Annotated in this window: 58 protein-coding genes, 1 other RNA gene and 1 riboswitch (1 of these 60 running past the window's edge); of the genes, 23 read left to right on the forward strand and 36 right to left on the reverse strand. The window is 61.4% G+C overall.

Going from position 1 to position 54,469, the window contains the following annotated elements; genetic code table 11:
• The 11 genes from ftsW to rsmI form a co-directional block, all read right to left on the reverse strand.
• Nucleotides 1-1,189, reverse strand: partial view of a putative lipid II flippase FtsW gene (ftsW, locus tag AACY25_RS05230; RefSeq protein ID WP_339523838.1) — the 5' portion only. It extends 38 nt beyond the left edge of the window; the window shows 1,189 of its 1,227 coding nt (coding positions 1-1,189); its start codon is at nt 1,187-1,189; the stop codon falls past the left edge of the window.
• Nucleotides 1,189-2,535: a UDP-N-acetylmuramoyl-L-alanine--D-glutamate ligase gene (gene murD / locus AACY25_RS05235; RefSeq protein ID WP_339522950.1), complete on the reverse strand. Its 1,347-nt coding sequence runs from the start codon at nt 2,533-2,535 to the stop codon at nt 1,189-1,191. The genes ftsW and murD overlap by 1 nt, the downstream gene beginning before the upstream one ends.
• 21 nt (nt 2,536-2,556) lie before the next feature.
• Nucleotides 2,557-3,639, reverse strand: a complete 1,083-nt coding sequence (gene mraY, locus AACY25_RS05240) for a phospho-N-acetylmuramoyl-pentapeptide-transferase (protein WP_339522951.1) — start codon at nt 3,637-3,639, stop codon at nt 2,557-2,559.
• Nucleotides 3,639-5,021, reverse strand: a complete 1,383-nt coding sequence (locus AACY25_RS05245) for a UDP-N-acetylmuramoyl-tripeptide--D-alanyl-D-alanine ligase (RefSeq protein WP_339522952.1) — start codon at nt 5,019-5,021, stop codon at nt 3,639-3,641. Before AACY25_RS05245 ends, mraY begins: the two co-directional genes overlap by 1 nt.
• The gene (locus AACY25_RS05250; RefSeq protein ID WP_339522953.1) at nt 5,014-6,492 is read right to left on the reverse strand and encodes a UDP-N-acetylmuramoyl-L-alanyl-D-glutamate--2,6-diaminopimelate ligase; all 1,479 of its coding nucleotides are present in this window, start codon (nt 6,490-6,492) and stop codon (nt 5,014-5,016) included. Before AACY25_RS05250 ends, AACY25_RS05245 begins: the two co-directional genes overlap by 8 nt.
• The gene (locus AACY25_RS05255; RefSeq protein WP_445262115.1) at nt 6,492-8,231 is read right to left on the reverse strand and encodes a peptidoglycan D,D-transpeptidase FtsI family protein; all 1,740 of its coding nucleotides are present in this window, start codon (nt 8,229-8,231) and stop codon (nt 6,492-6,494) included. Before AACY25_RS05255 ends, AACY25_RS05250 begins: the two co-directional genes overlap by 1 nt.
• Nucleotides 8,228-8,521 carry a cell division protein FtsL gene (ftsL, locus tag AACY25_RS05260; RefSeq protein ID WP_339522954.1) on the reverse strand — a complete coding sequence of 98 codons (294 nt, stop codon included), beginning with the start codon at nt 8,519-8,521 and terminating at the stop codon, nt 8,228-8,230. Before ftsL ends, AACY25_RS05255 begins: the two co-directional genes overlap by 4 nt.
• A complete protein-coding gene (rsmH, locus tag AACY25_RS05265) occupies nt 8,518-9,459 on the reverse strand; it encodes a 16S rRNA (cytosine(1402)-N(4))-methyltransferase RsmH (RefSeq protein ID WP_339522956.1) in 942 nt (313 codons plus the stop codon). The genes ftsL and rsmH overlap by 4 nt, the downstream gene beginning before the upstream one ends.
• Nucleotides 9,460-9,461: 2 nt before the next feature.
• Nucleotides 9,462-9,917, reverse strand: coding sequence for a division/cell wall cluster transcriptional repressor MraZ (gene mraZ / locus AACY25_RS05270; protein ID WP_090249128.1), 456 nt, complete (start codon nt 9,915-9,917; stop codon nt 9,462-9,464).
• Between the two features lie 308 nt (nt 9,918-10,225).
• Nucleotides 10,226-10,584, reverse strand: an RNA gene (rnpB, locus tag AACY25_RS05275) — RNase P RNA component class A.
• 41 nt (nt 10,585-10,625) lie between these two features.
• Nucleotides 10,626-11,468: a 16S rRNA (cytidine(1402)-2'-O)-methyltransferase gene (gene rsmI, locus AACY25_RS05280; RefSeq protein ID WP_339523841.1), complete on the reverse strand. Its 843-nt coding sequence runs from the start codon at nt 11,466-11,468 to the stop codon at nt 10,626-10,628.
• A 155-nt stretch (nt 11,469-11,623) separates the two neighbouring features.
• Between rsmI and AACY25_RS05285 the strand changes: the two genes are divergently transcribed.
• From AACY25_RS05285 to AACY25_RS05300, 4 genes are read left to right on the forward strand one after another with little or no spacing between them, the layout of a single operon-like run.
• Complete coding sequence (locus tag AACY25_RS05285; protein WP_339522957.1) at nt 11,624-13,435, forward strand: penicillin-binding protein activator; 1,812 nt, start codon at nt 11,624-11,626, stop codon at nt 13,433-13,435.
• Nucleotides 13,432-13,806 (forward strand): YraN family protein, encoded by a 375-nt coding sequence (locus AACY25_RS05290; RefSeq protein ID WP_339414160.1) that lies wholly within the window; start codon nt 13,432-13,434, stop codon nt 13,804-13,806. Before AACY25_RS05285 ends, AACY25_RS05290 begins: the two co-directional genes overlap by 4 nt.
• Before the next feature lie 30 nt (nt 13,807-13,836).
• A complete protein-coding gene (locus AACY25_RS05295) occupies nt 13,837-14,430 on the forward strand; it encodes a phosphoheptose isomerase (RefSeq protein ID WP_339414161.1) in 594 nt (197 codons plus the stop codon).
• Nucleotides 14,427-14,960, forward strand: a complete 534-nt coding sequence (locus AACY25_RS05300; RefSeq protein WP_339414162.1) for a BON domain-containing protein — start codon at nt 14,427-14,429, stop codon at nt 14,958-14,960. Before AACY25_RS05295 ends, AACY25_RS05300 begins: the two co-directional genes overlap by 4 nt.
• Before the next feature lie 67 nt (nt 14,961-15,027).
• Here the strand turns inward: AACY25_RS05300 and AACY25_RS05305 are convergent, their stop codons facing one another.
• The 7 genes from AACY25_RS05305 to rplM form a co-directional block, all read right to left on the reverse strand.
• On the reverse strand, nt 15,028-15,441 hold the full coding sequence (locus AACY25_RS05305; protein ID WP_339414163.1) for a ClpXP protease specificity-enhancing factor: 414 nt from the start codon (nt 15,439-15,441) through the stop codon (nt 15,028-15,030).
• A gap of 15 nt (nt 15,442-15,456) precedes the next feature.
• Nucleotides 15,457-16,074 (reverse strand): glutathione S-transferase N-terminal domain-containing protein, encoded by a 618-nt coding sequence (locus AACY25_RS05310; RefSeq protein ID WP_339414164.1) that lies wholly within the window; start codon nt 16,072-16,074, stop codon nt 15,457-15,459.
• An 89-nt stretch (nt 16,075-16,163) separates the two neighbouring features.
• Nucleotides 16,164-16,943: a cytochrome c1 gene (locus tag AACY25_RS05315; protein WP_339414165.1), complete on the reverse strand. Its 780-nt coding sequence runs from the start codon at nt 16,941-16,943 to the stop codon at nt 16,164-16,166.
• Nucleotides 16,943-18,154 carry a cytochrome b gene (locus tag AACY25_RS05320; protein ID WP_339414166.1) on the reverse strand — a complete coding sequence of 404 codons (1,212 nt, stop codon included), beginning with the start codon at nt 18,152-18,154 and terminating at the stop codon, nt 16,943-16,945. Before AACY25_RS05320 ends, AACY25_RS05315 begins: the two co-directional genes overlap by 1 nt.
• Nucleotides 18,154-18,747 (reverse strand): ubiquinol-cytochrome c reductase iron-sulfur subunit, encoded by a 594-nt coding sequence (gene petA, locus AACY25_RS05325; RefSeq protein WP_339414167.1) that lies wholly within the window; start codon nt 18,745-18,747, stop codon nt 18,154-18,156. The genes AACY25_RS05320 and petA overlap by 1 nt, the downstream gene beginning before the upstream one ends.
• A 255-nt stretch (nt 18,748-19,002) precedes the next feature.
• Nucleotides 19,003-19,395, reverse strand: coding sequence for a 30S ribosomal protein S9 (gene rpsI, locus AACY25_RS05330; protein WP_090249150.1), 393 nt, complete (start codon nt 19,393-19,395; stop codon nt 19,003-19,005).
• A gap of 14 nt (nt 19,396-19,409) precedes the next feature.
• Nucleotides 19,410-19,838, reverse strand: a complete 429-nt coding sequence (gene rplM, locus AACY25_RS05335) for a 50S ribosomal protein L13 (RefSeq protein WP_090249152.1) — start codon at nt 19,836-19,838, stop codon at nt 19,410-19,412.
• 249 nt (nt 19,839-20,087) lie between these two features.
• Here rplM and AACY25_RS05340 point away from each other — a divergent pair, with 249 nt between their 5' ends.
• Nucleotides 20,088-21,125, forward strand: a complete 1,038-nt coding sequence (locus AACY25_RS05340) for an NADP(H)-dependent aldo-keto reductase (RefSeq protein ID WP_339522959.1) — start codon at nt 20,088-20,090, stop codon at nt 21,123-21,125.
• Here AACY25_RS05340 and nfi read toward each other — a convergent pair.
• The gene (gene nfi, locus AACY25_RS05345) at nt 21,122-21,835 is read right to left on the reverse strand and encodes a deoxyribonuclease V (RefSeq protein ID WP_339522960.1); all 714 of its coding nucleotides are present in this window, start codon (nt 21,833-21,835) and stop codon (nt 21,122-21,124) included. The two genes, AACY25_RS05340 and nfi, sit on opposite strands and share 4 nt — an antisense overlap.
• Before the next feature lie 227 nt (nt 21,836-22,062).
• Nucleotides 22,063-23,199 (reverse strand): acyl-CoA dehydrogenase family protein, encoded by a 1,137-nt coding sequence (locus AACY25_RS05350; RefSeq protein WP_339522961.1) that lies wholly within the window; start codon nt 23,197-23,199, stop codon nt 22,063-22,065.
• A gap of 240 nt (nt 23,200-23,439) precedes the next feature.
• Between AACY25_RS05350 and AACY25_RS05355 the strand changes: the two genes are divergently transcribed.
• Both AACY25_RS05355 and AACY25_RS05360 read left to right on the forward strand, forming a co-directional pair.
• Nucleotides 23,440-24,345, forward strand: coding sequence for a GlxA family transcriptional regulator (locus tag AACY25_RS05355; RefSeq protein WP_304866774.1), 906 nt, complete (start codon nt 23,440-23,442; stop codon nt 24,343-24,345).
• Between the two features lie 119 nt (nt 24,346-24,464).
• Nucleotides 24,465-25,430 (forward strand): hypothetical protein, encoded by a 966-nt coding sequence (locus AACY25_RS05360; protein ID WP_339522962.1) that lies wholly within the window; start codon nt 24,465-24,467, stop codon nt 25,428-25,430.
• Between the two features lie 62 nt (nt 25,431-25,492).
• Here the strand turns inward: AACY25_RS05360 and AACY25_RS05365 are convergent, their stop codons facing one another.
• The 3 genes from AACY25_RS05365 to AACY25_RS05375 all read right to left on the reverse strand — a co-directional run bounded on the left by AACY25_RS05365 (nt 25,493) and on the right by AACY25_RS05375 (nt 26,869).
• Nucleotides 25,493-25,669: a DUF6435 family protein gene (locus AACY25_RS05365; RefSeq protein WP_339522963.1), complete on the reverse strand. Its 177-nt coding sequence runs from the start codon at nt 25,667-25,669 to the stop codon at nt 25,493-25,495.
• A 90-nt stretch (nt 25,670-25,759) separates the two neighbouring features.
• Nucleotides 25,760-26,386 carry a 3'-5' exonuclease gene (locus AACY25_RS05370; protein ID WP_339522964.1) on the reverse strand — a complete coding sequence of 209 codons (627 nt, stop codon included), beginning with the start codon at nt 26,384-26,386 and terminating at the stop codon, nt 25,760-25,762.
• Nucleotides 26,387-26,389: 3 nt separating this feature from the next.
• The gene (locus AACY25_RS05375) at nt 26,390-26,869 is read right to left on the reverse strand and encodes an NYN domain-containing protein (RefSeq protein WP_108489414.1); all 480 of its coding nucleotides are present in this window, start codon (nt 26,867-26,869) and stop codon (nt 26,390-26,392) included.
• A gap of 90 nt (nt 26,870-26,959) precedes the next feature.
• On the opposite strand from AACY25_RS05375, the gene AACY25_RS05380 reads away from it, so the two are divergent.
• From AACY25_RS05380 to AACY25_RS05390, 3 genes are read left to right on the forward strand one after another with little or no spacing between them, the layout of a single operon-like run.
• On the forward strand, nt 26,960-27,553 hold the full coding sequence (locus AACY25_RS05380) for a cysteine hydrolase family protein (RefSeq protein WP_339522965.1): 594 nt from the start codon (nt 26,960-26,962) through the stop codon (nt 27,551-27,553).
• Nucleotides 27,554-27,587: 34 nt separating this feature from the next.
• On the forward strand, nt 27,588-28,250 hold the full coding sequence (locus AACY25_RS05385) for a YciC family protein (RefSeq protein ID WP_339522966.1): 663 nt from the start codon (nt 27,588-27,590) through the stop codon (nt 28,248-28,250).
• 31 nt (nt 28,251-28,281) lie between these two features.
• Entirely contained in the window at nt 28,282-28,716 is a 435-nt protein-coding gene (locus AACY25_RS05390; RefSeq protein ID WP_339522967.1) for a VOC family protein, read from the forward strand.
• 19 nt (nt 28,717-28,735) lie between these two features.
• Here the strand turns inward: AACY25_RS05390 and AACY25_RS05395 are convergent, their stop codons facing one another.
• The 3 genes from AACY25_RS05395 to AACY25_RS05405 are packed head-to-tail and all read right to left on the reverse strand — an operon-like array spanning nt 28,736 to nt 30,604.
• A complete protein-coding gene (locus tag AACY25_RS05395; protein WP_339522969.1) occupies nt 28,736-29,482 on the reverse strand; it encodes a substrate-binding periplasmic protein in 747 nt (248 codons plus the stop codon).
• Nucleotides 29,482-30,327: an SDR family oxidoreductase gene (locus AACY25_RS05400; protein ID WP_339522970.1), complete on the reverse strand. Its 846-nt coding sequence runs from the start codon at nt 30,325-30,327 to the stop codon at nt 29,482-29,484. The genes AACY25_RS05395 and AACY25_RS05400 overlap by 1 nt, the downstream gene beginning before the upstream one ends.
• Before the next feature lie 37 nt (nt 30,328-30,364).
• The gene (locus AACY25_RS05405) at nt 30,365-30,604 is read right to left on the reverse strand and encodes a CDGSH iron-sulfur domain-containing protein (protein ID WP_339522972.1); all 240 of its coding nucleotides are present in this window, start codon (nt 30,602-30,604) and stop codon (nt 30,365-30,367) included.
• Between the two features lie 101 nt (nt 30,605-30,705).
• Between AACY25_RS05405 and AACY25_RS05410 the strand changes: the two genes are divergently transcribed.
• Nucleotides 30,706-31,797 (forward strand): endonuclease/exonuclease/phosphatase family protein, encoded by a 1,092-nt coding sequence (locus tag AACY25_RS05410; protein WP_339522973.1) that lies wholly within the window; start codon nt 30,706-30,708, stop codon nt 31,795-31,797.
• A 109-nt stretch (nt 31,798-31,906) separates the two neighbouring features.
• Nucleotides 31,907-32,650 (forward strand): substrate-binding periplasmic protein, encoded by a 744-nt coding sequence (locus AACY25_RS05415; protein ID WP_339522975.1) that lies wholly within the window; start codon nt 31,907-31,909, stop codon nt 32,648-32,650.
• A 3-nt stretch (nt 32,651-32,653) separates the two neighbouring features.
• Here the strand turns inward: AACY25_RS05415 and hrpB are convergent, their stop codons facing one another.
• Nucleotides 32,654-35,188 (reverse strand): ATP-dependent helicase HrpB, encoded by a 2,535-nt coding sequence (hrpB, locus tag AACY25_RS05420; RefSeq protein WP_339522977.1) that lies wholly within the window; start codon nt 35,186-35,188, stop codon nt 32,654-32,656.
• Nucleotides 35,189-35,354: 166 nt separating this feature from the next.
• Between hrpB and AACY25_RS05425 the strand changes: the two genes are divergently transcribed.
• From AACY25_RS05425 to AACY25_RS05440, 4 genes are all read left to right on the forward strand, one after another.
• Nucleotides 35,355-35,774, forward strand: a complete 420-nt coding sequence (locus tag AACY25_RS05425) for a polyribonucleotide nucleotidyltransferase (RefSeq protein ID WP_339522979.1) — start codon at nt 35,355-35,357, stop codon at nt 35,772-35,774.
• Between the two features lie 114 nt (nt 35,775-35,888).
• Nucleotides 35,889-36,755 (forward strand): cation diffusion facilitator family transporter, encoded by an 867-nt coding sequence (locus AACY25_RS05430; RefSeq protein ID WP_411177756.1) that lies wholly within the window; start codon nt 35,889-35,891, stop codon nt 36,753-36,755.
• 395 nt (nt 36,756-37,150) lie between these two features.
• On the forward strand, nt 37,151-37,630 hold the full coding sequence (locus AACY25_RS05435; protein ID WP_339522983.1) for an Lrp/AsnC family transcriptional regulator: 480 nt from the start codon (nt 37,151-37,153) through the stop codon (nt 37,628-37,630).
• A 139-nt stretch (nt 37,631-37,769) separates the two neighbouring features.
• Nucleotides 37,770-37,988 (forward strand): DUF2788 domain-containing protein, encoded by a 219-nt coding sequence (locus tag AACY25_RS05440; protein ID WP_136663084.1) that lies wholly within the window; start codon nt 37,770-37,772, stop codon nt 37,986-37,988.
• 14 nt (nt 37,989-38,002) lie between these two features.
• Here the strand turns inward: AACY25_RS05440 and AACY25_RS05445 are convergent, their stop codons facing one another.
• Nucleotides 38,003-38,569 (reverse strand): pseudouridine synthase, encoded by a 567-nt coding sequence (locus tag AACY25_RS05445; protein WP_339523845.1) that lies wholly within the window; start codon nt 38,567-38,569, stop codon nt 38,003-38,005.
• A gap of 204 nt (nt 38,570-38,773) precedes the next feature.
• On the opposite strand from AACY25_RS05445, the gene ahr reads away from it, so the two are divergent.
• The gene (ahr, locus tag AACY25_RS05450) at nt 38,774-39,808 is read left to right on the forward strand and encodes an NADPH-dependent aldehyde reductase Ahr (protein WP_339522986.1); all 1,035 of its coding nucleotides are present in this window, start codon (nt 38,774-38,776) and stop codon (nt 39,806-39,808) included.
• 130 nt (nt 39,809-39,938) lie between these two features.
• Here ahr and AACY25_RS05455 read toward each other — a convergent pair whose 3' ends face one another.
• From AACY25_RS05455 to AACY25_RS05465, 3 genes are all read right to left on the reverse strand, one after another.
• Nucleotides 39,939-40,763: a hypothetical protein gene (locus AACY25_RS05455; RefSeq protein WP_339522987.1), complete on the reverse strand. Its 825-nt coding sequence runs from the start codon at nt 40,761-40,763 to the stop codon at nt 39,939-39,941.
• Nucleotides 40,764-40,873: 110 nt separating this feature from the next.
• Nucleotides 40,874-42,349, reverse strand: a complete 1,476-nt coding sequence (amn, locus tag AACY25_RS05460) for an AMP nucleosidase (protein WP_339522989.1) — start codon at nt 42,347-42,349, stop codon at nt 40,874-40,876.
• Nucleotides 42,350-42,432: 83 nt separating this feature from the next.
• Nucleotides 42,433-42,759: a DUF3703 domain-containing protein gene (locus AACY25_RS05465; protein ID WP_339522991.1), complete on the reverse strand. Its 327-nt coding sequence runs from the start codon at nt 42,757-42,759 to the stop codon at nt 42,433-42,435.
• Between the two features lie 108 nt (nt 42,760-42,867).
• Between AACY25_RS05465 and AACY25_RS05470 the strand changes: the two genes are divergently transcribed.
• Entirely contained in the window at nt 42,868-43,611 is a 744-nt protein-coding gene (locus tag AACY25_RS05470; protein WP_339522992.1) for a hypothetical protein, read from the forward strand.
• 4 nt (nt 43,612-43,615) lie between these two features.
• Here the strand turns inward: AACY25_RS05470 and AACY25_RS05475 are convergent, their stop codons facing one another.
• The 5 genes from AACY25_RS05475 to AACY25_RS05495 form a co-directional block, all read right to left on the reverse strand.
• Nucleotides 43,616-44,296, reverse strand: coding sequence for an energy-coupling factor ABC transporter permease (locus AACY25_RS05475; RefSeq protein WP_339522994.1), 681 nt, complete (start codon nt 44,294-44,296; stop codon nt 43,616-43,618).
• Between the two features lie 56 nt (nt 44,297-44,352).
• A riboswitch (cobalamin riboswitch) is annotated at nt 44,353-44,560 on the reverse strand.
• Between the two features lie 32 nt (nt 44,561-44,592).
• Entirely contained in the window at nt 44,593-45,048 is a 456-nt protein-coding gene (locus AACY25_RS05480) for a PaaI family thioesterase (protein ID WP_339522995.1), read from the reverse strand.
• Nucleotides 45,049-45,057: 9 nt separating this feature from the next.
• Nucleotides 45,058-46,710, reverse strand: coding sequence for an acyl-CoA dehydrogenase family protein (locus AACY25_RS05485; RefSeq protein ID WP_339522997.1), 1,653 nt, complete (start codon nt 46,708-46,710; stop codon nt 45,058-45,060).
• On the reverse strand, nt 46,707-47,369 hold the full coding sequence (locus AACY25_RS05490) for a TetR/AcrR family transcriptional regulator (RefSeq protein WP_339522998.1): 663 nt from the start codon (nt 47,367-47,369) through the stop codon (nt 46,707-46,709). Before AACY25_RS05490 ends, AACY25_RS05485 begins: the two co-directional genes overlap by 4 nt.
• Nucleotides 47,370-47,672: 303 nt before the next feature.
• Entirely contained in the window at nt 47,673-50,054 is a 2,382-nt protein-coding gene (locus AACY25_RS05495) for a hybrid sensor histidine kinase/response regulator (protein ID WP_339522999.1), read from the reverse strand.
• 212 nt (nt 50,055-50,266) lie between these two features.
• On the opposite strand from AACY25_RS05495, the gene AACY25_RS05500 reads away from it, so the two are divergent.
• The 5 genes from AACY25_RS05500 (at nt 50,267) to AACY25_RS05520 (ending at nt 54,358) form a co-directional block, all read left to right on the forward strand.
• The gene (locus tag AACY25_RS05500; protein WP_339523001.1) at nt 50,267-51,061 is read left to right on the forward strand and encodes a hydroxymethylpyrimidine/phosphomethylpyrimidine kinase; all 795 of its coding nucleotides are present in this window, start codon (nt 50,267-50,269) and stop codon (nt 51,059-51,061) included.
• Between the two features lie 27 nt (nt 51,062-51,088).
• Nucleotides 51,089-51,715 carry a thiamine phosphate synthase gene (gene thiE, locus AACY25_RS05505; RefSeq protein WP_339523002.1) on the forward strand — a complete coding sequence of 209 codons (627 nt, stop codon included), beginning with the start codon at nt 51,089-51,091 and terminating at the stop codon, nt 51,713-51,715.
• Between the two features lie 53 nt (nt 51,716-51,768).
• A complete protein-coding gene (hemL, locus tag AACY25_RS05510; RefSeq protein WP_339523003.1) occupies nt 51,769-53,058 on the forward strand; it encodes a glutamate-1-semialdehyde 2,1-aminomutase in 1,290 nt (429 codons plus the stop codon).
• Nucleotides 53,058-53,714, forward strand: coding sequence for a hypothetical protein (locus tag AACY25_RS05515; protein WP_339523004.1), 657 nt, complete (start codon nt 53,058-53,060; stop codon nt 53,712-53,714). Before hemL ends, AACY25_RS05515 begins: the two co-directional genes overlap by 1 nt.
• 92 nt (nt 53,715-53,806) lie before the next feature.
• Nucleotides 53,807-54,358 (forward strand): tetratricopeptide repeat protein, encoded by a 552-nt coding sequence (locus AACY25_RS05520; RefSeq protein ID WP_339523006.1) that lies wholly within the window; start codon nt 53,807-53,809, stop codon nt 54,356-54,358.
• Nucleotides 54,359-54,469: the final 111 nt, after the last annotated feature.

Below are 54,469 nucleotides of genomic sequence, written 5' to 3' on the forward strand. Positions count from 1 at the left end.
CGAAGAAATCCGATTCCTTGAAGTCGACATCCTCGCTGCCCAGTTGGGTGCGACGCTCCCACTCGATGCGCAGCAACAGCGCCAGGCTGACGCAGCAGATCACCAGCGAGCTGCCACCGTAGCTGAGGAATGGCAGGGTCAGGCCCTTGGTCGGCAACAGGCCGACGTTCACACCGATATTGATCAGCACCTGACCGATCCACAGAAACGCCAGGCCGTAGGCCACATAAGCCGAGAAGAACTGCTTGGCCTTCTCTGCCCACAGGCCGATATACAGAGCGCGCACGCTGACGAAGACAAACAGGGCGACGGTAATCAGTGCGCCGACCATGCCCAGCTCTTCGGCCAGCACGGCAAACACGAAGTCGGTATGTGCTTCCGGCAGGTAGAACTGCTTCTGCACGCTGTTGCCCAGGCCGACGCCGAACCATTCGCCACGGCCGAAGGCGATCAGCGCCTGGCTCAGCTGGTAACCGGCGCCGTACTGATCAGCCCAGGGGTCGACGAAGTTGGTCAACCGCTCCAGACGATAGGCCTGGCTGGTCATCACCAGCACGCCAAGGCCGAGTACGCAGGCCGCCAGCGGAATAAAGCGCAGCAGGTTGACCCCACCGAGGAACAGCATGGCGATGGCCGCGCCAACCAGTACCACGGTGGCGCCGAAGTCCGGCTCGGCCAGCAGCAGCGCGGCAATCGGCCCTAGCACCAGCATCGGTTTGATAAAGCCGGTGAGCTTCTCGCGCACTTCTTCCTGGCGACGCACCAGGTAGGCGGCAATAAACATCACACTAAACAGCTTGGCCAGTTCGGACGGCTGCAGGTTGAAGATGCCCAGGCCGATCCAGCGTTTGGCCCCGTTGACCTCACGACCAATGCCCGGCAGCAGTACCAGAATCAGCAGCACCACCGCCGCCAGCAGCAGCATGCCGCTGTAACGCTGCCACAGCGCCATCGGCACCAGCAGGGTCACCAGCGCAGCGCCGAGGCCAATGGTCAGATAAATCAGGTGACGAATCATGTGATACAGCGGGTTACCCGACTGCACCGCAGCCACTTCCGAGGAAGCCGAGGCAATCATCACCAGGCCCAGGCCGAGCAGCGCCAGGCAACCGGCCAGCAGCGGGAAGTCCAGATCGATACCACGACGGGTATGCAGCGGCGAAGGCAAGGCAAGCAGGCGGGCAAGCATCATTGCAACCCCTCCACGGCCTGAGCAAACAGGCGCCCGCGCTCTTCAAAATTCTTGAACATGTCCAGGCTGGCGCAGGCCGGTGAGAGCAGCACGGCATCGCCAGCCTCAGCCAACTCGGCGGCGCGCTGAACGGCTTCTTCCAGGGTCTTGACCCGGATCAGCGGAGCGGCGTCGCCTAGGGCGTCAGCCATCAGCTCGGCATCCCGCCCCAGCAGCACCACGGCGCGGCAGAACTTGCCGACCGGTGCTTTCAGCGCCGAGAAATCCGCGCCCTTGCCGTCGCCACCGGCGATCAGCACCAGCTTGCCGGCGATATCCGCGCCCAGGCCTTCGATAGCGGCCAGGGCAGCGCCGACGTTGGTGGCTTTGGAATCGTCGTAGTAGCTCACGGCATTACGCTCGCCAACCCATTGGCAGCGATGCGGCAGGCCAGCAAACTGCTTGAGGGTTGCCAACATCGGCTCGAACGGCAGGCCCACGGCATGGCCAAGGGCCAAGGCCGCCAGGGCATTGGACTGGTTGTGTGCGCCGCGAATTTTCAGCTCACGCACCGGCAGCAGTGCAGCGAACTGATAAGCCAGAGACTTCTCGCCATTTTCTTCAAGCAGGCCGAAACGCTTGAAGTCCGGCTTGCCCAGGCCGAAATACCAGCACGGCAGTTGATCAGCCACCAGCGGACGCGACAGCGCGTCGTCGCGGTTAACCACCACCTGCCGCGCGCCACGGAAGATGCGGTGCTTGGCCAGGTGATAAGCCGGCAGATCGGCGTAGCGATCCATATGGTCTTCGCTGATGTTCAGGCAGGTCGCCACTTCAGCGTTGAGCTGGTCGGTGGTTTCCAGCTGGAAGCTCGACAGCTCCATGACGTACAGCTCGATCTCATCATTCAGCAGGTCCAGCGCCGGCGTACCGAGATTGCCACCGACGGCGACCTTCTTGCCGGCCGCTGCAGCCATTTCGCCAACCAGGGTGGTCACGGTGCTTTTCGCGTTGGAGCCGGTGATGGCAATGATCGGCGCCTTGGCATAACGGGCGAACAAATCGATATCACCGGACAACTTGACCCCACGTGCAGCAGCCGCCTGCAGCGCCGGGGTGGCGATGGCCAGCCCCGGGCTGACCAGCAGCTCACTGGCGCGGCAGAGGAACTCCACATCCAGTTCGCCACAACGCACTTCAACCTGCGGGAACTGCTCACGCAAGGTGGCGAGCTCCGGCGGGTTGGCACGGGTGTCGACCACGGCAAACGGCAGGCCCTGGCGCGCGAGGAAGCGAACCAGTGACATGCCGCTCTTGCCGAGGCCGACAACGATGCGGAAGTGGTCAGAAGCGATCAGGGTCATGCTGTTATAAGTCCTCAGTCCTCAACGCAGTTTCAGGGTGGCAAGGCCGATCAGCACCAGAATCACGGTGATGATCCAGAAGCGCACGATCACACGTGGCTCAGGCCAGCCTTTCAGTTCAAAGTGGTGATGGATCGGCGCCATGCGGAACACGCGCTTGCCGGTCAGCTTGAAGCTGGCGACCTGGATGATCACCGACAGGGTTTCCACCACGAAGATGCCGCCCATGATGAACAGCACCACTTCCTGGCGAACGATCACCGCGATGGTGCCCAAGGCTGCACCTAGTGCCAGCGCACCGACGTCGCCCATAAACACCTGGGCCGGGTAGGTGTTGAACCAGAGAAAACCGAGGCCCGCACCGACTAGGGCGGCGCAGAACACAATCAGCTCACCCGCGCCCGGCACGTAGGGAATAAACAGGTATTCGGCGAACTTCACGTTGCCTGACAAGTAGCAAAAGATCCCCAGCGCACCGCCGACCATCACGGTAGGCAGGATGGCCAGACCGTCGAGGCCGTCTGTGAGGTTTACCGCGTTACTCGAGCCCACGATGACGAAGTAGGTCAGCACCACGAAGCCCAGGCCCAGCTCGAGGCTGAAATCCTTGAGCATCGGCAGAATCAGGGTGGTTTCCACCGGGCTTTGCGCAGTCGTATAAAGGAAGAACGCTGCGCCGAGGCCGAACACCGACTGCCAGAAGTATTTCCAGCGGCTCGGCAGGCCACGCGAGTTCTTCTCGATCACCTTGCGGTAGTCATCAACCCAGCCAATGGCCCCGAACAGCAGGGTTACGGCCAACACCACCCAGACATAGCGATTAGTCAGGTCAGCCCAGAGCAGGGTGCTAACGGCAATCGCCGAGAGAATCAGCGCGCCACCCATGGTCGGCGTACCCTTCTTCGACAGGTGCGACTGCGGGCCGTCGTTGCGCACCGACTGGCCGATCTGGCGAATCTGCAGGGTGCGGATCATCCATGGGCCGAGCCACAGCGACAGGGCCAGCGCCGTCAGCACGCCGAGGATGCCGCGCAGTGTTAGGTACTGAAACACTGCGAAACCCTTGTGGAACTGTTGCAGGTATTCCGCCAGCAGCAGCAGCATTAGTGAATCTCCCCGGATGTGCCACACAGCGCCGCGACGACTTTTTCCATCGCCGCACTGCGTGAACCTTTAATTAGAAGGGTGGTGTCGCCCTGCTCGGCGCTTTGTTCTAAAAGCAGCGCAGCAATCAGGCTGGCCTGGTCGGCAAAATGCCGAGCCGCCGCGCCAAACTCGGCCACTGCGTGAGCCATCTGTGGGCCGACGGCATACAACGCATCAACCTTACCCAAGGCATAGCTGCCGACCTGGCGATGGCCCTGCTCGGCCCACTCGCCCAGCTCGCCGATATCGCCCAGCACCAACACCCTGCGGCCAGGGAAACCGGCGAGGATATCGATGGCGGCGCAGACAGATGCCGGGTTGGCGTTGTAGCTGTCGTCGATCACCCGCAAACCGTTCGGCGCAATCTGCGCAACGGCGCGGCCTTTGACCGGCTGCAGGCTTTCCAGCCCAGCCTTGATCGCCGCAGGGGCAAGGCCCAGCGCCAGGGCAGCAGCAGCAGCGGCCAGGGCATTGGCTACATTGTGTTCGCCGAGCAGGTTGAGCTGAATACGTGCCTGACCGCTGGCGCAGTGCAGGGTAAAGGCCGAGCAGCCACGGGCGTCACGGGCCAGCTCGCTGGCATAAACGTCAGCCGCTGAATTACGCAGAGCGAAGCTGCTGATTGCACGGCCCTGGGCGCGTTGCTGCCAGATGGCAAAAGCACTGTCATCGCGGTTGAGCACGGCCACGCCGCTGCCGCTCAGGCCTTCGAGGATTTCGCCTTTGGCCTGGACAATCTTTTCCGGGCCGCCGAACTCACCGACATGGGCGTTACCGGCATTGTTGATGATGGCCACCTGCGGCTGGGTCAGGCCGACGGTGTAGGCGATTTCGCCCACATGGTTAGCGCCCAGCTCGATCACTGCGGCGACATGCTCAGGGGCAAGTTCCAGCAAGGTCAACGGCGCGCCGAGGTCGTTATTCAGGTTGCCACGAGTCGCCAGCACCGGGCCTTGCAGGCCTTCACGCAGGATACTGGCGAGCATTTCTTTCACGGTGGTCTTGCCGCTGGAACCGGTAATCGCCACCAGCGGCGCGTTGAACGCCTGACGATTGAGCGCGCCCAATTGGCCGAGGGCCAAACGGGTATCGGCGACCAGCAGTTGCGGCAATGGCGCACCAAGGACTTCACGCTCAACCAAAGCGGCCACTGCGCCTTTGCTTGCGACTTCAGCCAGGTAGTCATGACCATCGAAGCGCGGGCCGGCCAGGGCGACAAACAGCTGGCCCGGCTGAATCGCCCGGCTGTCGCTGCTGACGGCGCTAAATGCCACGTCCGCACCGATCACCCGGGCAGCCAATGGTGCAGCCACTTCGCTCAACCGCAGCGCCTTAAGCATGCGCCACCTCCCATGCGGCCAAAGCGTTGGCCGCTTCGACCAGATCGGAGAACGGCTGACGCACGCCGTTGATTTCCTGATAGTCCTCATGGCCTTTGCCGGCCAGCACCAGCACGTCATCGGCACTGGCAGCGGCAATCAGCTGGGCAATCGCCTGGCCACGGCCATGGACAAACTGCACGGCTTCTGGCGCGGCAAAGCCGGTGCGAATATCACTGAAAATCTGTGCGGGCGCTTCGGTGCGCGGGTTGTCATCAGTCACCAACACAGCATCGGCCAGACGCTCGACCACCGCCGCCATCAGCGGACGCTTGCCGCTGTCACGATCACCGCCGCAGCCGAACAGGCACAGCAGGCGGCCTTTAACATGCGGACGCAGGGCTTCGAGAACTTTTTCCAAGGCATCCGGTGTGTGTGCGTAATCCACCACCACCAGCGGCTGCTTGGCTCGTCCCGAAATGTTGCCGCCCAGACGCTGCATACGGCCAATGGGGCCCTGCAACTGTGGCAGCACCTTGAGAATTTCATCCAGCGGGTAATCCAGTCCGAGCAGCGCACCGACCACAGCCAGCAGGTTGCTCAGGTTGAAGCGGCCGAGCAAAGAGCTGCGCAGGCTACCTTCACCGCGCGGCGTCACCAGCGTGGCGCGCACGCCCTGCTCGTCGAACTGCGTATTACGGCAATACAGGTAGGCGTCGGCGTCGATCAGGCTGTAGCTGATCAGCCGCGACTCGTGCTCGGCAGCGGCCAGCTCTCGACCAAAGGCGTCGTCCAGATTGAGCACACGGCAACGCAGGCCCGACCAGGCGAACAGCGCGGCTTTCGCCTCGGCGTAAGCCTGCATCGAACCGTGGTAATCCAGATGGTCGCGCGATAGGTTGGTCAGCACCGCCACATCAAACGCCAAGGCAGCAACACGGCCCTGATGCAGACCGTGGGACGAGACTTCCATGGCCACGGCGCGAGCACCGGCGTTTTTCATATCGGCCAGGGTCGCCTGCACGCCGATTGGATCAGGCGTGGTGTGGCGGCCTTGCTCCAGCGCGCCGTAGAAGCCATTACCCAGAGTGCCAACAATGCCGCAGCGTTCGCCAAGCAGATCCAGCGCCTGAGCCAGCAACTGGCTGACGCTGGTTTTGCCGTTGGTGCCGGTGATGCCGATCAGATGCAGACCACGGCTTGGCTCGCCATAGAAGCGCCCGGCAATCGCCGACAGCTGATTGGCCAGGCCTTTCAGAGCAACCAGCTCAGCGCTTTGCGCAGTCATGACCGCAGCGCCTTCGGCTTCATAGGCCACGGCAGTGGCGCCACGGGCAACCGCATCAGCGATATGCACGCGACCGTCCTGCTGGGTGCCCGGCACGGCAAGAAACAGGTCGCCCGGGCGTACCTTGCGGCTATCCAGGGTCAATTCACGAATCAGGGTGGAGCTGGCGGCTTCCGGCAGCAACTGATTAAGGGGCATAGGCATCAGATGCGCCCTCCTTTAAGAGGATCAACGGCTGCGGTTTCAACCTTGACTGGCTCGGGCTCCGGCAGGTTATCCGGGGCGACGTTCATCAGCCGCAGCGCACCAGCCATAACCTTGCCAAACACCGGCGCCGCGACCAGACCGCCGTAGTAACCGCCCTCACCTGGCTCATCGATCATGATGACCGCCGCGATGCGTGGGTTATCGATAGGGGCAACGCCAGCGAAGAACGAGCGGTAGGCTTTGTCGACATAACCCTTGCTGCCGACGGCGGCTTTACGTGCGGTACCGCTTTTGCCGCCGACGTGGTAGCCCGGAACCTTGGCTCGCGCACCGCCGCCGCCCGGCTCTTCAACGACGGACTGAAGCATGCCGAGCACAGTCTTGGCGATCTGCTCATCGATCACCTGGGTCGTAACCGGCTGACGGTCCCGGCGTACCATGGACAGGTTCACGTTCTTGCCGTCGTTGGCCAGCACCGAGTAGGCGTGCGCCAGTTGCACCGCGGTCACCGAAAGGCCGTAGCCATAAGCCAGAGTGGCGGTCTCGGCCTGCTTCCAGACGCGGTAGTTGGGCAGATTGCCGACGCGCTCGCCAGGGAAGCTCAGGCCAGTGTCCTGACCCAGGCCGACTTGCTGCATAACGGCGTAAATCGGCTCGGCACCAATATCGAAGGCCACCTTACTGATGCCTACGTTGCTCGACTTCATCAGAATCTGGGTCAGGTTGAGCACGCCGCCGCGCGACACGTCACGGATGGTGTAGCGGCCGATGCGCAGGCTGCCGGGCGCAGTATCCACGGTCATTTCCGGGGTCCAGCGACCAGAACCGAGGGCGGCGGCTATAGAGAACGGCTTGACGGTCGAACCTGGCTCGAACACATCAATCATCGCCCGGTTACGCATGGCCGCTGGCTGCAGGTTGCGGCGATTGTTGGGGTTGTAGGTCGGCTGGTTGACCATGGCCAACACTTCACCTGTCTGCACGTCGAGCAACACCAGACTGCCGGCCTTGGCACCGAACTCGGTAACAGCGTTGCGCAGCTCGCGGTGCGCCAGGTATTGCAGACGCAGGTCAATCGACAATGCCAAGGTCTTACCGGCCTTGGCATTCTGTGCAACCTGGACGTCCTTGATCAGCCGCCCGCGCCGATCCTTGAGCACCTGACGCTTGCCGGGCACGCCGGCCAGCCAATCCTCGAAGGCCAGCTCCATGCCTTCGCGGCCGCGGTCATCAATGTCGGTAAAGCCCACTACATGGGCGGCCACCTCACCAGCCGGATAGAAGCGGCGGAACTCTTCGATGCCGTACACGCCTGGCACTTTCAGGTCGAGAATGCGCTGGCCCTGCTCGGGCGTCAGGCCGCGCACCAGATACATAAATTCGCGCTCGTGGGCCGCAGCCAGGCGCGCAGAGAAGGTCTTGGCGTCCTGCCCCAATGCAGCCGCCAGTTCATTCCACTTGGCCTTGCCGCTCTGCAGTTCCTTGCCGTTGGCCCACAGAGTGGTCACCGGTGTGCTGACGGCCAACGGTTCGCCATTGCGGTCGGTGATCAGGCCACGGTGCGCCGGAATAGGAATATGGCGCACGCTGCGCGCATCGCCATGGGCCTGCAGGAAGCTCTGGTCAAACACTTGCAGGTCGACAATGCGCCAGGCAATCGCGCCCACCATCAGTGCCAACAGCAGCAGCACCAGGCGGAAACGCCAAGGGTAGAGTGCACCCTCGAGCCCCATCATGGCGCCACCATGCGCACTTCGGCGGCATCCGGAATGCGCATGCTCAGGCGTTCGCTGGCCAGGGTTTCAATGCGGTTATGCGCGGTCCAGGTGCTTTGCTCAAGAATTAGCCGGCCCCACTCAGCCTGCGCTTTGTCGCGCACGCTCAGTTCGGCATACAGCTCATTGAGCAGCTGACGGTTCCAGTGCGCGCTGTAGGAAACTCCCACCGCAGACACCAGTACAGCCACAAACAACAGCAGCATCAGCAGGCTGCCACCGGGCAATGGCTTGGCGAAGGGCGCGCTCATCGCACTTTCTCGGCAATGCGCATCACGGCGCTGCGCGAACGCGGATTGGCGGCAAGCTCAGCCTCTGAAGCGAATACCGGCTTGCCGATCAACTTCAGGCGCGGCTCGAAAGCTTTCGGGATGATCGGCAGGTCGCGTGGCAACTTGTCCATCTCGCCCTTGGCATGCTTGCGCATAAAGAGTTTGACGATGCGGTCTTCCAGCGAGTGGAAGCTGATCACCACCAGGCGCCCGCCCACTGCGAGGTTTTCCAGCGCTGTATCAAGGCCGCTTTCCAGATCACCCAGCTCGTTGTTGATATAGATGCGCAAGCCCTGGAAGGCGCGCGTTGCCGGGTTCTTGCCTTTTTCCCAGGCAGGATTGGCCACGGTCAGCACCTGAGCCAGGTCAGCAGTGCGGGTAAACGGCTGCTCGGCGCGGCGCAGCACTACGGCACGGGCCATGCGCTTGGCAAAACGCTCTTCGCCGTACTCCTTGAACACCCGGGCAATGTCTTCTTCGGCAGCGCTGGCGATAAAATCTGCGGCGCTGACACCAGCATCCGGATTCATACGCATATCCAGCGGGCCATCGTTCATAAAGCTGAAGCCGCGCTCGGCGTCATCCAGCTGCGGTGACGACACACCGAGATCAAGCAGAATGCCGCTGACCTGCCCACCCAGCGCGCGCTGCGCAAGCTCGTCGCCCAGCTCGGCAAAGCTGCGCTGCACAACGACAAAGCGGCCGTCTTCGGCCGCCAGCGCATTCCCCGTCGCAATCGCCAGGGGATCTTTATCAAACCCTAGCAAGCGACCATCTGGCCCGAGCTTCTCCAAGATCAGCCGGCTATGCCCGCCGCGCCCGAAGGTGCCATCCAGATAGCAACCATCGACGCGCACAGCGAGCCCTTCGACAGCCTCGTCGAGTAGCACGGTGATATGGCGGTAGTTGCTGGTCATGGTCACAGGATCAAGTCACGTAGGTCGTCGGACAGAGCACCCGGTTGCTTGATCGCGGCCAGATCGGCATCGGCCACAGCGTTCCAGGCATCTTCATCCCACAGTTGGAATTTATTGAGTTGGCCGACCAGCATCGCGCGCTTGTCCAGCTTGGCGTACTCGCGCAGACGTGGCGGCACCAGGAAACGACCACTGGCATCCAGCTCGAGGTCAACAGCGTTGCCGATCAGCAGACGCTGCAGGCGGCGATTTTCTTCACGGAAGGAGGCAAGTTCGCGGAGCTTGGCTTCAATCAGCTCCCACTCGGACAGTGGATAGACGCAGAGGCATGGGTCGATGGCATCAATCGTGACAATGAGCTGACCGGCGCAACGCGACACAAGCTCGTCCCGATACCGACTTGGCATCGCGAGTCGCCCTTTGGCGTCGAGACTGATGGCGTTTGCTCCGCGAAACACGATCGCGCTTCCCCTTTTTATTAGCTATCCATGCCCAAGAAACCCACTTTCTGCCACTTCTTACCACTCGCGCACACTATAGGAACGCACGCCCCCCACCGTCAAGGCACGCTTGGCGGGAAAAATCCTTATAGAACGGCGATTTAGCGAACTTCGAGAAGGGCAAAACGGAGAAATAACGCGAAGATATAGACTTAAAAATGAGCTTAAGCAGCGCGTTGAACCACGAAGTTAAAGTGATTTGTTAAGAGTAAGATTTTTTTGGTCTTAGAAAGGAGGCGAAACAGTGATGCGGATAAATGAGGAAGGTGGAGAGTCGATCTGTAAGCCGGGTTCTGTCGAGGACAGTCATTCCTCTACGACGTACATCACTGCACGCCTTTAGCAACCTACCCGGTTCCAGCGCGGGCCACGCCAATGGAACCCTATTTGGTCTTGCTCCGAGTGGGGTTTGCCTAGCCACGAACTGTTACCAGTCGCGCGGTGCGCTCTTACCGCACCTTTTCACCCTTACCGGCACCGAAGCGCTTAGGCGGTTATTTTCTGTGGCACTTTCCGTAGGCTCACGCCTCCCAGGCGTTACCTGGCACTCCGCCCTATGGAGCCCGGACTTTCCTCCCCCGCATTACGCAGAACGCAACACGGCAGCGACTGTCCGATCGACTCTCCGCGGGCAAGGTTAACGGCCCGCGCCCTATAGGACAAGGTTTAAACGTCTTTCTGCTGCTCCAGTGCCACCTGATAGAGCAGGTTCTTGCGCACCCCAGTGATCTCCGCCGCCAGCGCTGCCGCGCGTTTCAGCGGCATCTCCGCCAAGAGCAGATTCAACACACGCATAGCTTCGCTACTTACCGCCTCCTCACCCACCGGCGCCTGCCAACCGGCAACCAGTACGACACACTCGCCGCGCTGCTGATTACTGTCAGCAGCCACCCAAGCGGCCAGCTCGGCCAGCGGCATACCCTTGAGCGTCTCGAAGGTCTTGGTCAGCTCACGCGCCAGCAACGCTGGGCGCTCATCGCCAAATACCGCCTGCATATCCTGCAGACACTCAAGGATGCGATGCGGCGCCTCGTAGAAGATCAGCGTGCGCGGCTCTTCCTTTACCTGCTCAAGGCGCGCGCGACGCCCTGCCGCCTTGGCCGGCAGAAAGCCCTCAAAGATAAAGCGATCCGACGGCAAGCCCGCAGCAGACAGCGCAGCAATTAATGCGCAGGCGCCCGGTACGGGCACCACCGCAATGCCGGCAGCGCGCGCCTGGCGCACCAGGTGATAACCGGGATCGGAAATCAGCGGCGTGCCGGCGTCGGAGATCAGCGCCACATCGTCACCGGCCAGCAGCCGCGCGAGAAAACGCCCGCCCTGATCACGTTCGTTGTGTTCATGGCAGGCCGCCAGTGGCGTGCCGATGCCAAAGTGCTGCATCAGCCGCGCGGAATGGCGGGTATCTTCTGCAGCAATCAGGGCAACGCTGCGCAGGATAGTCAGCGCCCGCGCACTGATGTCATCCAGGTTGCCGATGGGCGTAGCAACCACATAAAGACTGCCCAAAGGCGCATTCGCAGCAGCGTAAGTGGTCACAGCACAGGCCTCTCAAAATCAGCAAAGCGCGCATTGTAGCCCGTTTCCAACCTTCGACATCGCGTCACTCGGCGGGCTTGGGTACAATTCAACGCTCAATTTGATCAAGTATCAGGAACGCTTACATGATCGCCTGCCTGCGCCCGCTCACCGCCATCTGCCTTGCCGCCCTGCTCGCGGCCTGCGCCAGCCAACCCTCTTCAACCCTTGGCGAACTGCCGCGCACCCCGCAAGCCAGCATCGAACAGCTGCTGCAGCAAGCAGCCGAAAGCCCCACCGAGCAAGCTGTAGCGCTGCGCCTGTCGGCGGCCGATCTAGCCTATAAGCAGAAGGACTTGGTCCGCGCCAGCAGCATTCTGGAACAGGTGCCTTTGGAAAACCTGAAGCCAGCCCCACAGATCTACGCCAGCACCCTGCGCGCAGAGTTGGACATGAGTCGCGACAAACCCAAAGCCGCCCTGCTCGCCCTCAGTCACTCGAGCATGGAGCGCCTCGGCGAACTGCCGGTTGAACAGCAGGTGCGCAGTCAGCTGGTACGCGCCAACGCCCTGCAAGCCACCGGCCAGACTCTCGCCGCCGCCCGCGAACGTGCCTATATCGCGCCACTGCTCAGTGGTGCCAGCGCCGGACACAACCAGGAAGCCATCTGGACGCTGGTTGCCAGCCTGCCCGCGAGCGAACTGCAAGCCAGCGGCGATGCTGATCTCGATGGCTGGCTGGAGCTGGCCCGTGCATCCAAGAGCGCCGGCACCCTAGAACAGCAGCAAAACGCTATCGACAACTGGATTGCAGCCAACCCGCAGCACCCTGCCGCGCAGCAACTGCCGCAGGCCCTGGTCGAGCTGAGAAAGCTCTCCACCCAGCCACTGACTGAGATCGCCCTGCTGCTGCCACAGGATGGCCAGCTGGCCAGCGTAGCCCGCGCCCTGCGCGATGGCTTCCTGGCCGCTCATTATCAGGCGCAACAAGCCGGACAGAACCCAGCCAATATTCAAATATTCGACAGCTCGCGTATCGGCTCCATGGACGCCTTCTACGCCCAGGCTCAGGCCGCCGGCGTGCAACTGGTGATTGGCCCATTGGAGAAGAATCTCGTCAGCCAGCTGAACAGCCGTGAACAACTGCCGATCACCACACTCGCCCTCAACTACAGCGAAGGCAGCCAGGAAGGCCCTGCACAGCTGTTCCAGTTCGGCCTCGCCGCCGAGGACGAAGCCCGCGAAGTCGCCCGCCGCGCCTGGGCTGACGGCATGCGCCGGGCCGTAGCGTTGGTGCCCAATGGCGAATGGGGCGACCGCGTCCTCGCCGCCTTCCGCCAGAGCTGGCAGACCCAAGGCGGCACCCTGATCGCTGCCGAACATGTTGATCAGCCGGTCGAGCTGGCCCGCCAGATTGCCGACCTGTTCCAACTGCGCGAAAGTGAAGCGCGCAGCAAGCGCCTGCAAAACACCCTGGGCACCTCGGTTGCGGCCGCTCCATCGCGCCGCCGTGATGTCGACTTTATCTTCCTCGCCGCCACCCCACAGCAGGCTCAGCAGATCAAGCCGACCCTGGCCTTCCAGTACGCCGGCGATGTACCGGTGTATGCCACTTCGCACCTGTTCACCGGCATTTACAACCAGGCGCAGTACATCGACCTCAACGGCATCATGTTCTGTGAAACACCCTGGCTGCTGAACGTCAACGACCCGCTGCGCCAGCAAGCCACTACACAATGGCCACAAGCTGGCGGTAGCCTCGGCCGCCTGTACGCAATGGGCGCTGATGCCTACCAGCTGGCGCCGCGCCTGAACCAGCTCAAGGCCCTGCCCGATACGCGCCTGCAAGGCCTCTCGGGCAACCTGAGCATGAACCCCAGCCAACGCATTGAGCGGCAACTGCCTTGGGCTGAGTTCCGCGATGGCCAGGTCCAGCCACTGCCCGACAGCATCAATTGAGCGAGCGCATCAGCACTCAACAACGCGGAGACGCTGCCGAAGCCCAGGCGCGGCAGCATCTCGAACAGCATGGCCTGCGCCTACTGGCACAGAATTGGCGCTGCCGTCTCGGTGAGCTCGATCTGGTCATGCTCGACGCCGATACAGTAGTATTCGTAGAAGTTCGCTATCGGCGCCATAGCGCCTGGGGCGGCGCAGTCGAGAGCGTGGATGCACGCAAACGTGAGAAACTCAGCCGCGCCGCTCAGCACTTCCTGCAACAAGAATCGCGCTGGGCCAAGCACCCATGCCGTTTTGATGTGATAGCCATAAACGCCGACAGCCAAGCCCCCGCGCAACTGAACTGGATTCAAAACGCCTTTGATACCTGAACAGACGCCACACTGAAGGTTATATCTCCAATGGATATGCAAGCCCGTATTCGCCACCTGTTCCAAGCCAGCATTGAAACCAAGCAGCAGGCCATGGAAGTGCTCATCCCCTTTATCGAGCAAGGCAGCCAGGCCATGGTCCAGGCACTGCTCAGTGAAGGCAAGATCCTCACCTGCGGCAATGGCGGCTCAGCCGGCGACGCCCAGCACTTCTCGTCTGAGCTACTCAACCGCTTCGAGCGCGAACGCCCGAGCTTGCCAGCGATCGCCCTGACGACCGACAGCTCGACCATCACCTCGATTGCCAATGACTACAGCTACAACGAGGTGTTTTCCAAACAGATTCGCGCACTCGGCCAACCCGGCGATGTGCTGCTGGCAATCTCCACCAGCGGCAACTCTGCCAATGTGATCCAAGCCATCCAAGCCGCACATGATCGAGAAATGGTTGTCGTAGCCTTGACCGGTCGCGATGGCGGCGGCATGGCATCACTGCTGCTGCCAGAAGACGTGGAAATCCGTGTGCCCTCGAAAGTCACCGCACGCATTCAGGAGGTCCACCTGCTGGCCATCCACTGCCTGTGCGACCTGATCGACAGCCAACTGTTTGGGAGTGAAGAATGACCCGTTCACCACTGATCCTCGCCGCCCTGGCACTGACCCTCGCTCTGGCCGGCTGCGGCAACCGCAGCGTCGGCAACAAGATCGACGACCAGTTCATCCCCTCCGAGGTCAGTTCCAGCGTAGCCCGCGCACATATTGATCTGACCAGCCCGACCTCACATATCATTGTCACCAGCTACAACGGCGTAGTGCTGCTGGCCGGACAGACGCCACGCAGCGACCTCAAGGCCATGGCCGAGCAAGCCGCGCGCAAGGTAAACAACGTGAAAAAGGTACACAACGAGCTGCAAGTTCTGCAACCTACCTCACTACTGGTACGCAGCAACGACTCATTGCTGACCAGTCGAATCAAAACCCAGATGCTTGCCGACAGCGCTGTGCCTGGTACGCGCATCAAGGTGATCACTGAGAACGGTATCGTCTATATGCTCGGTGTGGTCTCGCAAGCCGAAGCCAGCCACGCCACCAATCTTGTGCAAAGCGTGTCTGGCGTGCAGAAAGTGGTGAAGCTGTTTCAGTACACCAACTGATAACACTATCCATGCACCACCTGCGTGGCGGCAATAAAAAAGGCGATCTTCGGATCGCCTTTTTTATTTACTTAACCACTTTCAGGCTGGGCCTGCCGCTGGGACGTGGCGGCTCATCATCCGGAGGGCTCTGCTCATCCGGATCTTCGATCTCGTCACCGTCAAGCATCGACGACTCCGCATCAAACACCATGCCCTGGCCATTCTCCCGCGCATAGATCGCCAGTACGGCAGGGGCGGGGATATACAGGCTTTGCGGCACGCCGGCAAAACGCCCCTCAAAACTCACTGCCTCGTTATCCATATGCAGATGACGCACCGCTGTCGGCGAGACATTCAGCACGATCTGCCCATCGCTGGCAAAACCGGCCGGCACCTGCACACCGGAAAAATCGGCATTGACCAGCAAGTGCGGGGTGCAGTCGTTGTCCACGATCCACTCATAGAGGGCACGAACCAGATAAGGACGACTCGACTTCATCTCTACCTCCTCGGGTTAACGCATATCACGTTCGGCAGGCGACAAACTGGCCTGGAACGCTTCACGAGCAAACTGACGATCCATATAGTCCAGCAACGGCTTGGCCGGTTTTGGCAACTCTATCCCCAGAATCGGCAAACGCCAAAGAATCGGCAGCAGGCAGCAGTCCACCAGGCTCAATTCCTCACTGAGAAAGTACGCCTTGTCGGCAAACAGCGGTGATACGCCCGTCAGGCTCTCACGCAGCTCCTTGCGCGCCAGAGCGCGGGCTGGCTCTTTGCTGCGCGGGTCAAGAATCAGATCAACCTGCGCACACCAGTCGCGCTGGATGCGATGAATCAGCAAGCGGCTATTGGCGCGGGCTACCGGGTATACCGGCAGCAATGGCGGATGTGGGTAACGCTCATCCAGGTATTCCATCACCACGGTCGACTCATACAGAGCCAAATCGCGATCCACCAGGGTCGGCAGGCTGGCGTAGGGGTTAACCTCCAGCAGCTTGGCCGGATAACGGCCCTTCTCGACACTGATAATCTCGGCGCTGACACCCTTCTCGGCGAGCACAATGCGTACGCGGTGGGAATAGTGGTCGGCGGGGTCGGAGTAACAGGCCAACCGATTGGTCACGCCCATGGCGGTCCTCCTCGCTTATAAAGTTATGTGAAGCAGAAAGACCTGCGCGCCCAAAGGGGCGCGCAGGTCAACAGCGGAGATGCAACGGATTAATGCACGTCCTTCCAGTACTCGCGCTTGAGCAGATAGGCGAATACGAAGAAGAAGGCAAGATACAGCAGAACGTAGGTACCGATGCGCTGACTTTTCAACTTAACCGGGTTCGCCGAGTACGCGAGGAAAGTCACCAGGTTCTGGATCTTCTCGTCGAACTCTTCAGTGCTCAGCGTGCCGGTCTTCGGCTCAACAGTCAGCTGGTCACAGGCTTCGTGAGTGATTGGCGTGCCGGTCAGTGGATCGAACAGCTTCTTACCCTCCTCAACCACTTGTACCTGCTTGCAACCAATCACCTGCTTACCCTGCAGCCCCACCAGCACGTTCGGCATGCCGACGTTCGGGAAGACCTTGTTGTTGGCACCCAGCGGACGAGTAGGATCGTCATAGAAGGTACGCAGGTAGGTGTACAGCCAGTCGTTACCACGCACACGAGCAACCAGAGTTAGGTCGGGCGGCGCGGCACCGAACCAGGCCTTGGCATCAGCTGGCTTCATGCCGATATTCATGTGCTCGCCAATCTTCGCGCCAGTGAACACCAGGTTCTCCAACATGACTTCATGCGGAACGCCCAGATCATCAGCAACACGCTCATAGCGCTGGTATTGCGCCGAGTGACAACCCATGCAGTAGTTGGCGAACGTACGCGCACCATCCTGCAGAGCCGCTTTATCGGTCAGATCGATATCCACTTTATCCAGCGGATAACCGCTGCCAGCGCCCAAGGCCAGAGCCGGCATTGCAGCAATAACGAGTGCAGCAAATAGCTTCTTCATCAGCCAGTCACCCTTTCCGGAACCGGTTTGGTCTTCTCGAGTTTTGTATAGAACGGCATCAGGATGAAATACGCGAAGTACAGGAAGGTACATACCTGCGACAACAGCGTACGGCCTGGGGTTGGCGACAGTACGCCCAACACGCCGAGAATCACGAAGGATACGCAGAAGATCAGCAGCCAGACCTTGCTCATCCAGCCCTTGTAACGCATCGACTTGACCGGACTACGGTCGAGCCACGGCAGGACGAACAGCACAGCGATAGCCGCGCCCATGGCAATTACACCCAGCAGCTTGTCCGGCACCGCACGCAGAATCGCGTAGAACGGGGTGAAGTACCAAACCGGGGCAATGTGCTCAGGCGTCTTGAACGGGTTAGCCGCTTCGAAGTTCGGCTTCTCGAGGAAATAACCGCCCATTTCCGGGAAGAAGAAGATCACGAAGCAGAAGATAAACAGGAACACCACAACACCGACGATATCTTTCACGGTGTAGTAAGGGTGGAAGGCGATGCCGTCGAGCGGAATACCGTTCTCGTCCTTGTTTTTCTTGATGTCGACGCCGTCCGGATTGTTCGAGCCGACTTCGTGCAGCGCCAGGATGTGCAGCACTACCAGGCCGAGAATTACGATCGGCAGCGCCACAACGTGCAGGGCAAAGAAGCGGTTGAGGGTAATCCCGGAAATCAGGTAGTCACCGCGAATCCACTGAGTCAGGTCAGCACCGATCACCGGAATGGCGCCGAACAGCGAGATGATCACCTGAGCACCCCAGTACGACATCTGGCCCCACGGCAGCAGGTAACCCATAAAGGCCTCTGCCATCAGCATCAGATAGATCAGCATGCCGAAGATCCACACCAGCTCACGCGGCTTCTGGTAAGAGCCGTAGAGCAGACCGCGGAACATGTGCAGGTAGACCACCACGAAGAACGCCGACGCACCGGTGGAGTGCAGATAGCGCAGAATCCAGCCGTACTCCACATCACGCATGATGTATTCGACCGAGGCAAACGCCTGTTCAGCCGACGGCGTGTAGCTCATGGTCAGCCAGATACCGGTAACGATCTGATTGACCAGTACCAACAGCGCCAGGGAGCCGAAGAAGTAGAAGAAGTTGAAGTTCTTTGGCGCGTAGTACTTGGACAGATGGTCTTCCCACATCTTGGTCGCGGGAAAGCGCGCATCAACCCATTCCATGAATTTGCTCATCATGCTTTCTCCTGATCCACACCGATGATGATCACATCATCCGTCTCGTACGTGTGCGGCGGCACCGGCAGGTTCAAGGGTGCAGGCTGAGCCTTGTACACGCGACCTGCGAGGTCATAGCGCGAACCGTGGCATGGGCAGAAATAGCCGCCGACCCAATCAGCACCGAGGTCCGCAGGCGCCACTTCTGGACGGAAGGACGGCGCGCAACCCAGGTGGGTGCACAGCCCGACCAACAACAGCACTTCAGGCTTGATCGAGCGGGTTTTCGGATCAACATAACTCGGCTGCTCGGAGGCCTTGGAGTCGAAATCAGCGAGCTGACCTTCGATCTTCACCAGGTTACTGAGAATCTCCTCGGTACGGCGCACGATAAACACCGGCTGCCCCCGCCACTCGGCAACCATCTGCTGACCAGGCTCGATCTTGCTGACGTTCACCTTTACAGGTGCCCCGGCAGCTTTAGCCTTGGCGCTTGGGAACCAGGACCCTACGAACGGGACCGCGGCACCCACCGCTCCTGCAGCGCCCACCACAGAGGTGGCCGCTACCAGAAAGCGACGCCGGCCTGCATTCACGCCGTCATTGCTCATTCAGTCGTCTCCCATCAGCTTTATGGCCTTTTAAGCAGGCCTATACTCGGTAAGTTTCAGATCGCACAAAAAGTTGCCGAATGGTAAAGAAAAGCCCCTTTACTGACAAGGTAATTACCCAGCCATAAGGGACGCAACGCCTTGCAAATCACGGCACCCACTGCTGCGGCATGATGCCGCAGACCAAATCATCACCCATAAAAAACGCCCAGTTCCGAAAGGAAACTGGGCGTTTTTTGGAACGCAGGTAGCGAATTAACGCTTGGAGTACTGCGGACGCTTACGCGCTTTACGCAGACCAACCTTCTTACGTTCAACTTCACGGGCATCGCGAGTCACGAAGCCAGCTTTACGCAGTGCAGGACGCAGAGCTTCGTCGTAGTCCATCAGGGCGCGGGTGATACCGTGGCGGATTGCGCCAGCCTGACCACTTACGCCGCCACCGATAACGGTAACGAAGATATCGAACTTTTCGGTCATCTCAACCAATTCCAGCGGCTGACGAACTACCATGCGGGCAGTTTCGCGACCGAAGAAACCGTCAAGAGTACGGTTGTTGATGGAGATTTTGCCAGTACCTGCACGCAGGAAAACGCGAGCGGTAGCGGTCTTGCGACGGCCAGTGCCGTAATTTTGAGTCGCCGACATAATGAACTATTCCGTTAAAACTTCAGTTCTTGGGGCTGCTGAGCAGTGTGGGGGTGAGCAGCGCCCGCATACACTTTCAGCTTACGATACATGTCGCGACCCAGCGGGTTCTTCGGCAGCATGCCTTTAACCGCGGTCTCGATCACGCGCTCAGGGGCTTTAGCGATCAGCTTTTCAAAGTTGATCGACTTGATGCCGCCCGGGAAACCGGAGTGGGAGTAGTACATCTTGTCAGTGGTCTTGGCACCGGTAACGCGAATCTGCTCAGCGTTGATGATGACGATGTAGTCACCGGTATCAACGTGCGGAGTGTATTCAGGCTTGTGCTTGCCACGCAGACGGCTTGCAACTTCGGTAGCCAGACGACCCAGGGTCTGACCTGCAGCGTCGACGACAAACCAGTCGCGCTTAACTGTTTCCGGTTTAGCAGTAAAAGTTTTCATTCTTTATAGCCTCAGGGGCCGCCCTGATAAATAAGACGGCGGATCTTACTGAATAGTGCGTACTTTGACAAGGTCAAAGGCAGCCGAAAACAGGCGCTATCGGGGGCTCGGGTCAGCGCGTCCGTAATACGGCAAGATTCTTCGGCAGGCGGCGCATCACTTCCACTGCAGAAAGAGGTGCGCAATTATGCAGATTGCGCGGAGAATTTCAACACGATTATGCCAACCGGTTTTTTCAAGGAGCTAGCAATGGATTACCGTCAACTCGGCCGCACCGATCTCAAGGTCAGCAGCCTGTGCCTGGGCACCATGACTTGGGGCGAGCAAAACAGCGCTGACGAGGGCTTCGCCCAGATCGAACGCGCCAAGGCCTACGGGGTAAATTTCATCGATACCGCCGAGATGTACCCGGTGCCGCCGCGCGCCGAGACCTACAGCAAGACCGAACAGATCATTGGCGACTACTTCAAGCAGCGCGGTGATCGTGCCGACTGGGTGCTGGCCAGCAAGATTGCCGGCCCGGGCAACGGTATCGGCTATATCCGCGATGGCCAGCTCAAACACAACCGCGCGCATATCACTGCAGCGCTGGATGCCAGCCTCAAACGCCTGCAGACCGACTGGATCGACCTGTATCAGCTGCACTGGCCAGAGCGCCCGACCAACTATTTCGGCCAGCTCGGCTATCGCCATCAGGACAACGAGTTCACACCACTGGAGGAAACCCTCGAAGCACTGGATGAGCAGGTCAAGGCCGGCAAGATCCGCTATATCGGCCTGTCCAACGAAACACCCTGGGGCACCATGAAGTTCCTGCAATTGGCCGAACAACGCGGCTGGCCGCGCAGCGTGTCGATTCAGAACCCCTACAACCTGCTCAACCGCAGCTTCGAAGTGGGCCTGGCGGAAATCGCCCTGCGCGAGCAATGCGGTCTGCTCGCCTACTCGCCCCTGGCGTTTGGCATGCTGAGCGGCAAATACGAAAACGGCGTACGCCCTGCCGGCGCACGTCTCAGCCTGTTCAGCCGCTTCTCGCGCTACACCAACCCAGAGTCGGAAACCGCCTGCGCACGCTATGTCGCCCTAGCGCGCGAGCATGGCCTTGATCCGGCGCAGATGGCTTTGGCCTTTGTCACCGCACAACCTTTTGTCACCAGCAATATCATCGGTGCGACCAGCCTGGAACAGCTCAACAGCAACCTGGCCAGCAGCGAACTAAAGCTCACCGCCGAAATAATGGCTGGCATTGAGGTGATTCACCAAGCCCAGCCCAACCCCGCCCCTTAAAAGAGGGACTGTTGATCGCGTCTGGCGTCGCGCCGCGATGCCAGACGATCAGCTAAGCGCGTGGGCTCCGGCAGACGATGACGCCTTACACAGGCCATCGTCAGCTCCACGGCGCTATCAAGACTGACTCGATTACCGGGCGAGACTATCAGCGGACGCACCGCCCCCTTGCTGCGCAGCATCCAGCCAATTGCAGAACCGCGCCGATCCAGCAACGGCACGCGCGCGCCCCGCTGCTGAGGCAATTCAACATGGCTTCCGGTAAGAATCTTTTTTGCCACGCCGATGGTAGGCAAGCCACTGACTACACCGAGGTGCGCAGCGATGCCCAAACCTCGCGGATGGGCAATGCCATGCCCATCAACGAAGATCAGATCAGGCTCCTGAGGCAACCCAGCCAACGCGCTAAGCAATGCCGGTAACTCGCGAAACGACAATAAGCCGGGCACGTAGGGCATGCTCGTGGGGATACGCGCGACAGACTCGGCCAGCGGTTCGAGACTATCGGCATCTAGCAGAACCGCCGCCGCACGCGTGATAGCGCCACCCTCTTCGAAGCCGACATCCACACCGGCAATTACGCGCAACGGCGGATAATCGTCCTCCAGCCTCACCTGCGTCGCCAGGCGCTTTTGCATCTCGCGGGCCGCAACAACACTGCCATCCCAACCTGAAAAGGGCGCAGCAACGAGCTCTGAAAGCGATGCCATAACAATCTCCAGACGTTTTCGTCTTGGAGCGCTGGCACCGCGCCCAAGTTCGCCCGATTGTTATCGCATAGCCGCGAAACGCGCCTACAGGTCGTTGAAAAACGTAGGCGAGGCAGGCAAGACAAGGCAAAAACGGCCGAGGAAGCGGAGTTTACTGGCTGTAAATGAGCATTCCGAGGCCGTTTTTAACGCAGGATTGCCCACGCAGGTAGTTTTTCAACGGCCTGCTACAGCGAGCGGGCAATAATCTCTTTCATGATCTCGTTGGTACCGGCGTAGATGCGCTGCACCCGCGCATCGGCCCAGGCGCGCGCCACCGGGTATTCCCACATATAGCCGTAACCGCCGTGCAGCTGCACACACTCATCGAGCACCTTGCACTGCAGGTCAGTGCCCCAGTACTTGAGCATGGCTGCAGTCGGCACATCCAGCTTGCCCTGCAGGTGCAGCTCCAGACAGCGGTCGACAAACACCCGGCCGATCTGAATTTCCGTGGCCATTTCCGCCAGCTTGAAACGGGTGTTCTGGAAGTCACCAATCGGCTTGCCAAACGCCTTGCGCTCGCGGGTGTACTCCAGCGTCCACTGCAGCGCCGCCTCGGCAGAGGACAGCGCACCGATACCAACGGTCAGACGCTCCTGCGGCAATTCCTGCATCAGGTAGGCGAAGCCCATGCCGGCCTGGCCCAGCAGATTTTCCTTGGGCACGCGCACGTCCTGGAAGAACAGCTCGGAGGTGTCCTGCGCCTTCATGCCGACCTTTTCCAGGCGCTTGCCCTTAGAGAAACCGGGTGTATTGGCTTCAACCAGAAACAGGCTAGTGCCCTTGGCGCCAGCTTTCGGATCGGTCTTGGCCACCACGATCACCAGGTCAGCGAGAAAGCCGTTGGTGATAAAGGTCTTCGAGCCATTGATCACATACTCATCGCCATCCAGCACGGCGGTAGTTTTCACGCCCTGCAGGTCGGAACCGGCGCCCGGTTCGGTCATGGCGATGGCGGTGACCATCTCGCCGGACACCAGCTTGGGCAGGTAATGCTGCTTCTGCGCCTCGCTGCCGTAATGCAGGATGTAAGGCGCGACGATGTCCGAATGCAGGGAGAAACCGATGCCAGTTAGACCCAGGCGACCGACTTCCTCGATCACCACGGTGCTGTAAAGGAAGTCCGCCGCCATGCCACCGTATTCTTCCGGGATGTGCGAGCAGAGCATCCCCGCCTCACCCGCCTTGTTCCACAGCGCACGGTCGATGTGACCATCCTTCTCCCACTGCTGATGGAAAGGCACGGCTTCCTGCTCAAGGAACTTGCGCACGCTGTCGCGAAACTGTTCGTGTTCGGAGCTGAAAATCGTTCTAGGGATCATGGCAACACCTGCTTGATAGAGCGGTTTTAAAGTGGCCTCGACTTTAGCCAAGCAAACGCTTGGTCACACTGGACACAAGCGCCAAAAAATAAGACGATCCAGCCAGCTCATGACCACTTAGCCTTAATAAGAACAATATCTATGCCTATTCAGTCACCAGCGCCGCTACACCGCGTCAGCATTCTTGCCACCGAAGGCGTGTTCGCCTCAACGCTGATGCAGGCCAAGGATTTCTTCCACATGGCCAGCCTGCGCTACGGCAAACAGCAGGGTCTGGGCCTGACGCCGACCTTCGAAATCCACCTGGTCAGCCCCGATGGAAAGCCGGTGCGCAGTTTCAGTGACGTGCTGATTCCGGTCGATGGCGCCCTGGAAGATGCCGACGTAATTATCCTGCCCGCTTTCTGGGATGACTTCGACGCGCTGTGCCAACGCCACCCACAAGTACTCAGCTGGCTGAAACAGCGCCACGCCGCTGGCAGCGCGATCTGCGGCGAGGCTACCGGGGTGTTCTGGATGGCCCAGGCCGGCCTGCTCGATGGTAAGGAGGCAACCACCTACTGGCGCTTCTTCAACGAGTTTGCCGAGCGCTTCCCCAAGGTGCTGCTCAATCAGGAAAAGCACCTGTCAGATGCTGACAATCTCTACTGCGCCGGCGGCGTGACCTCGGCCTGCGACCTTTACATTTACCTGATCGAACGTTTCTGCGGCGCCAGCGTGGCCCAGGGCGTGGCCCGCGACATCCTCTATGAAGTGCAACGCAACTACGCCCCCGGTCGCATCGGCTTTGGCGGGCAGAAGCTGCACCACGACATGACCATCCTGCAGATCCAGCAATGGCTGGAAGATCACTTCGCCGACAAGTTCCGCTTCGAGGACGTGGCGCGCGAGCACGGCATGAGCATCCGCAATTTTATGCGCCGTTTCCAGACCGCCACTGGCGATAAACCGCTGCACTACCTGCAGCGCCTGCGCATTGAAACCGCCAAGGGGCTGCTTAGCGCCACCCGTAAAAGCATCAAGACCATCAGCTACGAAGTGGGTTACGACGATGCCAGCTTCTTCGCCCGGCTGTTTCGTCAGCACACGGAACTGTCACCCAATCAGTACCGCCGCCAGTTCCAGCACAAGGACAGCCATGCTTAAGGTCGGCACGGACGCGCACTCAACGACCTGAAAAATCGCGCAACTCATCCTTGGATGGGTGGGCCGCGACCGGCAGCGCTTTATCATCGACGCATACCTACAACAATCAGGTCACCGTCATGCGCCGCACATTGATTGCCTTACTTGCCGCCTGCAGCTTCAGCGCTGTCGCCGCCGATAACTGGAAGCCCTTCCCCTACGACCAGAGCGCCTACGACTATTCGGGCGACAAGCTGCGCCAGGCCTGGCCGCAACTGACCCGTGGCTTCGGCGCCGACTACCCCTTCCCCGACGCCGACTGGGTGGTGACCATGGCCACCACACATCCTCAGGCGCTGGAAAAAACCGTACTGGCCAACACCGGCTTTACCGGCAAACCGGAGGAAGCTGAGCTTTACGCGGAGAAACTGCAGGACGTCTGGCGCTTGATGTTCCGTGGTGACTTCGCCGAAGCGAAGAAGCAAGGCCTCGCCCTGGGCGTCGGCGGGCAGATTCCGGCGATGTTCGCCCAGGTGGTCTACGCCATGTTTCTGGTGCCCGAGCAGGCCGAGAAGCACAAACTGCTGGAAGAGGTGATCACCTACACCGACCAGGCCGGTGAATTGGTGCAGGCGGATACCGTTGCGCAATTCGGCCGGGTTTACGCCAAGGCGCGCCTCGGGGAAGAGCTGTCGGTACCGGTGGTGCTCAAGCGCGGCTATACCTCGCAGATACCTGAAGAGCTGAAAGCCCTACTGGCCAAACAACCGAACCAACCCTTCGCCCTGGCCCTGTATGGCGGCTATGAGGCTGGCGTGATCCGCAAAGTCGGCAAGATGGTCGGGCGCATGACCTACGGTGTCAGCGCCGACAATATGGAGAAGTACTTCAGCCGCAGCTTCAAAGCCCAGGACAATCTACCCATCGGCCATTACGAATACGCCAACGCTCTCACCTACGTGTACGGCGACGATGAACAAGCCAAGGCCCTGCAACACCTCAAGCGCGCTGTGGCAATCAAGCCGATAAACGCCATGGAAGCTCTGGAAGTGGCCCATGCGCAGAAGATGCTCGCCCAGTACGAGCAGAAGCTGGCGAACAACTGAGCCCAGCTGAAACGCAAAAAAGGCTGCCTACGGGCAGCCTTTTTCATTCTTGCATTGGCAAATTATTGCTTAGCTCGCTCTAGGGGCTCCAACTGCGCCCACAACGCCTGTGCTTCTTCCGCCAGCATAGAGTAGCTGCGAATATCGCCGTTGCGTTGCGCCTGCATCGCCTCTTCCAGCTTGGCGCTGTATTGCTTGCGTAGCCTCTTGGCGGGATCACTTTTAAACAAACCGAACATGCTACAAAGAGCCCCGGAAGGTGCCTGCCCCGCTTAATTTAGCCACGCACCGGACTCGGAGCGCAGATGTAACAAGCTACTTAAACGCCGTCAGCCAAACGCGTGATCGCGGATTTTCTGCAACGCGAGCGACATCTTCGCCGCAGGCACCCGCTGCAGGTTGCACAGCAGCTCATGGGAAATATCGACAATGCCGTGGCGCTCGCGCAACAGTGCCGCCATAAAGCAGGTCAGATTGGCGGCCATTTCCGCATCAGCCAGCGCCCGGTGCGCCTTGCCGGTATCCGGCAGGCCGATCCAGTGATTGAGATTGCCCAGTTTATGGCTGGGCGCCATGGGCAGCAGGCGGCGCGATAACAGCAGCGAGCAGGCAAATGGCTGCACGCGTCGACGGCGAATCAGCGCCAGCTCGGCATCCCAGAACCTCTGGTCGAAACTGGCGTTATGCGCAAGCAACGGGCGCTCGCCGACAAACTCCGCCACTTCCTGCATCACCTGCGCGGCAGGCGGTGCGGTGCGCAGCATGGCGTTGCTGATACCGGTGAGCTGCTCGATAAACGGCGGCACCCAGGCGCCGCTGTTCATCAGGCTCTGGTAGCGCGCCACAATCTGCCCACCCTCGACTATGACTACCCCGATTTCGGTGGCGCGCGCCTGCTGGGCCGGCGACATGCCAGTGGTTTCAAAATCGAGTACGGCGATGGAGTCGGCAAGCATCGATCAGTTTCTCAACAACAGTGCGCCGTCGATCGGCACATAACGGCTGGCGGCACGCACCAGCGATTGTGCGGTCAGCCCCGGCACGCCATAGGCCACGGCCTCGACGCCGTAGCTGCCGCGAATCTTGTCCAGCAGCAGGTCGAAGTCACCATCCCCGGAGGCCAATACCACTTCGTCGACACGCGGCGCGGCGTCCATGATATCGATGGTAATGCCGACATCCCAATCGCCCTTGGCCGAGCCGTCGCTGCGCTGGATAAAGGGTTTGAGTTTTACGGTAAAACCGAGGTTGCGCAGGATCTGCTGAAACTGCTGCTGCTTTTGATCACCACGATCAATGGCGTAGGCGTAGGCTTCGACAATCTGCCCATGCTGGCTGATATCGGCCCACAGCGCGGCGTAGTTGAAATGACAACCATAGGCCTGACGCACGGTGTAATAGAGGTTCTGTACATCGGCGAATACGGCGATCTTCTTCACCGGTAATCCTCATCATGCGGCTGACGGGCAGAAAGCCCTCAGGTTAAAGTCAGCGCGCAGTATGCCAGCCAACAGCCATGGACGGTCGAAATGCATCCAAGCCCCGCCAATACGCCAGAAACCCCAGCACTGCTGATTATCGATATGCAGCAAGGCATCCAGCGCGTTAGCACACCACGCAACAACCCTAGCGCCGAAGCCTGCATCGCCCAGCTGCTTGAGTACTGGCGCAGTGCGGACCTGCCGCTGGTGCATATCCGCCATATTTCCCGTCAGGCCGACTCGGTGTTTGCCCCAGGGCAAAGTGGCGCCCTCTTCCAACCCGCACTGGCGCCACGGGATACCGAGCAAGTGTTCGAAAAGAACGTGACCGATGCCTTTACCCACAGCGGCCTTGAGCGCTGGCTACATGCCCGCGCTATCCGCCGCCTGGTGATAGTCGGGGTGGCCAGTGAGAATTCGGTCGAAGCCACCGCACGCAGCGCCAGCAATCTGGGCTTTATCACCCAAGTGGTGGCGGATGCCTGCTACACCTTCGACAAGACTGACTATTACGGGCAGCTGCGCAGCGCCGATGAAGTGCACGCCATGGCCATGGCGAACTTGCGCGATGAATATGCCGAGGTGCTTACCAGTGCGGATCTGCTTGCCGCGTTACTGGGTGCGGCAAGCAGGATCAGCTAGAGTGCGAGCCTGAATTCGAGTACGACCTGCCCCTATGAATATGCTCTCCGCCCTGCGCGACTCCTGGTATTTCTTCAGTCACAACCTGGCGGCGATTGCCCGCCTGTGCCTGCCGCTGATCGTGCTCGAAGGCTTGTTGCTGCAGCAGGTCACCAGCCTGGTGACCGCCGAATCCGCCACCCTCTGGCGCCTGCTCGCCGGCCTGCTGTTCTACCCGTTGTATAGCGCCGCACTGATCCTATTTCTCGACGCACGCAGCCAAGGCCTGCAGCCGCGCGCTCGCGATCTGCTGGCCGCCAGCCTACGACTGTGGCCAAGTTTTGCTCTGCTGGCGGGGCTCAATACGTTGGCGATTCTGCTCGGCGCATCGCTGTTCGTGCTGCCGGGAATCTGGCTGATGGTCAAACTGGCGTTTGCCGAATACCTGCTGGTGTTGCGCGGTCTGAGCCCGATGAAGGCGCTGCACGAGAGCTTCCAACTGAGCAGCGGTTACTTCTGGCCCATGCTCGGTTGCATCCTGATTGTCATGCTGCCGCTGTGGCTGCTCGACGGCTGGAGCCACTCCAGCGAAACCTTCGCCGACAACGCCCTGGCCAGCCTGCTGCTGGACTGCGCAAGTCGCTTTTTACAACTATTCTCAAGCGTAGTGCTGTTTCGTCTATTTATGCTGCGCAGCGCCCAGCCCGAAGTCGAGTGAACGCCAGCGACCACCCAAGGAGGACAGGCCCATGGCTGACGCCAACCCCAGCATCCTTTCGCATATCTCCATCGGCACCAATCAGTTCGACAAGGCCACCGCCTTCTACGATCAGGTCCTCGCCACCCTCGGCTGTAAACGCATCCTCGCCCACCCTGGCGCAGTCGCTTATGGCCGCGAATATCCGGAGTTCTGGGTACAGACCCCGATCAACGGCAAGCCGGCGAGTATCGGCAATGGCAGCCACTTCGGCTTTGTCGCGTCGAATAAGGCCGCCGTGCACGACTTCTACCAGGCCGCCCTTGAAGCTGGCGCCAGCGATGAAGGCGCTCCCGGCCCACGCGCAGAATATGGCGAACCCTATTACGGCTGCTTTGTCCGCGACCTCGACGGACACAAGATCGAAGCGGCGTTTTGGGACCTGGAAATGATCTACGAGGTGTATATCGAGCCGCACGAGCACTGATGGCTAACGGCGGTGCAGCTCAAGGCGCGGCGGACTGATAACGCTGCGCCGCCTTGGCAATCCAGCCTTCGGCCTGCATCTGCGCCAGGGCCTCGCTTACCTGCTGATACTGCGCCTGCAAGCCGCGCTGGCGGGAGAAGCCGATATACAAGTCGGTACGCGCCTCGGGCTGAAAGGCCGCCTTGGCGATACGGCCATTCCAGCGCGCATCGCGCAATTCATAGTCGACCTGGCAATCGGTGCCGATCACCGTTTGCAGGCGTCCGCGCACCAGCATTTCCAACAACTGGTTCTCCGTGTTGACCGCGGTTTTGCGCAGCTGCTGATCCGAATCAAACGGCTCGAAATACGCCGACTCCAGCACATGGCCAATCGTCAGACTGGCCAACTGGTTGTAGCGCTGCAGCGCCTTGGCCTGTGCGGGGGCCGCATAGAAACGCGGTGCACAGGCGTAATAGGGCTGCTGCAGATAATCGATATAACCTTCCCGCTCGGGGGTTTTCGCCAGGCCGGTCATCAAGTCGGCCTTGCCGTTCTGCAACGCCGCCAAGCCGCGCGCCCAGGGAGCGCGCTGCACCTCGAAACGCAGCCCGGTACGCTGGCTGAGCTGATCGAGCAAATCGATATCCAACCCGCTCAGCGCCCCATCGTCCTCCTGCATACGAAAAGGCGGCCAAATATCGGTCATCACCAACAGCGCAGGCGGCTCCTCGGCCTGCAGCGGCATCCCGAGCAACAGCAGCAGACCGAGCCATGTGTGGCGCATCAGGAACGTCCCGCACGCTGCGGTTTCAAGCCGGAAAGGCGCGGCAACAGCACCCGTTCGAACAACCGCGGGAAGAACCGCGCCAGCACCCGCGCACGCCAGTCGACATTCGACAGCACCAGCAGCCGACGGCGTTTCAAAGCGCCGTGGTAAATCGCCTCGGCAACATCCTGCGGCGAAGCGACTTTGCCCATCGCCAACGGCGGCTGCGCGGCCACCGAGCCATCGCCAACCAAGGCATTCTTGCGCAGGTCGGTGGCAGTAAAGCCGGGACACACCAGCATCACATTGACCCCGGAGCCTTTCAGTTCATAACGCAGGGTTTCAAATAGACCATGCAGGGCATGCTTGCTGGAGTTGTAGGCGCTGCGGTAAAGCAGCGGGGCAAAGCCTGACAGCGAGCTGAGCACGATAATCTGCCCACTGCGGGCGATCAGGCTGGGCAGCGCGGCTTTGGTGCAGTGCAGCGCGCCAAAATAGTTGACCGCCATGATCCGCTGGAACACCGCCAGCTCGGTGTCGGCAAAACTGCTGCGGTGGGTAATGCCGGCGTTGTTGACCAGCACATCAATGCCGCCGAAACGCTCGACGGTCAGCGCCATCGCTCGCTCCACCGCCGCAGCATCGGCCACATCGCAGAGCACACCGAGGGCCTCGGCGTTGTGGTGATCGGCCAGATGCTGCACCAGACTGTCGAGCGCCTGCTGCTGCAGATCGAAGATTACCAATCGCGCACCGGCCTGTGCCAAACGCATGGCCAGCGCCCGACCGATGCCGGCGCAGCCGCCCGTAATCACCACAACCTTGCGGTCGAATACCTTGTTGGCAAACACCTTGCGGTACATAACCTGTCCCCGACCCAGTTACTGCAAAAAGCCGTTACTACAACCTGTTATGGCTGCCATCGCAACAGGGCGGCGTCTGCGTGTGCTTGCAGCCACAGAAGTACAGGGTGGCGTCCTCGTCCGCGTGGTATTTCAGCGGGGTAAAACCGCTACCTTTATGCTTGCCGTCGCAGAACGGCTGCGCCGCGCTCAGCCCGCAGCGGCACCAGAAGTAGTCGTTGCCGGCCGTGACCGCAACCGCATAGGGGCTGCGCTGAGCAATCGTTGGGGTATTCATGCGACCTCCTGAAGCACCCGCGCAAGGCGCTGCAACATCGGCATCGCCCTGCATCTCCGGTATGCTCCCTCAGCATAGTTCACCCGCCGGCGACCCTGTTTATGCCTCTGCCCCGACTCATGCGCCTTTCCCTGCTCAGCCTGGCCAGCCTGTTCTGCGTGCTGGGCGCGCTGATCTACAGCCTGACCTGGCACCCAGCCGCCCGCGAAGCCGCCCCCGTGAGCTGCCAGACCAATGCGCCGCAACTGCAGCCGGGTCAGGCTTTGAAAGTGATGACCTGGAACATTCAATACCTGGCCGGCAAGCGCTATGTGTTCTGGTACGACCTGGCGGACGGCAGCGGCCCCGACCAGCGCCCTAGCACGGAAGACCTGGCATTTACCCTTGATGAGGTGGCTCGCATCCTGCGTGACGAGCAGCCGGATATCGTTCTGCTGCAGGAGCTGCACAACGGTGCCAAGGCCACCGACTACCAGAACCAGCTGGCGCTACTGCATGAGCACCTAAGCGACATCTACCCGTGCAGCACCCAGGCCTATTACTGGAAGGCCGCATTTGTGCCGCATCCGCAGATTCTCGGCAGCGTCGGTATGCAACTGGGCACCCTGAGCCGCTTTCAAATCGCCCGCGCCGAACGCCTGCAACTGCCGCTGATGCCCGCCAACCCGATCAGCCGCCAGTTCAACCTCAAGCGCGCCCTGCTGGTCAGCCACCTGCCCGTGCGTGGCGGCGGCGAGTTGGTCGCCATCAACACTCATCTGGATGCCTTCGCCCAGGGCAATGACACCATGCAGCGCCAAGTGGCCATGACCAGCAGCCTGCTTGATCAGCTCCAGGCCGATGGCACGCCCTGGGTTATCGGCGGCGACTTCAACCTGCTGCCGCCCGGCCAGTACCAACGCCTGCCCGAGAACCAGCGCAGCTGGTACAGCCCTGCTAGTGAGCTGCAACAACTGGCCGAGCACTACCCGATGGTGCCGAGCCTGGAGCAAGCCAACGGTATCGACCAGCAGCGCTGGTATACCCATTACCCCAACGACCCGACAGTACCCGGGCCGGATCGCACCCTCGACTACCTGTTCCACAGCCCACAGCTGACGCTACTCGACAGCCAGGTGCGTCAGCACGACAGCCTAGGGGTTTCCGACCACCTGCCGGTGCTCGCCCGCCTGCTGCTGCCGACGCTGGACTAAGCTTTTTCAGTAAGCCACTGGACAAAGCTGCTGGCAGTTAGCCATGCTCGCTCAATGTGACACTTTCATAACGAAAAGACGGCAGATAGCCGCAGTACGTGCCCATGTGATGCCACGATTCCTCTGCCTCGCGCTGGCTGCAGCCCTCTACTGCAGCGCCAGCTTCGCCGCCCCCGCCAATGATCCACGACCATTGGTGCAGGTGGGTTATTACGAGTTTCCGCCCTACTCCTACACCGACAGTCGGGGCCGCCCCAAAGGCGCCATCCTGCAATTGAGCAAGCGCCTGCTGGAACACGCCGGCTACCGCGCCGAGCTGCGCTCCTACCCCAGCGCGCGGCTATATAACGGCCTGCAGGATGGCAGCGTGCAAATCTGGCCGGGCGCGCCGGGCAAAGTGGAACTGCGCGAGCACACCCTGGAAACCCACACCCGGCTCGGCGAGATCGTGCTCAACCTGTATTTCCGCCGCGACACCCTGATGCCGCGCCTGCCCGAGGACCTTAAGGGCCGCGGGGTGATCATGATCAGCGGCTACACCTACTGGCAGCCGATCAACGAAATGCTCAACGACCCGCAGCTGGCCGTAGAGCAACATCGCACCGGCACCCACACCGCTGCACTGGAAATGCTCCAGCGCCGTCGCGGTGATTTTCTCCTCGACTACCAGACCCCCGTGGAGCAGGCGCGCAAACGCCTGGGCATGTCCGAGCTGCCCTATATTCAGCTGCAACGCATCCCGCTCAAGCTGATCGTCTCCAGCCATGCGCCAGGTGCCGAAGCGCTGCGCGATGCGCTGGATCGGGCCTATGCTGAACTTACGGCGGCTGGCGAGGATCTGCGCCTGCCCTAAAGCCTACTTGCGCGGCTTGGCCCGCGCCGTCGGTTCGGCGATCAGCGGATCATCCGGCCAGTAGTGCTTTGGGTACCTGCCCTTAAGGTCTTTCTTCACCTCGGCATAGGTGCTGCGCCAGAAGTTGGCCAGGTCCTGGGTCACCTGCACCGGCCGCCGCGCTGGCGACAGCAGGTGCAACTTGACCACCTGGCGGCCGCCGGCGATGCGCGGCGTATCAGCCAGGCCGAACAACTCCTGCAAGCGCACCGCCAACACCGGCGGCTGTTCGCTGTAATCCAGACTGATGCGCGAACCGGAAGGCACCTGCACGCTGCGCGGCGCCAGCTCATCGAGACGCTGCGGCAACGGCCAGGGCAGCAGATTCAGCAGCAGGCTGGGTAAATCTAGGTTGGCGAAATGGCTAAGCCGGGTGACGTTATCCAGATAGGGCTGCAGCCAGTTCTCCAGCGTATCCAGCAAGGTGGCATCATTGACATCTGGCCACTCGCTGACGTCCTTACTGGCCAGATCAAGCGTACGCAGCAACGCTACCCGCGCTTGCCATTGGCGCAGCTCCGGCGTCCAGGGCAGCAGCGCCAAACCCTTGCGTCGCACCAGGCCAAGCATGGCGCGGCTGCGCTGTTGTGCATCGAGCCCGGTGAGTGCCTCACGCGACAACACCAGCTCACCGACCTTGCGCTGGCGTTCGGCCCTTAAAGCGCCTTCGCGCTCATCCCAATCCAGCACGTCCAGGTTGCTGACCTGCTCGGCCAGCACGCCCTCGAACAACTGCGGCTCCAGCTCGGCGGCCAGGTAGATGCGTTCTTCACGCTGGCCCTGACGGCTGCCTAGGTCAGCCACCACCAGCCAGCTGTGTTTCATCAGCCCATCGACCTCGGCAAACAGCGCCGCCCGACCGTTGGCCAGACGATATTCAGCGCCCCCGGCACGGCGCTGCTGGGCGATGCGATCCGGGTAGGCGAAGGCCAGCAACGCGCCCAACCAGCGCGGATGCTCGGGATCACTGACCACCTGCGGGCTGGGCCTGCGCTTGAGGTAACCCTGAAACTGCCTGGCCAGTTGCCGGGCGCGCTGCACGCCACTTTGCGCACCGCGAGCGGCCCGCGACTCACCGGCCAGCAGGGCCAGGCGGCTGTGCAGATCGGCGCCCGCACCACGCAGAATGTCGCGCTCGCCGAGTAAGGCCGCCAGATCGCAAGCCAATGGACCCAGACCCAACTCCTGGCCACGCAGCAGCAGATGGGCAATGCGCGGATGGGTTGGCAGCTCGGCCATGGCCTGACCGTGAGCAGTCAATTTGCCTTGGGCATCCACCGCGCCCAATCGCGCCAGCAGCTCCAAAGCCTGGGCATAGGCAGCCGCCGGTGGCGGGTCGAGCCAGACCAGCTCGGCCGGCTGCATGCCCCAGCGCACCAGTTGCAGGGCCAGACCGGCGAGGTCGGCCTGGAGCATTTCCGCCGTGCCGTAGGCCGCCAATTGCTCATGCTGCGCCTGCGACCACAGGCGATAACAGACCCCCGGCTGCAAGCGCCCGGCCCGCCCACTGCGCTGGGTGGCGGAAGCGCGAGAGATACGCTGGGTGTCCAGGCGGGTCATGCCACTGTTCGGGTCAAAACGCGGCACCCGTGCCAGGCCGGCATCGATCACCACCCGCACGCCATCAATGGTCAGGCTGGTTTCGGCGATATTGGTCGCCAGCACCACCTTGCGCAGGCCCGGCGGTGCGGGTTCGATGGCGGCGCGCTGGGCGCTGAGGTCCAGCTCGCCATGCAGCGGGCAGAGCAGAATGTCGCGACGCCCGGCCAGGGCCTCAGCCAGCTGCTCATTGACCCGGCGAATCTCCGCCTGCCCCGGCAAAAACACCAGCAGGCTACCCGGCTCATCGGCCAGCGCCTGCAACACACACTGCAGCACCTTTGGCTCAAGCCACTCGCCCGTCTGCCAGGGCGCGCCCCAGCGGATATCCACGGGGAACATCCGCCCTTCGCTGCGCAGCACCGGTGCATCGCCGAGCAAACCCGCCAACCGCTCGCCTTCCAGGGTCGCCGACATCAGCAACACTTTCAGCGGCAGTTCGCCGGAATCCGCCCCGCGAAACATTGCCCGGCCATTCAGGCACAGCGCCAGCGCCAGGTCAGCGTCAAGACTGCGCTCGTGAAATTCGTCAAAAATGACTAGACCGACACCCTCCAGCGCCGGATCATCCTGCAGCCGCCGCGCCAGAATGCCTTCGGTGACCACTTCGATACGGGTGCGCGGGCCGACCTTGCTGTCCAGGCGGATGCGATAACCGACGGTTTCCCCCACCGTTTCACCCAACTCGCTGGCCAGGCGCTCGGCCGCCGCCCGCGCAGCAAGCCGCCGTGGCTCGAGCATGATGATGGTCTGCCCGGCCAGCCAAGGCTGGGTCAGCAGCGCCAGCGGCACACGGGTGGTCTTGCCGGCACCGGGCGGCGCTTCCAGCACCGCCTCATCACGCAGGGCAAGGGCCTGACACAGCTCAGGCAGCAGCACATCGATTGGCAGGGAATTCATGCGGGCTCCATTCAAGGCGCACGATTATAACGGCGAACCTGTGGAGCATTGGCGCTGTCTGAGTGTTAGGTATGGCTGCGCGAAATAGCGCTGGCAGCGCCTGACGCAGCGGCATTGCAATACAGGCATTGGTATAGTTGCGCCACTTTTTCCATGGAGATGTTCAATGCGCACCCAAACCCGCGTTATCGGTGGCCTTATCGTCGCCGCGCTGCTCACTCAACTGACCGCCTGCGGCACCCTGTTCTTCCCGGATCGCCGCGGCCAGATCGAAGGCCGCATTGATCCCATGGTGGCCGGCCTCAACGCTATCGGCATCCTTTTCTATGTGATCCCGGGACTGATCGCCTTTGGTATCGACTTCGCCACCGGCGCGATCTACCTGCCCGGCGGTTTGACCTCGCAGGTTGCCCCACAAGACCTGCAGAATGTGGTGGATGCTGACGGCAAGATCGACGCAGCCAAGCTCAAGGCGCTGATCGAAGTGCAGACGGGCCACAGCCTGCCACTGGATGACCCACGCCTGATCCAGCACAGCGGCAGTGCCGAGCAACTAGCTGCCTACGGTCTGCGCCCAGCAGCCTAGTAACTTGCCGACGATCAGCTGCGCGTCGGCCCTGCTGCGTCAAAAGCAGGCTCCGCCCTTTTACAGGCACCTTCTGGATAACCCGTGAACATACTGCCGCAACACGCCCGTTTGATGCGCCTGGCGACCTTCGCCGCGCTGGCGGCTGCCCTCACTCTGGCGCTGGCCAAAGCCATCGCCTGGTGGCTCAGCGGCTCGGTCAGCCTGCTGGCGGGGCTGACTGATTCGCTGCTCGATGGCGCCGCCTCGCTGCTCAACCTGATCGCCGTGCACTACGCCCTGCGCCCGGCCGATGAGGATCATCGCTACGGTCACGGCAAAGCCGAAGCCCTGGCGGGACTGGGCCAGGCGCTATTTATCGGTGCCAGCGCGCTGCTGGTGGGCAGCCACGCCATCGACCGCTTACTCAACCCCGAGCCAATTGGCGCACCGGCCCTGGGCATCGCAGTGATGCTACTGTCGCTGGCGGTAACCATCGCCCTGCTGCTGTTCCAGGGCTATGTGGTGAGGCTGACCGGCTCCACCGCGATTCGCGCCGACTCGCTGCACTACCGTTCGGACCTACTGCTTAACAGCAGCATCCTCGTGGCGTTGCTGCTGGCCAGTTATGGCTGGCCACAACTGGACGCGATCTTCGGCATCGGCATTGCGCTGTATATCTTCTGGAGCGCCATCACCATCGTCCGCGAAGCCGCTACCGTGCTGATGGACAAGGAGCTCGACCCGCAAATCAGCACGCAGATGTACAGCCTGGCCTGCGCCGTACCAGGCGTGCTGGGTGTGCATGACTTACGCACACGGCTGTCCGGTACCCACTGGTTCGTGCAGCTACACGTGGAACTGCCGGGTGAGCTAAGCCTGCAGCAGGCGCACAGTCTGTGTGATCAGGTTGAAGCGGCGATCCGCAGCGAATTCCCCCGCGCCGAAGTACTGGTGCATGCCGACCCCAGCAACGTGGTGAAACCGGCGACGGCCTCGTAAAAGCAACTAGCAGGCAACAAAAAACTGCCTGGAGCAATTTTGACGTCGTGCTGCGAAGGTCCGCCAAGGATGGCGGACACAAAAAAGGGGAAGGCCTGCAGGCCTTCCCCTTTTTTGCGTGTCCGTCATTGTGGCGATGGTAACGCCTTTTCTTCGCCTACCTGGTTGGGCAGTGCGAACCCGGGTGCCGTGACGATCCGGTGGGATCGGCGGCGACCGCTCACCTGATTGGGCGAGGCGGCTGGACGTGTCGTCCGGGCCTTGAAGTTGAGGTAAAGCTTACGCCCGCCGAGGCAGTGAAAGATTGCGAATATTGCTGACAACACTACCACTTGCGCAATTAATCACCACAAGTGCATCATTCATAACAATCAAATAACGAAAGCACGACAAAGATGAACAGACTTGATCGTTACGACCTGAATATCCTCGCCGAATTGCAGCGCGACGCGACCCTGTCTAACCAGGACCTGGCCGAACGCATCGGCCTGTCACCCTCGCCCTGTTCGCGCCGAGTCAAGCAGCTTGAAGATGACGGCTATATCCTCGGCCAGGTCGCCCTGCTCGACCGCAAGCAGCTCGGCCTAACGCTGACCGCCTACGTGCTGATCGGCATGGACAAACACACCCCGGAACGCTTCGAGCATTTTCAGGAAGAAATCCGCAAATGCCCGCAAGTGCTCGAATGCTGCCTGGTCACCGGGATGGACGCGGACTATCAACTCAAAGTAGTGGTGCCGGATATGGATCACTACCAGCAGCTGCTGCTGGGCACCCTGACCCGTATCGAGGGGGTTTCCAGCGTGCGCTCCAGCTTTGTGTTGCAGCAAATCCTCTCCAGCACCCAGCTGCCGTTGCAGCATTTGCGCGGCTGATCGCCGCACCCTCGTCATGTGCGGCTGGCAGGGCCTCCCCCGGCGCGTATAATCGCGCCCCTCTGGCGAGCGTCACCGCGCCCGCCTACGCATCGATTTTCGGCACCCAGCCGAGCACCTGCAGGTTCACGAGGCCCGAATGGAAACCGAACAGTTCGAATCCCTGATGATGTACGCGCTGGTCGGCGGACTGATGGTGTTTATGTTCTTCATCATCTGGGACCTGGCGAAAACCTCCAAGGCCGGCCGCATGGGCACGGCGATCCTGTTCTTGGGCCTGGGTCTGTGTCTGTTCGCCTTTCTGGCCAAACCGATCATCACCTACATCATCGAAGCGAGCCGCGGCATTCACGGCTGATCGACCCATTTAGGCTACAAACGCGCCTCTACCTCTTTCCACTCGCCAGGCTGCAAGCCGTCCAGGCTCCAGGAGCCGATACGCACCCGCACCAGGCGCAGCGTCGGCAGGCCAACCGCCGCTGTCATACGCCGCACCTGACGGTTGCGTCCTTCACGAATCACCAGCTCCAGCCAGGCCGTCGGGATGCTTTTGCGAAAGCGTACCGGCGGGTTGCGATCCCACAACTGCGGCTCATCTAGCAGACGCGCCTCAGCCGGCAGGGTCGGGCCGTCATTCAATTGCACGCCCTCACGCAGCTGCTGCAACTGCGCTTCGCTCGGTTCACCCTCAACCTGTACCCAATAGGTTTTCGCCAGCTTGTGCTTGGGATCGGCGATGCGTGCCTGCAGGCCACCGTCGTTGGTCAGCAGCAGCAAGCCTTCGCTATCACGATCCAGCCGGCCAGCCGGATAGACGCCGGGCACATCGACAAAATCCTTGAGGGTGGCGCGGCCCTGCTCGTCGTTGAACTGGGTCAGCACGTCGAAGGGCTTGTTCAGCACCAACAACCGTGGCTCGGCGGGTGGCGCCTTGGCCACACGGCGCACGGCAGGTTTGCCGCTGTGCGGACGAGAGGACGCAGGGCGAGGTGGGCGTGACATAGGTGATCCAGCAGCAGGTTACGAAGCGGCCAGTGTAACCGAGGCCAAGGTTGGACTATCAGGCTGAGTGATCCGCGCAGCCTTCACCGACGTAGCGGGCTATGCTGGCAAGATTGTGTTTCCCGCCCCGAGGCCATTGTTATGAGTTCGTCCGAATCCATCGTCGAAACCTTTACCGGCTGGGCTGCCAAAGCCCCCGGTGCGCCCCTCGAACCGCATAGTTATGACCCCGGCCCGCTGGGCGCCGAAGAGGTGGAAGTGGCAGTGGAATACTGCGGCATCTGCCACTCCGACCAGTCGATGATTGACAACGAATGGGGCAATGCGCGCTACCCCTTTATCCCCGGCCATGAGGTGGTCGGCACCGTGGTGCGCCTCGGCCCGCAGGCCCGCGGCCTCAAGCTCGGCCAGCGGGTGGGCATCGGCTGGTACAAAGGCAGCTGCATGCATTGCAGCTCGTGCATGGAAGGTGCGCACCAACTCTGCGGCACGGTGAAGCCGACGATTGTTGGCAGCAACGGCGGTTTCGCCGACCGCCTGCGCAGCCACTGGGCCTGGGCCGTACCGCTGCCGGAAGGTCTCGACCCAGCCTTGGTCGGCCCGCTGTTCTGCGCCGGTTCCACAGTGTTCAGCCCACTGCTGGATTTCGATGTAAAACCCACCGATAAAGTCGGCGTGGTCGGCATCGGTGGTCTCGGTCACCTCGCCTTAGGCTTTCTCAATGCCTGGGGCTGCGAAGTTACCGCTTTCACCTCATCGCTGAGCAAGCAGGACGAAGCCAAACGCCTGGGCGCACACAAGGTGGTGGCATCGACCGACAGCGCTGCGCTGAAAGCCATTGCCGCCAGTCTGGACTTCCTGCTGGTCACCGCCAGCGCGGACCTGGACTGGAACGCCATGATCGGCACCCTGCGCGGCAAAGGTCGTCTGCACTTTGTCGGCATCGTACCGAGCGCGATCCCGGTGCATGTGTTCAATCTGATTCCGAAGCAGAAGAGCATGTCCGGCTCCCCGGTCGGATCGCCCGCCAATATGGTGAAAATGCTCGAGTTCTGCGCCCGCCATCAGATCCTGCCGCAGGTCGAGCACTTCCCCATGAGCAAGGTCAACGAGGCCATCGACCACCTGCGCGCCGGTAAAGCGCGCTACCGCGTGGTGCTGGATGCCAGCAAATAAACTGAGCTGAAATAGAAAAGCCCGAGGCACAAACCTCGGGCTTTTTTATGCAACGCGGACCGCTAGTGGAACGGTGGCTCGTCGAAGCTACGCAGCAGGCCCAGCACGGCGATGCCGATCAACTTCTCTGTTACTGCATCTGCACCTTCGCTGTAGTGAGATTGTGAGCTTCTTCGACCCGCCACTGACGCAGGTGGCGTGACAACAGCAACTCGACACCGATCAGTGCCAACATCAGGATAAACAGCACCAACAAGGTCAGGTAGAACGGTTTGAGCACCTGGCTAAGTTGCTGCTTGAGCAGACCCAACAGGAAGTCTGCATGGAACAGCTGCTCGACCCGCGCATCCAGCACATCCAGAATCACCTGCGGTTTCATCCCGGTATATTTGCCGGCCTGCTCCACCGCCACGTCCCTGACAGCCACTGTCAGCAGTTGCTGTTGCAGCTGCTCAAACAATTTGAGGGCAATGCGCTCACTAAGCGAAGCACCATCGAGCTGCGGCGCATGGGCCAGTAACTGCGCCTGCAAATATTGTGCAGCCAACTGGTTGAGTACCTCCTGCACACTCATGCGCTGCAGCTGCTGCCCCAGAGCCTGCTGATCCTGTGCCTCAAAGAAACGTTCGAACTCCAACCAGACGCTACCGGCAACCACCTGAACTAACGGGACGTAGGACTCCATATGACGATGCACTTGCTGCTGCCCCCCGTACAACATGCCGCCTTGGGAACCGAGAAGGCCACCGCAGAGTGGCAATATGAGGAAGTACAGCTTGAGCAGCCAGTGGTGCCAGCGCTTGCGCCGCGCCAACCAGCCGCGGCGATGCAGGAACAGCGCTAGCAGCAGACCAAAGAGAGCTCCCAGCAAAATGCCAAGGCTGATATAGCCAAACAGAGAAATGAAACTGAAAGGCTCCCACAACCCTTCGAGCAGAACCTGAGCCTGGTCCATAAATGCAACACTCCTTGTCATCAATTTCGGGCGCACAGCCTAACCCAGCTGTGCGCCCACTTTCGTTTTAGGCACTCAGGTTGTGCACAAGCCCACAAAGGCCTGGCAGCTTAGCGAAACGGCGGCTCGTCGAAGCTGCGTAGTTTGCGCGAGTGCAGCGAGTTGAGCTGGTTACGCAGCAAATCGAGCGCAGTGATGCCGATATGCAAATGCTGGGTCACCGCACGCTCGTAGAACGCACCCGCCGCGCCGGGCAGTTTGATTTCGCTGTGTAGCGGTTTGTCGGAAACACATAGCAACGTGCCGTAAGGCACCCGCAGGCGATAGCCTTGGGCTGCGATGGTGCCGCTTTCCATATCCACCGCCACGGCGCGGGACAGGTTGATCAGTGGTCGCTCCTGGGCCCAGCGCAGTTCCCAGTTGCGGTCGTCGTAGGTCAGCACGGTGCCGGTACGCAGGCGCTTCTTCAGCTCATCGCCCTGCTCGCCCGTCACCTGCCTGGCTGCTTCTTGCAACGCCTGCTGCACTTCGGCCAGGGCCGGCAGCGGGATATTCGGCGGTAATACACGGTCGAGAATGCCGTCGCGACGCATGTAGGCGTGGGCCAGTACATAGTCACCGATGGTCTGCGACTGGCGCAGGCCGCCGCAGTGGCCAATCATCAGCCAGCAATGCGGACGCAGCACGGCCAGGTGGTCGGTGATGTTCTTGGCGTTGGAGGGGCCGACGCCAATATTAACCAAGGTAATGCCATCGCCCTCGCTTTCACCTTGCAGGTGATAAGCCGGCATCTGGTAACGGTGCCAGACCACGGTTTCGATGATCGCCTGCATCTCACCTTCGGCCATGCCGCGACTGATAACTACGTTGCCGGGCAACACCATACGGGTGAAACGCGAGTCACCCACCAGCATGTCCAGACCGTGACGAATAAACTGGTCGACATAACGGTGGTAGTTGGTCAGCAGAATCCACGGCTGCACATGGCGCCAATCGCTGCCGGTGTAATGCACCAGACGGCGCAGGGAAAAATCCACCCGCGCAGCATCGAACAGCGCCAGCGGCAGCGGGTCGGTGTTTTCCCAGTCATACAGGCCATCGGCGGTGCCATCAGTAGCGGCGGACAGGTCGGTGCTGGGGAACACCCGCGCCAATTCGGCGGCGGTTACCCCGGAGCCGGCCAGCTCATCGCCCTGCTCGACCACGTACGGATAAGGAATGTTCTGCTGGCTGATGCCCACTTCCACGCGCACGGTGAAATCGTTCATCAACGGGAGCAGCTGCTCCAGCAGGTATTTGCGAAACGCCGCCGGATGCGTGACGGTGACGCTGTAAGTGCCCGGCACCTGCACCTTGGCATAGGCGCGCACGGTGGTCGGCACCTCGCCCTGACACAGGTAGATCAGGCGCAGCTCCGGGTAGCGAAAACGCGACTGTTCCTCGGCATCCGGCTTGATACGTTCCTTGAGATAGCGCTTGAGCGCCTGGCTCAAGCCCGTGGTCGCCTGCAGGTGCAAGGCGGCCAGACGATCCACCGCTTCTTCAGCGGTGTTAGCGACAATAAAGTCATCGGAACAAGGGTTCACAAGGCACCTTCCTGGCTGATCGGAATGGCTCTATCTTGCCCTGATCCGCCGCGTTTGCGATAGCGCGACGTTACCCGCGCAGGCTACTTGAGCAGCGCCTGAAGGTCCTCGGGCACCGCCTGCGGGGTCAGCGGACCGACGCGCCGTGTGCCCGGATTGCCCCGCGGGAACACCCCCAATAGCGAGCCCAGACTACCGGGGATGCGCAGCAGTTGTGCCAGGCCCTCAGCCCAATCGCGCTGGTGCCAAGCCCAGGCGAGCATCCATAGATGACTGCGCAGATGTTCACTGAAATATCGTTGACCGAGAATATGCGCGCGCTCCAGATGGCGCAGCTCGGCAGCAGGGTCAATGCCGCGCTGAGCGCGGGCCAGTTGGTATTCCTGCCAGAAAGCTTGTTCGCGGGTCATGGCAACGCTCCTCTATTAGGCTGTGTCGCCAGTCTGCAAGTGTGGGGCGGCCCCCAGGTCAAGCATCCGTTGCTAATCTTCAGTCAGCCAACTCCCTAAGGAAAACTCATGCCGCGCTCCCTGCTCACACTTGTGCTGTGTCTGTTACCCAGTTTTATACTGGCCGATAGCCTGGACGGCCACTACCTGACCACGCTGGATGGCCAGCCAACCGAAATGCACCTGCGCAGCCAGGGCCAGCAGGTCACAGGGGAATATGTGGAGGGTGGCAGGCTGCGCCTGCAGATTAGCGGCAGCTTTGACGGCCAACTGCTCAGTGCGCAAATTAGCGAGCCGCAGTCCGGGCAGTTGATCGCCAATATGAATGCCACCTACGCCAATGGCGTGCTTAACACTCATATCGCTGCACGCAATCCGACTACCGGGGCAACCCTGGAACGCAAGGCACTGTTCCACCGGCAGAACCTTAGCACTGCAGCCGCCGCGCAAAGTAGCAGCCCGAGCAGCAGCGCAACACGCGACCCGGCACTGATCGGCACCTGGGTGCACGAGAAGATCATCAATAGCGGCGGCGCCAATTTCGCCTCCATGACCACCCAGATGATTCTGCAACTGAGTGATGACGGCAGCGTTTCGCAGTGGACGCGCAACGTGGCAGGCGGCTCAGACTGGAACTACGACAGCCCTGGCGAGCTGCAATACAGCGGACGCTGGCAGAGCAACAACGGCTTGCTGGAAGTGCAGATGCAGGGCAGCAGTGATTATCAGCCTGCCGCCTACTATCGTTTCAGTGACCAGTACCTGGTCACTGAAAGCAATACCGGCAAGCTGATCTGGCAGCGGCGGCGCTGATCAATCAGGCCGGCTGGTGCAGACGCGAGTTGAACAGCGGCCCACGGCTATAAGCCGACAGCGCCTTGGCGGCGGCCAGCACACCCAGATCGACCAGTGGCTCGATCAGGATCACACTCATATAGGCCAGGCCGAAGCTACCGACGGCAGCCAGGTTCTCGCCGGAGAAGCCGTTGCCGTAGACCGCCCAGAAGCCTACCCAGGCGACGATACCGCCCTGATAAGCCGTCGACAGTGCCAACGCTTGCTTATAGGAGAGATCCACATAAGCAGTGCCGGGCGCGATAAGGCGTTTGGCCAGCAGACTGATGCCCCACAACGGCACCAGCAAGGTGGTGACGTTCATGCCGTACTGCGGCAAGTCGAACTGAGCGAATAGCAGCCCTTGCAGCAGCAGGCCGAGCGCCAAACCGATAGCCGTGGCACCAGCACCAAACAGCAGCAGCAAGGTTGAACCGAGGATCAGATGCACTTCAGAAACGCCAACCGCCTGATGCGGAAAGACTTCAAAGAAGCAGAACACCAAGGCGGTGGTGATTAGGCTGCGTAGCGCTAGGGCGGCGGAGCCACCGTTATCGCGCACGCTGTCGAGGGCAAGCTTGGCCGTGAGGCCGAAGGCACCGGCGGCGGTTGCATAGCTGAGGAAGAGTTTGGCGCCAGTGACGACTTCTGGTTCGATGTGCATAGAAATTCCTGTACCGCGCCCACCGCGCGATGATCTGGATTGAGGGGGATGGGCATAAGCGCCCGGCTTCGATGGCAGGTCTCCTGGCTCACGGTTTGACGCTTCGCCCGCCTTCCCGACCTTGCGGCCAGTGGCATCTGGGCGTTGCTCACCATTTACAGTTGCGGGGGCAGCCATGGCTTCAGCACCGGTTGCGGTGCTTTCCATGTTCCCTTTTCATCCAGTCGCTTAACACGAGCTGGAACCATCGGCGGCCACCTTACCCGGCGGCAGAGAGAAATGACAGACCCGGCATTTTATGGCGCAGGCGCGCCAACAGACGGAAGAGAGCCTGACGCCGTATGACGCAAGCAGGTAAATACGGCACTGGCGTTGGCGCACAGCTGCCCCTGAGCATCATGCAAAGTGGCTTGCGCAGATACCTGTCGCCCCTCGCGCTGCTGCACGCAAGCTTCGGTATGGAGCGGCAAGGCCGCCAGCCCCACCGGGCGCAGGTAATTCACTTGCAGGCTGGCGGTCACGTAGACCTCCTCGGCACTGGCCTGCGAGTACACCGCCAACCCCAGCGCCGCATCGAACAGCGTGGCGGTATAGCCGCCATGCACACCGCCAAGCGGATTAAAGTGCACGGCCGGCGGCTGACTGCTGAAGCTCGCCACCCCAGCTGCGGCCTGCAGCTGGGAGATACCATAATCCGCACCGATATCACCGGCCAGCCAGGCCTGTAACTGTTCAAAGAGAGTGGCGTGCATATTCAGGCCTCAGATCAGGTGCGGCGTACTGCGCGCCACCAGCGCTTCGACATCCACGCCACGCGGCAAGGTACCGTAAACCCGACCGCCCTGCCCGCCCAGACGGCTGACGATAAAGGCATCGGACACTGCCGCATTACCGGCTTCCAGCAGCAGCTTGGCCTGCAGCGCCAGCGCCACATCTTCGGTGAGCTGACGGGCGCGGTATTGGATATCGGCGGTGTCGCGGAAATCCGCCTGCAGTTGCGTGATATGCGCTTTCAGCCGCGCATCGCCATGGCCGTCGCCCAGTTCGGTAAACAGCGCATCAAGCACGCCCGGCTCCTTGGACAAGGCGCGCAGCACGTCTAGGCACTGCACGTTGCCCGAGCCTTCCCAGGTCGAGTTGACCGGCGCTTCGCGGTACAGCCTTGGCAGGATGGTGTCCTCGACATAACCGGCACCGCCCATGCATTCGGCGGCCTCGTTGATCATCGCCGGCGCGCGTTTGCAGATCCAATACTTGCCCACGGCGGTGACCAGGCGGGCGAACTTGTCTTCCTGCTCGTCATGGGCGTTATCCAGCGCCTTGCCCATGCGCATGGTCAGCGCCAAGGCCGCCTCGCTTTCCAGGGCAAGATCGGCCAACACGTTCTGCATCAGCGGCTGTTCGCTCAGTGCGCGCCCGCCAACCTGGCGATGGGCGCAGTGATGCGCGGCCTGAGTCAGGGCCTGACGCATCAGGGCGCTGGAGCCGATCATGCAATCGAAGCGGGTCAACGCGACCATCTCGATAATGGTCGGCACGCCACGGCCCTCTTCGCCAACCATCCAGGCCAGGGCGCCGCGGAACTCCACCTCGCTGGAGGCGTTCGACCAGTTGCCCAGCTTGTTCTTCAGGCGCTGGATATAGAACTCGTTGCGCATGCCGTCCGGGCGGTGGCGCGGCAGCAGAAAGCAGGTCAGGCCCTTAGTGGTGTAAGCCAAGGTCAGGAAGGCATCGCACATCGGCGCCGAGCAGAACCACTTGTGGCCGACCAACTCGTAGACCTGGCCCGGGCCGCCAAGGCCGACTGGATAAGCGCGGGTGGTGTTGGCGCGCACATCGGTGCCGCCCTGCTTCTCGGTCATGGCCATGCCGATGGTCGCGCCGGTTTTCTGCTCGATCGGCAGGTTGCGCGGGTCGTATTGAGTCGAGAGGATTTTCGGTAGCCACTTCTCGGCCACATCGGCCTGCAGCTTGAGCGCCGGCACGCTGGCGAAGGTCATGGTCAGCGGGCAACCGCTACCGGCCTCGGCCTGGCTGTGCAGGTAACTCATGGCGGCGCGCGCCACCTGGGCGCCCGCGCGCGGATCGGTCCAGGGCATGGACGGCAGGCCGTGTTCAATGGCCGCACTCATCAGTTGGTGATAAGCCGGGTGAAACTCCACCAGATCGGCACGGTGACCGTAGCGGTCATGGCTCTTGAACACCGGTTTGTTTTCGTTGGCGAGAAAGCCTGCGGCCATCAGCTCGCCGCCCGCCAGGCCGCCATATATATCCAGGCGCTGCTCGGCCCAGCCGCCGCCGAAACGCTTGGCCCACTCCTGCAGCGGCAGGTCAACGCGGTACAGGTTGGCGCCATCCAGCGGCGGCACCTGGTTGAACACTTCATGGGTTTCGGCGTGTTGGCTGGCATTCATGGCTGAGGCTCCTCTTCAGGCAATTTGGCGCCCACGGCGCCCACGGCGCGCAGGCAAAAGGTGACCAGGGCCTGGCTGACTTCAGCCAGGCTGGGGGCGGGGTATCCGGCTTCACGGGCGGCACGCGCAGGCGGCGACAACGGCCCGACCAGGGCTTCGGCAATGGCGCCGACCAGGCAGGCTGCGACCAGGTTGATCTGCTGCACATGGAACAAGCCTTGGTCGACGCCCTCCTGCAGCAATTCGACGAACAGATCGGCATAGGCTTCGCGGTAGAGCAGGCGCTGCTCGTCGACCTCTGCATCGACCGGTTCGGCGATCAGTGCAAAGGCCAAACGACGGCTGTCCCAGGCCCGCGCGGCAAAGCGTTCAAGCCCTGCCGCCAAACGCTGCACCGGGCTGCCGGGGCCACGCACGGTGGCCGCTAGGGCATCGACCTCACGCTGGCTGGCCACGGCAAACACCTCGGCCGCAAGGCTGCCTTTGCTGCTGAAGTGACGGTACAGGCTACCGGTGGCAATCCCGACATCTTCCGCCAGCGCCTGCATGGTCAAGGCGGCGAAACCGCCCTCGGCAACCCGCGCCAGAGCGGCGCTGATGATGCGCTCACGCAGCGCCTGGTCGCGGTCGATACGCAGTGCAGTGGTGCGATAGGCCATGGTCTGAATCCTGATTCACTATCGCTTAAGTGAATCAGGATTCAGAGTTTGGCTAAAGGGCGATTCCGGGCACAACAGCGGGCATATTGGTCAGCTGCTGGCGCATACAACTCAATAATAAATTTACGATCTCGCGAGCTAGAGCCATACAAGGCGCTACGTAGTAACAGCCTTCGGCTGGTCAAAGCGGCGAGGAAGCGGACTGGGCTCGCATACGAGTTTACGAGCTGTAAATGAGCATTCCGAGACGCCGCGTCCCGGCCTGTTTTAACGCAGTAGGGCCGACGCGCAGCAGATCGTAGATCAGGACTCGCGGCAGAGCACCCAGTCGTGCAACAGATTGCGCAGCTGCTCGAACTTCACCGGCTTGGCCAGGTAGTCGCTCATACCGGCGGCCAGGCAACGCTCACGGTCGCCGCTGTGGCTGTGGGCAGTGATCGCCAGTACCGGCAGCAGCTGACAGCCTGGCAGATTGCGCAGCGCGCGGCAGGTGGCGAAACCGTCCATTATCGGCATCTGGCAATCCAGCAGCACCGCGTCGACGGTCTCGCTGCGCAGCACTTCCAGCGCTTCGGCACCGTTGTCGGCGGTACGCACCTGATATCCGAGCTTGAGCAACATGCCGCGGGTTACCAGTTGGTTGATCGCGTTGTCCTCGACGATCAATACCGTGCACTGCTCAGGCGCGCGCAATGCCGGGCCGGTGGCACGCAGCACCACTGCGGCTGGAGTGGTCATCTGCACCGGCAAGGCCAGCGGCAGTTCCAGGCGGAAACAGCTGCCCTGCCCCAGCTGGGACTCATGGCTGAGGTCGCCGCCGAGCAGGTCGACCAGTTGTCGGCAGATCGCCAGGCCAATGCCCAGGCCGCCGTATTCGCGGGTCATCGAACCATCCAGCTGCTGGAAGCGCTGATAGAGCTTGCCGTCGGCCGGTGTCGCGAAACCGATGCCAGTGTCGATCACCTCGATGCGCAGCGGCAGGATGTCGCTGACCGTGCCGCCGCGAGCAACGCGTACCCGTACTTCGCCATGTAGGGTGAACTTGATGGCGTTATCCAGCAGGCAGTTGAGGCTCTGCACCAGCTTGCTGGCGTCGCCCTCCAGGGTATCGGGCAGGCTGTCATCCAACTCGAGTACAAAGCGCAAGCCCTTTTCTTCGGCGCGCGGAGCGTATTGCGCACGCAGGCCATCGAATAGGCCGCGCAGGCTGAACGGCTCACGACGCGGGTACAAACGACCAGCCTGCAACTCGGTGAGGGCGAGAATGTCATTGACCATGCGCATCATGTCGCGGGCGGAGCTGGCGGCCGTGCGCTGGTAGTGCGCCAGCTCGCCGTCGATCTCAAGCATCTGCATCAGCTCCAGCGAACCAATCACCCCGTTCATCGGCGTGCGCAGTTCGTGGGTGACGGTGGCGAGGAATTCATCCTTGAGGCGGTTGCTGTTGGCCAGTTCCTGGTTAAAGGCTTCGAGCTTGAGCCCGGCCTCCTGAAGGATGCGCGTGCGCTCTTCCTTCATTGCGTTGATGCGATCGGCCAGGGCCAGCGACAGCAGGCCAACTTCCAGCGCCGAGCCGATCTGGCTGGCGTACATGGTGAGGAACATATTCGGCAGGTAGCCCAGCACCATCAGCGTGTTGATCATTCCGCCGGCGAGAAAGGCGGTCCAGGCGATGATGAAATAACGCGCCACGCGCATGCCGCGCATCCAGGCAAGAATACCGGCGCTGAAAATCACCACGGTAAAGCCCAATGCTAGGTAAGTGGCCAGGCGCAGCGACAGACCATAGCTGGCCGTCAATGCCAAGGTCATCACCAGTACACCGGAAGCCATCATCAGCAACAGTGCGCGATCAACCCAGGGGCTGTGCTCGGCGGTATGCAGAAAGCTGCGCGCGAACTGGCAGCCAAACAGCGCCGCAGCACCAATCAGAAAGGGCGTGGCGGCGTTTGCCCACCAGGGGCTGCTGGGCCAGAAATACTCAATAGCCGCGCCGTTGACCGACAGCTGATAGAAACCGAACGAAGCGATATAGAGGATGTAATACAGATAGCTGGTGTCGCGCACGCTGAGGAAGATAAACAGGTTGTAGATCAGCATCACTAGCAGCACGCCATAGATGATGCCCAGCACATAGATGCGTGCCGGCTGATCTTCCAGATAAGCGTTGGGCGCCCAGAGGGTTAGCGGTGCCTGAATCGAGCCCTGGCTTTCCAGGCGCAGGTAAACGCTTTGCCGCTGCGCCGGCGGTAACTTCAGCTCGAACACATAATTGTGCTGTTTGATCTCCCTGCTGGAAAACGGCAAGGCATCGCCGGTGTGCTGGGTCAGCTGATATCGCCCCTGCGCATCGGGCAGATACAGCTGCACATGATCGAGCGGTGGATAGGCCAGCTCCAGCAGCCAGGGCCGCACGCCCGTGACCTGCTGCGGTCGGTATTCCAAATCCAGGCGCAGCCAGAACACCGAACGCGAATAACCGGCGTTCAGTACACCCTTGTCGTGCTGACGAAAACTGGCCTGCAAGGCCGGCGAGGTGATGTCCTCGATGCTGGCATCGCCGCGTACATCCTCGAACACCGACATGGCCTTGCCGAGCGGCAGGCTGCGGGTGTTTTCGTCAAAAACCAATGCCCCGGCCAAGCCTGGCACCAGCATGAAGAAACAGAGAAGGATGTAGTGCATGCAGCTCAGCCAGGGTATGCCCGCGACGCCATGACGCGCCGCCGGTGCGGTCTATTCGGAAGGTCGGCACTCTAGCATAGGCTCCGACGGGCTGAGAGCAGGGAGACGCTGCGCCTGGAGGACTTTTAACCGTACAGCAGGTCGTCTGCCGGGCGGGCTTTCCTGCCGTTTAGAGGTCTGTAAGCCGTGGTTTGGTGGTAAGCTCGCGCACCATGAAAACGCCTACCTCTCGCCCCGTAGTGCTGTGCCTGTCCGGTCATGACCCCAGTGGTGGTGCCGGCCTGCAAGCCGATATCGAAGCCCTGCTCGCCCAAGGCTGTCACGCCGCTCCAACCGTGACCGCGCTGACCGTGCAGGACACCGTCAATGTGTCCGATTTTCGCGTACTCGACCGCGAGTGGGTCTTGGCCCAAGCCAATGCGGTGATCAGCGACCTGCCGGTTGAAGCAGTAAAGCTCGGCATGCTCGGCTCGGTGGAGATGGTCGAAACCGTGCTGGAGATCATGCAGCGCCTGCCGGGCATCCCGCTGGTCTGTGATCCGGTGCTGCGTGCCGGCGGCGGCGGCGCGCTGGGCAAGGATGAAGTCGGCTATGCCATGCGCGAGCGTCTGCTGCCCGTCGCCACCATCGCCACACCAAACCTGCCGGAGGCGCGCATCCTCGCCGAATTACCGGACGGCAGCGCCGATGAGTGCGCAGAAAAACTGCTGCCGTATATCCAGCACCTGCTGATCACCGGCGGCCATGGCGATGAGCACGAAGTGCACAACCGCCTCTACAGCCGCGACGGCAGCCGCCATACCTTTACCTGCCAGCGCCTGCCTGGCAGCTACCACGGTTCCGGCTGCACCCTGGCCAGCACCCTCGCCGGCCGCCTGGCCCTAGGCCAGGAACTGGTCAGCGCCGTGCAATTTGCTCTCGACTACACCTGGCGCACCCTGCGCGACGCCGAGCAGCCTGGCCACGGCCAGTACATTCCGCGCCGCCTGCCGCTGGATGCTTATTAATAGAAAGCAGCTGATGGAGCGCTTCCAATGAAACTGCGTGGCCTGTATGCCATCACCGACAGCGAATTGCTCAAGGGCAAGCTGCTGCCCTACGTCGAGGCTGCACTCAAGGGTGGTGCGACGCTGCTGCAATACCGCGACAAATCCAGCGATGAAGCGCGGCGCCTACGTGAGGCCGAAGCCCTGCGCGAACTGTGCAACCGTTATGGCGCGGCGCTGATCATCAATGACGACGCCGAACTGGCCGCGCGTCTAGGCGTCGGCCTGCACCTGGGGCAAACCGACGGCTCGCTGTCCGTCGCCCGCGCACTGCTCGGACGCAAGGCGATCATCGGCGGCACCTGCCACGCCCAGCTGGAGCTGGCCGAGGCCGCCGCCAAGGAAGGCGCCAGCTATGTCGCCTTCGGCCGCTTCTTCAACTCCACCACCAAACCTGGCGCTCCGTCAGCTGACCTCGAGCTGCTGGCTGCGGCGAAAGCCAAGGTCAACCTGCCGATGGTTGCCATCGGCGGTGTGACCCTGGACAACGCCCCCACGTTGATCGCCCATGGCGCCAGCATGGTTGCCGTGGTGCACGGCCTGTTCGGTGCCGACTCGGCCGCAGAAGTCGAGCGCCGCGCCCGCGCCTTTAGCGCCCTGTTTGTTTCTAACTAATCGTTATCAGGGGCGACACGGCTCGCCCCGGCTCCAGCTTGAGAGGCCCTGCCATGTCCCGTTCTGAAACCCTCTTCGCCAACGCGCAAAAGCACATCCCTGGCGGCGTCAACTCGCCGGTACGCGCCTTCAAAAGCGTCGGCGGCACTCCGCTGTTCTTCAAACACGCCGAAGGCGCCTACGTTACCGATGAAGACGACAAGCGCTATGTCGACTACGTCGGCTCCTGGGGCCCGATGATCCTCGGCCACAGCCACCCGGACGTACTCGACGCGGTGCGCAATCAGTTGCAGCACGGCTTGTCCTATGGCGCGCCGACCGCCATGGAAACCGAGATGGCCGACCTCGTGTGCAGCCTGGTGCCGTCGATGGAAATGGTGCGCATGGTCAGCTCCGGCACCGAAGCGACCATGAGCGCCATTCGCCTGGCACGTGGCTACACCGGCCGCGACAACATCATCAAGTTCGAAGGCTGCTACCACGGCCACTCTGACAGCCTGCTGGTCAAAGCCGGCTCTGGCCTTTTGACCCAGGGCGTTCCTAGCTCCGCTGGCGTACCGGCGGACTTCGCTAAACACACCCTGACCCTGCCATTCAACGACCTGGCCGCCGTCGAGCAGATGCTCAGTGAAGTCGGTTCGACCGTCGCCTGCATCATCGTTGAGCCGGTGGCCGGCAATATGAACTGCGTGCCGCCTGCGCCGGGCTACCTGCAGGGCCTGCGCGAGCAGTGCGACAAACACGGCGTGGTGCTGATATTCGACGAAGTGATGACCGGCTTCCGCGTTGCCCTCGGCGGCGCCCAGGCCCATTACGGCGTCACCCCGGACCTGACCACCTTCGGCAAGATCATCGGTGGCGGCATGCCGGTCGGCTGCTTCGGTGGTAAGCGCGAGATCATGCACTGCATCGCCCCGCTCGGCCCGGTGTATCAGGCCGGCACCCTGTCGGGTAACCCGCTGGCCATGGCTGCCGGCCTGGCTACTTTGCGCCTGATCAAACGCCCGGGCTTTCACGCCGAGCTGACTGACTACACCAGCCGCATGCTGCAGGGCCTGCAAGACCGCGCCGATGCGGCTGGCATTCCATTCGTCACCACCCAGGCAGGCGGCATGTTCGGCCTGTATTTCAGCGGCGCCGACGACATCGTCACCTTTGACGATGTGATGGCCAGCGACGCCGAGCGTTTCAAGCGCTTCTTCCACCTGATGCTGGCCGGCGGCGTGTACCTGGCACCAAGCGCCTTCGAAGCCGGCTTCACCTCGATCGCCCATGGCGATGCCGAGCTGAAAATCACCTTGGACGCCGCCGAGCGTGCCTTTACCGAGCTGAAGAAAGCCTGATGCAGTACAGCACCGCGTTGTCTGATGGCGTATTGGCGCTGGCCTGCCTGGCCTGTGCAATCGCTATCGGCAAAGCCCGCAAGCACTATGGTGAGGCTGACCAACCGGCGCTGTTCTGCGCCCTGCTGGGGTTTCTCCTGCCGGCCGCAGCGGCTGCCGTCGGGGTGATTCGCTTTGGTATCGACCCCAGCGCACAGGCCGCGCACTTGTGGCTAAGCCAGGCCAGCAGCTTTCTAGGCCTGCCGCTACTCGGCGCCGCCGCCTTGGCTTTGGGCCGCGGCTGGCAATGGAGCCGCGCCAACTGGGGACGCATTCTGCTAGGGCTGTGCGCCTTCTTCGAATTGTTCCGGCAGATGAATCAGTTGGAGGATTACCGCCTGCTGCTCAATCTGGCGACCCTGCTGCTGATCCTCTACGCCGGCGCCGTGCAGTGGCCTAAGCGTGCGCCCCTTGCAGCTGCCGTCGCGGTGGTCGGGCTGTTTCTGCTGGCCGGACTGGCTGTCGGCACTCAGGGATTTATCGGCTCGTTACGCCGAGTTGATCTGTTCCACGCGCTGCTGACACCGGCCTATCCGCTACTGGCCTGGCTGCTGCTGAGCCTGCCCGGCAGTGCAAAACGTGGCCGCACAGAAGAAAACCCGGTAAAGACTTTGTAAGAACGCCGCTGCTTATTTCATAATGCGATGGCTGTCGCGTTACGGCGGCCAGGCACATCGCCTGTTGTGCATCCCGAGGTAAACGGATTTTCATGAAACGCACCGGCCGCACCCTGTCCCTGGGCTGCCTGTTGCTCCTGCTGCCACTGCTCGCCTCGGCGAGCGGCAACTCCTTGCTGATCCCCGCGCTTGGCAGCTGCTCACTCAACACCGCCCCCGAAGAACTGCCCGCTGCCCTTGAGGCCTGCGAGCAGGCTGCGCTCAATGGTGACCTGCAGGCGGAGTTCGAGCTGGGCGAATTCTATTACGACGGCAAGCGTGTCGAGCGCGATCTAGACCTGGCGCTGAAATGGTTCGAGCAGGCATCGCTGCAAGGCCATGCGCAGTCGCAGTACCGCCTGGGCATGATGTTCTTCCGCGGCGAAGGCGTGCCGGCGAATACGGTGCAGGCTTATATCGTGCTGAAGATGGCGGCGGTGAATGGTTCGGACGAAGCCATGGACAGCGCCGACCTGATCGCCGCGCAGATGCCCCGCAATGAACTGGAAATTGCCAGCCAGGTGCTCGGGCAGATCTTCCGCAACTACCTGCTGGAGTTGCAGAACGCCGAAGCCCTTACCTCGCCGTTCGCGCCGCTGCCGTAGGATGGGTCGGGCCGCGTAGGTTGAGCGAAGCGATACCCATGCGGCCTGATGATGGGTATCGCAAGCTCAACCCATCCTACGCACTGACAACGAGTGGTGGATGTAAAAAGC

Source organism: Pseudomonas sp. EA_35y_Pfl2_R111 (genome assembly GCF_963970955.1).
In the GTDB taxonomy this organism is placed as follows: Bacteria; Pseudomonadota; Gammaproteobacteria; order Pseudomonadales; family Pseudomonadaceae; genus Aquipseudomonas.

Excerpts from the sequence above, each read along its gene's own strand:
- AACY25_RS05245 (WP_339522952.1), bottom strand. The coding sequence starts at position 5,021 with ATGCTTAAGGCGCTGCGGTTGAGCGAAGTGGCTGCACCATTGGCTGCC.
- AACY25_RS05435 (WP_339522983.1), top strand. The coding sequence starts at position 37,151 with ATGAACAGACTTGATCGTTACGACCTGAATATCCTCGCCGAATTGCAG.
- thiE (WP_339523002.1), top strand. The coding sequence starts at position 51,089 with ATGAAACTGCGTGGCCTGTATGCCATCACCGACAGCGAATTGCTCAAG.
- AACY25_RS05360 (WP_339522962.1), top strand. The coding sequence starts at position 24,465 with ATGCGCCGCACATTGATTGCCTTACTTGCCGCCTGCAGCTTCAGCGCT.
- AACY25_RS05385 (WP_339522966.1), top strand. The coding sequence starts at position 27,588 with ATGAATATGCTCTCCGCCCTGCGCGACTCCTGGTATTTCTTCAGTCAC.
- AACY25_RS05295 (WP_339414161.1), top strand. The coding sequence starts at position 13,837 with ATGGATATGCAAGCCCGTATTCGCCACCTGTTCCAAGCCAGCATTGAA.
- AACY25_RS05285 (WP_339522957.1), top strand. The coding sequence starts at position 11,624 with ATGATCGCCTGCCTGCGCCCGCTCACCGCCATCTGCCTTGCCGCCCTG.
- rpsI (WP_090249150.1), bottom strand. The coding sequence starts at position 19,395 with ATGTCGGCGACTCAAAATTACGGCACTGGCCGTCGCAAGACCGCTACC.
- AACY25_RS05470 (WP_339522992.1), top strand. The coding sequence starts at position 42,868 with ATGCCGCGCTCCCTGCTCACACTTGTGCTGTGTCTGTTACCCAGTTTT.
- mraY (WP_339522951.1), bottom strand. The coding sequence starts at position 3,639 with ATGCTGCTGCTGCTGGCGGAATACCTGCAACAGTTCCACAAGGGTTTC.
- AACY25_RS05410 (WP_339522973.1), top strand. The coding sequence starts at position 30,706 with ATGCCTCTGCCCCGACTCATGCGCCTTTCCCTGCTCAGCCTGGCCAGC.
- AACY25_RS05520 (WP_339523006.1), top strand. The coding sequence starts at position 53,807 with ATGAAACGCACCGGCCGCACCCTGTCCCTGGGCTGCCTGTTGCTCCTG.
- AACY25_RS05415 (WP_339522975.1), top strand. The coding sequence starts at position 31,907 with ATGCCACGATTCCTCTGCCTCGCGCTGGCTGCAGCCCTCTACTGCAGC.
- AACY25_RS05315 (WP_339414165.1), bottom strand. The coding sequence starts at position 16,943 with ATGAAGAAGCTATTTGCTGCACTCGTTATTGCTGCAATGCCGGCTCTG.
- AACY25_RS05355 (WP_304866774.1), top strand. The coding sequence starts at position 23,440 with ATGGCCAGCCTGCGCTACGGCAAACAGCAGGGTCTGGGCCTGACGCCG.
- ahr (WP_339522986.1), top strand. The coding sequence starts at position 38,774 with ATGAGTTCGTCCGAATCCATCGTCGAAACCTTTACCGGCTGGGCTGCC.
- AACY25_RS05370 (WP_339522964.1), bottom strand. The coding sequence starts at position 26,386 with ATGCTTGCCGACTCCATCGCCGTACTCGATTTTGAAACCACTGGCATG.
- petA (WP_339414167.1), bottom strand. The coding sequence starts at position 18,747 with ATGAGCAATGACGGCGTGAATGCAGGCCGGCGTCGCTTTCTGGTAGCG.
- AACY25_RS05490 (WP_339522998.1), bottom strand. The coding sequence starts at position 47,369 with ATGGCCTATCGCACCACTGCACTGCGTATCGACCGCGACCAGGCGCTG.
- AACY25_RS05495 (WP_339522999.1), bottom strand. The coding sequence starts at position 50,054 with ATGCACTACATCCTTCTCTGTTTCTTCATGCTGGTGCCAGGCTTGGCC.
- AACY25_RS05430 (WP_411177756.1), top strand. The coding sequence starts at position 35,889 with ATGCGCCTGGCGACCTTCGCCGCGCTGGCGGCTGCCCTCACTCTGGCG.
- AACY25_RS05455 (WP_339522987.1), bottom strand. The coding sequence starts at position 40,763 with ATGGACCAGGCTCAGGTTCTGCTCGAAGGGTTGTGGGAGCCTTTCAGT.
- AACY25_RS05380 (WP_339522965.1), top strand. The coding sequence starts at position 26,960 with ATGCATCCAAGCCCCGCCAATACGCCAGAAACCCCAGCACTGCTGATT.
- AACY25_RS05350 (WP_339522961.1), bottom strand. The coding sequence starts at position 23,199 with ATGATCCCTAGAACGATTTTCAGCTCCGAACACGAACAGTTTCGCGAC.
- AACY25_RS05405 (WP_339522972.1), bottom strand. The coding sequence starts at position 30,604 with ATGAATACCCCAACGATTGCTCAGCGCAGCCCCTATGCGGTTGCGGTC.
- AACY25_RS05465 (WP_339522991.1), bottom strand. The coding sequence starts at position 42,759 with ATGACCCGCGAACAAGCTTTCTGGCAGGAATACCAACTGGCCCGCGCT.
- nfi (WP_339522960.1), bottom strand. The coding sequence starts at position 21,835 with ATGGCATCGCTTTCAGAGCTCGTTGCTGCGCCCTTTTCAGGTTGGGAT.
- AACY25_RS05395 (WP_339522969.1), bottom strand. The coding sequence starts at position 29,482 with ATGCGCCACACATGGCTCGGTCTGCTGCTGTTGCTCGGGATGCCGCTG.
- AACY25_RS05320 (WP_339414166.1), bottom strand. The coding sequence starts at position 18,154 with ATGAGCAAATTCATGGAATGGGTTGATGCGCGCTTTCCCGCGACCAAG.
- hemL (WP_339523003.1), top strand. The coding sequence starts at position 51,769 with ATGTCCCGTTCTGAAACCCTCTTCGCCAACGCGCAAAAGCACATCCCT.
- AACY25_RS05300 (WP_339414162.1), top strand. The coding sequence starts at position 14,427 with ATGACCCGTTCACCACTGATCCTCGCCGCCCTGGCACTGACCCTCGCT.
- AACY25_RS05480 (WP_339522995.1), bottom strand. The coding sequence starts at position 45,048 with ATGCACGCCACTCTCTTTGAACAGTTACAGGCCTGGCTGGCCGGTGAT.
- rsmH (WP_339522956.1), bottom strand. The coding sequence starts at position 9,459 with ATGACCAGCAACTACCGCCATATCACCGTGCTACTCGACGAGGCTGTC.
- AACY25_RS05305 (WP_339414163.1), bottom strand. The coding sequence starts at position 15,441 with ATGAAGTCGAGTCGTCCTTATCTGGTTCGTGCCCTCTATGAGTGGATC.
- AACY25_RS05365 (WP_339522963.1), bottom strand. The coding sequence starts at position 25,669 with ATGTTCGGTTTGTTTAAAAGTGATCCCGCCAAGAGGCTACGCAAGCAA.
- AACY25_RS05500 (WP_339523001.1), top strand. The coding sequence starts at position 50,267 with ATGAAAACGCCTACCTCTCGCCCCGTAGTGCTGTGCCTGTCCGGTCAT.
- AACY25_RS05515 (WP_339523004.1), top strand. The coding sequence starts at position 53,058 with ATGCAGTACAGCACCGCGTTGTCTGATGGCGTATTGGCGCTGGCCTGC.
- AACY25_RS05310 (WP_339414164.1), bottom strand. The coding sequence starts at position 16,074 with ATGGGCGTGACCAATCGGTTGGCCTGTTACTCCGACCCCGCCGACCAC.
- murD (WP_339522950.1), bottom strand. The coding sequence starts at position 2,535 with ATGACCCTGATCGCTTCTGACCACTTCCGCATCGTTGTCGGCCTCGGC.
- AACY25_RS05250 (WP_339522953.1), bottom strand. The coding sequence starts at position 6,492 with ATGCCTATGCCCCTTAATCAGTTGCTGCCGGAAGCCGCCAGCTCCACC.
- AACY25_RS05475 (WP_339522994.1), bottom strand. The coding sequence starts at position 44,296 with ATGCACATCGAACCAGAAGTCGTCACTGGCGCCAAACTCTTCCTCAGC.
- hrpB (WP_339522977.1), bottom strand. The coding sequence starts at position 35,188 with ATGAATTCCCTGCCAATCGATGTGCTGCTGCCTGAGCTGTGTCAGGCC.
- AACY25_RS05485 (WP_339522997.1), bottom strand. The coding sequence starts at position 46,710 with ATGAATGCCAGCCAACACGCCGAAACCCATGAAGTGTTCAACCAGGTG.
- AACY25_RS05425 (WP_339522979.1), top strand. The coding sequence starts at position 35,355 with ATGCGCACCCAAACCCGCGTTATCGGTGGCCTTATCGTCGCCGCGCTG.
- rplM (WP_090249152.1), bottom strand. The coding sequence starts at position 19,838 with ATGAAAACTTTTACTGCTAAACCGGAAACAGTTAAGCGCGACTGGTTT.
- AACY25_RS05340 (WP_339522959.1), top strand. The coding sequence starts at position 20,088 with ATGGATTACCGTCAACTCGGCCGCACCGATCTCAAGGTCAGCAGCCTG.
- ftsL (WP_339522954.1), bottom strand. The coding sequence starts at position 8,521 with ATGAGCGCGCCCTTCGCCAAGCCATTGCCCGGTGGCAGCCTGCTGATG.
- AACY25_RS05255 (WP_445262115.1), bottom strand. The coding sequence starts at position 8,231 with ATGATGGGGCTCGAGGGTGCACTCTACCCTTGGCGTTTCCGCCTGGTG.
- AACY25_RS05440 (WP_136663084.1), top strand. The coding sequence starts at position 37,770 with ATGGAAACCGAACAGTTCGAATCCCTGATGATGTACGCGCTGGTCGGC.
- AACY25_RS05400 (WP_339522970.1), bottom strand. The coding sequence starts at position 30,327 with ATGTACCGCAAGGTGTTTGCCAACAAGGTATTCGACCGCAAGGTTGTG.
- AACY25_RS05390 (WP_339522967.1), top strand. The coding sequence starts at position 28,282 with ATGGCTGACGCCAACCCCAGCATCCTTTCGCATATCTCCATCGGCACC.